The organism is Diaphorobacter aerolatus (assembly GCF_014489535.1).
GTDB classification, from domain to species: domain Bacteria; phylum Pseudomonadota; class Gammaproteobacteria; order Burkholderiales; family Burkholderiaceae_C; genus Diaphorobacter_A; species Diaphorobacter_A aerolatus.
Window position 1 is genome coordinate 3,594,155 of record NZ_CP060783.1, and the last position, 57,671, is coordinate 3,651,825.

The 57,671-nt window shown below is 63.3% G+C and carries 38 protein-coding genes, 1 tRNA gene and 16 pseudogenes (2 of these 55 running past the window's edge); 39 read left to right on the forward strand and 16 right to left on the reverse strand.

From position 1 onward, the window contains the following. The 13 genes and pseudogenes from H9K75_RS16730 to H9K75_RS16790 form a co-directional block, all read left to right on the forward strand. Positions 1-1,496 carry the 3' portion of a methyl-accepting chemotaxis protein gene (locus H9K75_RS16730; protein ID WP_187723477.1) on the forward strand. Its footprint begins 775 nt before the window's first position, so only the last 1,496 of its 2,271 coding nucleotides appear in the window; the start codon falls outside the window, past its left edge; its stop codon occupies positions 1,494-1,496. Positions 1,497-1,552: 56 nt separating this feature from the next. Next, a pseudogene (locus H9K75_RS16735) lies at positions 1,553-8,005 on the forward strand (Hpt domain-containing protein). Between the two features lie 848 nt (positions 8,006-8,853). Next, positions 8,854-9,454: pseudogene (locus H9K75_RS16740) on the forward strand (YqgE/AlgH family protein). A 5-nt stretch (positions 9,455-9,459) separates the two neighbouring features. Further along, a complete protein-coding gene (ruvX, locus tag H9K75_RS16745) occupies positions 9,460-9,888 on the forward strand; it encodes a Holliday junction resolvase RuvX (RefSeq protein WP_187723478.1) in 429 nt (142 codons plus the stop codon). Further along, on the forward strand, positions 9,885-10,472 hold the full coding sequence (gene pyrR / locus H9K75_RS16750) for a bifunctional pyr operon transcriptional regulator/uracil phosphoribosyltransferase PyrR (protein ID WP_187723479.1): 588 nt from the start codon (positions 9,885-9,887) through the stop codon (positions 10,470-10,472). Before ruvX ends, pyrR begins: the two co-directional genes overlap by 4 nt. Before the next feature lie 2 nt (positions 10,473-10,474). Next, positions 10,475-11,435: pseudogene (locus tag H9K75_RS16755) on the forward strand (aspartate carbamoyltransferase catalytic subunit). Positions 11,436-11,482: 47 nt separating this feature from the next. Further along, positions 11,483-12,775: pseudogene (locus tag H9K75_RS16760) on the forward strand (dihydroorotase). Between the two features lie 62 nt (positions 12,776-12,837). After that, positions 12,838-13,578: a lysophospholipid acyltransferase family protein gene (locus H9K75_RS16765; RefSeq protein ID WP_187723480.1), complete on the forward strand. Its 741-nt coding sequence runs from the start codon at positions 12,838-12,840 to the stop codon at positions 13,576-13,578. A gap of 42 nt (positions 13,579-13,620) precedes the next feature. Next, positions 13,621-14,006 (forward strand): annotated as a pseudogene (gene arsC / locus H9K75_RS16770) (arsenate reductase (glutaredoxin)). A gap of 109 nt (positions 14,007-14,115) precedes the next feature. Further along, positions 14,116-15,657 carry a DegQ family serine endoprotease gene (locus tag H9K75_RS16775; protein ID WP_187723481.1) on the forward strand — a complete coding sequence of 514 codons (1,542 nt, stop codon included), beginning with the start codon at positions 14,116-14,118 and terminating at the stop codon, positions 15,655-15,657. Between the two features lie 96 nt (positions 15,658-15,753). Beyond that, the gene (locus H9K75_RS16780; protein WP_187723482.1) at positions 15,754-16,410 is read left to right on the forward strand and encodes a response regulator; all 657 of its coding nucleotides are present in this window, start codon (positions 15,754-15,756) and stop codon (positions 16,408-16,410) included. 46 nt (positions 16,411-16,456) lie between these two features. Continuing rightward, positions 16,457-17,872, forward strand: coding sequence for an ATP-binding protein (locus tag H9K75_RS16785; protein ID WP_187723483.1), 1,416 nt, complete (start codon positions 16,457-16,459; stop codon positions 17,870-17,872). Continuing rightward, a complete protein-coding gene (locus H9K75_RS16790) occupies positions 17,869-19,254 on the forward strand; it encodes a phospholipase D-like domain-containing protein (RefSeq protein ID WP_187723484.1) in 1,386 nt (461 codons plus the stop codon). Before H9K75_RS16785 ends, H9K75_RS16790 begins: the two co-directional genes overlap by 4 nt. A 49-nt stretch (positions 19,255-19,303) precedes the next feature. Here H9K75_RS16790 and H9K75_RS16795 read toward each other — a convergent pair. Next, positions 19,304-20,247 (reverse strand): annotated as a pseudogene (locus H9K75_RS16795) (pirin family protein). 233 nt (positions 20,248-20,480) lie between these two features. On the opposite strand from H9K75_RS16795, the gene H9K75_RS16800 reads away from it, so the two are divergent. Further along, entirely contained in the window at positions 20,481-20,771 is a 291-nt protein-coding gene (locus tag H9K75_RS16800) for a hypothetical protein (protein WP_187723485.1), read from the forward strand. 124 nt (positions 20,772-20,895) lie between these two features. Here H9K75_RS16800 and H9K75_RS16805 read toward each other — a convergent pair whose 3' ends face one another. From H9K75_RS16805 to H9K75_RS16815, 3 genes are all read right to left on the reverse strand, one after another. Further along, a complete protein-coding gene (locus H9K75_RS16805) occupies positions 20,896-21,444 on the reverse strand; it encodes a DUF4124 domain-containing protein (protein ID WP_226858275.1) in 549 nt (182 codons plus the stop codon). A 141-nt stretch (positions 21,445-21,585) separates the two neighbouring features. Beyond that, positions 21,586-21,807 carry a hypothetical protein gene (locus tag H9K75_RS16810; protein ID WP_187723486.1) on the reverse strand — a complete coding sequence of 74 codons (222 nt, stop codon included), beginning with the start codon at positions 21,805-21,807 and terminating at the stop codon, positions 21,586-21,588. Between the two features lie 60 nt (positions 21,808-21,867). Further along, the gene (locus tag H9K75_RS16815; protein WP_187723487.1) at positions 21,868-22,047 is read right to left on the reverse strand and encodes a hypothetical protein; all 180 of its coding nucleotides are present in this window, start codon (positions 22,045-22,047) and stop codon (positions 21,868-21,870) included. Between the two features lie 273 nt (positions 22,048-22,320). On the opposite strand from H9K75_RS16815, the gene H9K75_RS16820 reads away from it, so the two are divergent. The 3 genes from H9K75_RS16820 (at position 22,321) to H9K75_RS16830 (ending at position 23,683) form a co-directional block, all read left to right on the forward strand. Further along, positions 22,321-22,677, forward strand: coding sequence for a PRC-barrel domain-containing protein (locus H9K75_RS16820; RefSeq protein WP_187723488.1), 357 nt, complete (start codon positions 22,321-22,323; stop codon positions 22,675-22,677). Positions 22,678-22,749: 72 nt separating this feature from the next. Beyond that, entirely contained in the window at positions 22,750-23,004 is a 255-nt protein-coding gene (locus tag H9K75_RS16825) for a DUF883 family protein (protein WP_264293828.1), read from the forward strand. A gap of 478 nt (positions 23,005-23,482) precedes the next feature. After that, positions 23,483-23,683 carry a VOC family protein gene (locus H9K75_RS16830; RefSeq protein ID WP_264293829.1) on the forward strand — a complete coding sequence of 67 codons (201 nt, stop codon included), beginning with the start codon at positions 23,483-23,485 and terminating at the stop codon, positions 23,681-23,683. A gap of 256 nt (positions 23,684-23,939) precedes the next feature. Here the strand turns inward: H9K75_RS16830 and H9K75_RS16835 are convergent. Then, positions 23,940-24,014 (reverse strand) — tRNA-Arg (locus tag H9K75_RS16835). A 39-nt stretch (positions 24,015-24,053) separates the two neighbouring features. On the opposite strand from H9K75_RS16835, the pseudogene H9K75_RS24095 reads away from it, so the two are divergent. Continuing rightward, positions 24,054-24,149: pseudogene (locus H9K75_RS24095) on the forward strand (ABC transporter permease); the annotation flags it as partial. Between the two features lie 23 nt (positions 24,150-24,172). Here the strand turns inward: H9K75_RS24095 and H9K75_RS25250 are convergent. The 6 genes and pseudogenes from H9K75_RS25250 to H9K75_RS16865 all read right to left on the reverse strand — a co-directional run bounded on the left by H9K75_RS25250 (position 24,173) and on the right by H9K75_RS16865 (position 33,258). After that, a pseudogene (locus H9K75_RS25250) lies at positions 24,173-28,382 on the reverse strand (translocation/assembly module TamB domain-containing protein). A 2-nt stretch (positions 28,383-28,384) separates the two neighbouring features. Further along, positions 28,385-30,309, reverse strand: a pseudogene (locus H9K75_RS16845) (BamA/TamA family outer membrane protein). Positions 30,310-30,316: 7 nt separating this feature from the next. Then, positions 30,317-31,502 (reverse strand): annotated as a pseudogene (locus tag H9K75_RS16850) (vWA domain-containing protein). 31 nt (positions 31,503-31,533) lie between these two features. Then, entirely contained in the window at positions 31,534-32,127 is a 594-nt protein-coding gene (locus H9K75_RS16855; protein WP_187723490.1) for a GNAT family N-acetyltransferase, read from the reverse strand. 22 nt (positions 32,128-32,149) lie between these two features. Next, entirely contained in the window at positions 32,150-32,368 is a 219-nt protein-coding gene (locus H9K75_RS16860; RefSeq protein WP_187723491.1) for a hypothetical protein, read from the reverse strand. Positions 32,369-32,404: 36 nt separating this feature from the next. After that, positions 32,405-33,258, reverse strand: a pseudogene (locus H9K75_RS16865) (AAA family ATPase). A 126-nt stretch (positions 33,259-33,384) separates the two neighbouring features. On the opposite strand from H9K75_RS16865, the gene H9K75_RS16870 reads away from it, so the two are divergent. Both H9K75_RS16870 and H9K75_RS16875 read left to right on the forward strand, forming a co-directional pair. Continuing rightward, the gene (locus H9K75_RS16870) at positions 33,385-34,044 is read left to right on the forward strand and encodes a c-type cytochrome (RefSeq protein WP_187723492.1); all 660 of its coding nucleotides are present in this window, start codon (positions 33,385-33,387) and stop codon (positions 34,042-34,044) included. Positions 34,045-34,617: 573 nt separating this feature from the next. Next, a complete protein-coding gene (locus H9K75_RS16875) occupies positions 34,618-35,547 on the forward strand; it encodes a universal stress protein (RefSeq protein WP_187723493.1) in 930 nt (309 codons plus the stop codon). A 29-nt stretch (positions 35,548-35,576) separates the two neighbouring features. Here H9K75_RS16875 and H9K75_RS16880 read toward each other — a convergent pair whose 3' ends face one another. Further along, on the reverse strand, positions 35,577-36,011 hold the full coding sequence (locus H9K75_RS16880) for a DUF1841 family protein (protein ID WP_187723494.1): 435 nt from the start codon (positions 36,009-36,011) through the stop codon (positions 35,577-35,579). A 495-nt stretch (positions 36,012-36,506) separates the two neighbouring features. Next, entirely contained in the window at positions 36,507-37,289 is a 783-nt protein-coding gene (locus H9K75_RS16885; protein ID WP_187723495.1) for an IclR family transcriptional regulator domain-containing protein, read from the reverse strand. Between the two features lie 199 nt (positions 37,290-37,488). On the opposite strand from H9K75_RS16885, the gene H9K75_RS16890 reads away from it, so the two are divergent. From H9K75_RS16890 to pcaD, 4 genes are all read left to right on the forward strand, one after another. Further along, a complete protein-coding gene (locus H9K75_RS16890) occupies positions 37,489-38,184 on the forward strand; it encodes a 3-oxoacid CoA-transferase subunit A (RefSeq protein WP_187723496.1) in 696 nt (231 codons plus the stop codon). Positions 38,185-38,193: 9 nt separating this feature from the next. Further along, positions 38,194-38,841, forward strand: coding sequence for a 3-oxoacid CoA-transferase subunit B (locus tag H9K75_RS16895; protein ID WP_187723497.1), 648 nt, complete (start codon positions 38,194-38,196; stop codon positions 38,839-38,841). Between the two features lie 56 nt (positions 38,842-38,897). Next, positions 38,898-40,103, forward strand: a complete 1,206-nt coding sequence (gene pcaF, locus H9K75_RS16900) for a 3-oxoadipyl-CoA thiolase (protein ID WP_187723498.1) — start codon at positions 38,898-38,900, stop codon at positions 40,101-40,103. 823 nt (positions 40,104-40,926) lie between these two features. After that, positions 40,927-41,739: a 3-oxoadipate enol-lactonase gene (gene pcaD / locus H9K75_RS16905; RefSeq protein WP_226858279.1), complete on the forward strand. Its 813-nt coding sequence runs from the start codon at positions 40,927-40,929 to the stop codon at positions 41,737-41,739. A 4-nt stretch (positions 41,740-41,743) separates the two neighbouring features. Here the strand turns inward: pcaD and kefC are convergent, their stop codons facing one another. Then, positions 41,744-43,681, reverse strand: a complete 1,938-nt coding sequence (gene kefC, locus H9K75_RS16910; protein WP_187723500.1) for a glutathione-regulated potassium-efflux system protein KefC — start codon at positions 43,679-43,681, stop codon at positions 41,744-41,746. 210 nt (positions 43,682-43,891) lie between these two features. Between kefC and H9K75_RS16915 the strand changes: the two are divergent. From H9K75_RS16915 to H9K75_RS16945, 7 genes and pseudogenes are all read left to right on the forward strand, one after another. Continuing rightward, a pseudogene (locus H9K75_RS16915) lies at positions 43,892-44,530 on the forward strand (LysE family transporter). Between the two features lie 87 nt (positions 44,531-44,617). After that, a complete protein-coding gene (locus H9K75_RS16920) occupies positions 44,618-45,235 on the forward strand; it encodes a ParA family protein (RefSeq protein WP_187723501.1) in 618 nt (205 codons plus the stop codon). 79 nt (positions 45,236-45,314) lie between these two features. After that, a complete protein-coding gene (locus tag H9K75_RS16925; protein ID WP_187723502.1) occupies positions 45,315-46,253 on the forward strand; it encodes a LysR family transcriptional regulator in 939 nt (312 codons plus the stop codon). A gap of 454 nt (positions 46,254-46,707) precedes the next feature. Beyond that, positions 46,708-47,403, forward strand: coding sequence for a gluconate 2-dehydrogenase subunit 3 family protein (locus H9K75_RS16930; RefSeq protein WP_404826356.1), 696 nt, complete (start codon positions 46,708-46,710; stop codon positions 47,401-47,403). After that, positions 47,367-49,152 (forward strand): annotated as a pseudogene (locus tag H9K75_RS16935) (GMC family oxidoreductase). The gene H9K75_RS16930 and the pseudogene H9K75_RS16935 overlap by 37 nt, the downstream one beginning before the upstream one ends. Positions 49,153-49,163: 11 nt before the next feature. Further along, positions 49,164-50,660: a cytochrome c gene (locus H9K75_RS16940; RefSeq protein WP_226858280.1), complete on the forward strand. Its 1,497-nt coding sequence runs from the start codon at positions 49,164-49,166 to the stop codon at positions 50,658-50,660. 37 nt (positions 50,661-50,697) lie between these two features. Further along, a pseudogene (locus H9K75_RS16945) lies at positions 50,698-50,817 on the forward strand (IS481 family transposase); the annotation flags it as partial. On the opposite strand, the gene trmL reads toward H9K75_RS16945, so the two are convergent. Both trmL and H9K75_RS16955 read right to left on the reverse strand, forming a co-directional pair. Then, positions 50,815-51,300 carry a tRNA (uridine(34)/cytosine(34)/5-carboxymethylaminomethyluridine(34)-2'-O)-methyltransferase TrmL gene (gene trmL / locus H9K75_RS16950; RefSeq protein WP_187723503.1) on the reverse strand — a complete coding sequence of 162 codons (486 nt, stop codon included), beginning with the start codon at positions 51,298-51,300 and terminating at the stop codon, positions 50,815-50,817. The pseudogene H9K75_RS16945 and the gene trmL sit on opposite strands and share 3 nt — an antisense overlap. Positions 51,301-51,346: 46 nt before the next feature. Then, positions 51,347-52,104: pseudogene (locus H9K75_RS16955) on the reverse strand (phosphoribosyltransferase family protein). 26 nt (positions 52,105-52,130) lie between these two features. Here H9K75_RS16955 and H9K75_RS16960 point away from each other — a divergent pair. The 8 genes and pseudogenes from H9K75_RS16960 to H9K75_RS16985 form a co-directional block, all read left to right on the forward strand. Then, positions 52,131-53,033: a class I SAM-dependent methyltransferase gene (locus H9K75_RS16960; protein WP_187723504.1), complete on the forward strand. Its 903-nt coding sequence runs from the start codon at positions 52,131-52,133 to the stop codon at positions 53,031-53,033. A 286-nt stretch (positions 53,034-53,319) separates the two neighbouring features. After that, the gene (locus tag H9K75_RS16965; protein WP_187723505.1) at positions 53,320-53,502 is read left to right on the forward strand and encodes a hypothetical protein; all 183 of its coding nucleotides are present in this window, start codon (positions 53,320-53,322) and stop codon (positions 53,500-53,502) included. 5 nt (positions 53,503-53,507) lie between these two features. Further along, a pseudogene (gene coxB, locus H9K75_RS16970) lies at positions 53,508-54,666 on the forward strand (cytochrome c oxidase subunit II); the annotation flags it as partial. Between the two features lie 108 nt (positions 54,667-54,774). After that, positions 54,775-55,107 carry an OmpA family protein gene (locus H9K75_RS24105; protein WP_226858750.1) on the forward strand — a complete coding sequence of 111 codons (333 nt, stop codon included), beginning with the start codon at positions 54,775-54,777 and terminating at the stop codon, positions 55,105-55,107. A 34-nt stretch (positions 55,108-55,141) separates the two neighbouring features. Beyond that, a complete protein-coding gene (ctaD, locus tag H9K75_RS16975) occupies positions 55,142-56,770 on the forward strand; it encodes a cytochrome c oxidase subunit I (protein ID WP_187723506.1) in 1,629 nt (542 codons plus the stop codon). A 40-nt stretch (positions 56,771-56,810) separates the two neighbouring features. Next, positions 56,811-56,921: a cytochrome oxidase small assembly protein gene (locus H9K75_RS24110; protein WP_226858281.1), complete on the forward strand. Its 111-nt coding sequence runs from the start codon at positions 56,811-56,813 to the stop codon at positions 56,919-56,921. A gap of 19 nt (positions 56,922-56,940) precedes the next feature. Further along, positions 56,941-57,558, forward strand: coding sequence for a cytochrome c oxidase assembly protein (locus H9K75_RS16980; protein ID WP_187723507.1), 618 nt, complete (start codon positions 56,941-56,943; stop codon positions 57,556-57,558). A 23-nt stretch (positions 57,559-57,581) separates the two neighbouring features. Then, positions 57,582-57,671, forward strand: partial view of a DUF2970 domain-containing protein gene (locus tag H9K75_RS16985; protein WP_187726082.1) — the 5' portion only. 141 nt of this gene lie beyond the right edge of the window; the window shows 90 of its 231 coding nt (coding positions 1-90); it begins with the start codon at positions 57,582-57,584; its stop codon lies beyond the right edge, outside the window.

Below are 57,671 nucleotides of genomic sequence, written 5' to 3' on the forward strand. Positions count from 1 at the left end.
AGTCGGCCAACGAATTCCAGACGACCGAAGGCGTGAGCCCCGAGGCCGTGTTCCTGCTCGGCAAGGACTTGAATTCGTTCAAGGAAATCGCTCAGGGCCTGCTTGACGGCAGTTCCGAACTGCGTCTGCCGGCAACGCGCGACGCGCAGACACGCGAGCAACTCGGCAACCTGATCAAGCTGTACGACCAGACCCGCACGCAAGCCGGCGCGATTCTCGGCAACCTGCAGGGCCTTGTGTCCGCACGCGAGGCGCAGTCCGCCATCGTGGCCGACTCCGAGCCTCTGCGTCGTGGCATGGAAACCCTGCAGACCAAACTCAAGGACGACAGCGGCATTGGCATCGGCCAGTTGATTGCGCTGGTGCTGACCGGTCTGTTCGTTCTGCTTTGCGGTATCGGTATCTCCCGCGCCCAACTGGGCGACTCGCGCAACCGTCAGGCCGCAGCCGAATCGCTGCAGCGCGACGCCAAGCGTCAGGAGCAGGAAGCCAAGCGCGTGAATGATGCGAACCAGGCCGCGATTCTGCGTTTGATGAACGAACTGCAGTCGGTTGCTGAGGGTGACCTGACGCAGGAAGCCACCGTGACCGAAGACATCACGGGCGCCATCGCCGACTCGGTGAACTACACGGTGGAAGAGCTGCGCCAGCTCGTGGGCTCGGTGCAGAACACCGCTACCCGCGTGGCGCAGACCACGGCGCAGGTGGACGCCACGTCCACCGAACTGCTGGCCGCTTCGACCGAGCAGCTGCGCGAAATTCGCGAAACCGGCCGCTCGGTTCTGGAAATGGCGAATCGTATTAACGACGTGTCGGTGCAGGCGCAGGAGTCGGCCGCGGTGGCGCGCCAGTCGCTGCAGGCTGCCGATCAGGGCCTGACCGCGGTGCAGAACGCCATCGGCGGTATGAATTCGATCCGCGACCAGATTCAGGACACCTCCAAGCGCATCAAGCGCCTTGGCGAATCGTCGCAGGAGATTGGTGAAATCACCGAACTGATCTCGGACATTACCGAACAGACCAACGTGCTGGCGCTGAATGCCGCCATTCAGGCTGCGTCCGCCGGTGAAGCCGGTCGCGGCTTCTCGGTCGTGGCCGAAGAAGTGCAGCGTCTGGCCGAACGTTCCGCAGACGCCACGCGCCAGATCTCGGCGCTCGTGAAGGCGATTCAGACCGATACCCAGGACGCCGTGGCCGCCATGGAGCGCTCCACGCAGGGTGTGGTCGAAGGAGCGCGTCTGTCCGACTCGGCCGGTACCGCGCTGTCCGAGATCGACCGCGTGTCGCGCCGTCTGTCCGAGCTGATCGAGCAGTTCTCCAGTTCCACTTCGCGCGAGGCCGAACTCGCCAACGAAGTGGCCGAGAATATCCAGCACATTTTCGCAGTGACAGAGCAAACCGGTGAGGGTACGCGTACGACGGCCCAGCAGGTTCGCGAACTGTCGCAAGTGGCAGAGGAGCTTCGTCAATCTGTTTCGCGTTTCAAGATTGCCTGAGACAGCTGTTGCCTCCTCTTTAACGAACTGGCTCCTTGGGGGCCGGGGACGAATCCATGTCATCTCTTGAGGCTGCCAACGCTTCGGTCACTGATTGGACTCATGGCGAGCAGGACCTGGGTCCGCTCGCCTGGGTGCTTGATGAACTTCGCAAATCGCTGGACGGCACCGTCAAGTCCATGCGCCGTTTTGTTCGCGATGCAGAAATAGCACGCGATTCGGATCTTGCTTCGCTGGACGTTTCGCCGCTGCGCGTTGCACGTCAGCAGCTCCACCAGGCCAGCGGTGCGCTGGAGATGGTGGGCATGGTGCCCCCGGCGCTGATACTTCGCGCGCTGGAATCTGCGGTGCAAAAATACGTGCAGCGTCCCGAGCTGTGCACGGACGAAGCGGCCAACACCATCGAGCGCTCGAGCTTTGCGCTGGTCGCCTATCTCGAGAGCGTTCTTGCGGGCAAGCCGGTCTCCGCCGTCGCCCTGTTCCCCAATATCGCGAAGCGCAGGCGCTCAATGGCGTGGAGCGCGTGCATCCCGCCGATCTGTGGCCCGTGGAGCGCCGTTTCCGCGAGCCCGAATTTGCGATCAGCGTGCCGCCGCTGGCCTACGGTGCCGAGACGCGCGCCAAGCTCGACAGCGCCGTGCTGCGCATCATCAAGAGTGGTGACCAGGCGGCCGATGCCGAGCTGCTCGCGCTCTGCCAGGGCTTTGCCGCCGGCGAGCCGGATCGCCAGATTCGCGCGTTCTGGAAAATCTGCAGCGGTTTCTTCGAAGCGCTGCACGCCGGACTGCTCAAGCCCGATGTCTACGTGAAGCGCGTGGCCTCGCGCGTGCTGCTGCAGTACGCGACGCTCGCCAAGGGTGATCGCACGATTGCCGACCGTCTGGTGCACGAACTGCTGTTCTTCTGCGCGCAGGCCAAGTCGCCCGAGGCGGCCGCTGGCCAGCCTGCGACCCCGGCGCTCGACGCCGTGCGTGAGGCCTTCGGTCTGCAGAACCATCCGCCGGTCGACTACAACGTCGCGCGCTTTGGCCTGTACGACCCGACGGTGCTGGTGCAGGCGCGCAAGCGCATCGGCACGGCGACCGAGACCTGGTCGGCACTCGCCGGTGGCGACCGCAACAAGCTCAAGCCCGCCGTGGACCAGTTCAGCCTGGTCTGTGACTCGCTGCGCAAGCTGCATCCTGGCAGCGAACCGCTGGCCGTTGCGCTGATGAGCACGGTCGAGCGGACCGCACAATCGGGCGAGCCTCCGGCACCGGCGCTCGCCATGGAAGTGGCCACGGCGGTGCTGTATCTGCAGGCTTCGTTCGAGGAACTCGACGTGGCGCAGGAGCACATGGGCGAGCGCGCCAGGCGCCTTGCCCAGCGTCTTGATGGCGTGGCTGCCGGTGGCGATTCCGAGCCGCTCGAGCCGTGGATGGAGGAGTTGTACCGCCGCGTCAGCGATCACCAGACCATGGGCAGCGTGGTCGATGAACTGCGCGCCACGCTGGCCGACGCGGAAAAGTCCATGGATCAGTTCTTCCGCACGCCGGAAGATGTGACCGTGCTGAACAACGTACCGGGTCGTCTCGGCCAGATGCGCGGCGTGCTGTCCGTGCTCGGGCTCGATCAGGCATCGCATGCGGTCGTGCACATGCGCGATACCGTGGAGCGTTTGATCGTTGGCAACGTGACCGAGCAAGAGCGCCCGACGGTGTTCGAGAAGCTCGGCAACAGCCTCGGCGCGCTGGGTTTTCTGATCGACATGCTGAGCTACCAGCGCGCAATGGCGCGCAAGCTGTTCGTGTACGACGAAACCCAAGGCGAACTCAAGCTGGTGATGGGCCGCGCCAAGCGCGCTCGTGCGGAGGATCTGCCCCAGGCTGCCGAACCGGTGGTGCAGGCGCGTGGAGCTGCGCCCGCCGCACCCGTGGTCATCGCGGAACCTGTCGTCGAACCCGCACCACAGGCTGCGGTGGTGGATGTCGCTGCCTCGGTCGCTCCTGCCACATCGCAGGAACTGCACACGCTCGGCTTCGATACCGAACTCGACAGCAGCGCGCTTGCGCCCGTGGATTCGCCCGTCACGATCAGTGTCGAGCCCCTCACGCCGCCCGTGTCCGCACCCATGCCCGCCCCGGGCGACGAAGACGACGAGCTGCTTCAGATCTTCCTCGAAGAAGCCCGCGAAGTCATCGACAACGGCAAGGCCGCCATCGCAACACTGCATGGCGCTCCCGCCGATCTGAGCGAACAGACCACGCTGCGCCGCGCGTTCCACACGCTCAAGGGCAGCTCGCGCATGGTCGGCCTGAACGCGTTTGGCGAGGCCGCCTGGTCGATGGAGCAGGTGCTCAATGCCTGGCTCGCCGAACAAAAGCCCGCGCAACCTGATCTGCTCACGCTCGCCGAAGACACGCTCAACGCGTTCGGTCGCTGGGTCGAAGACATCGCCGCAGGTCATGCCGAGGCATGGAGCCCGAAGGCATTCGTCACCTCCGCCGAGGCGATGCGTACCGAAGGTCGCCTCGTGCCGTTGGCGCTGGGTGCCGTGGCTACGACAGCCGTGGCTACGACAGCCGTGGCTGCGGCGCCGGTTGCGGTCGAACCGACTGCCCCGGTGCTGGTCGAGCCCGCGACCTTCGATCTGCCGCAACTGAGCGACGCGCCCGCGTCCGTTGCCGTGCAGGAGCCTGCGCAGCCCGACTTCAGCGAAACGATCCCGTTTGCGCTCGACGCCGCCGATCTTGCGGCGCTGGAGCCAACCCGTGAGGCGACGCCACTGCTTGACGGCGATGCCGCCGCGGAAATCGATTTCTCGGAATTCGAGCAAGCCATCGCGGCCGACAGGGCGCGTCAGGAGGAACCTGCCGCACCTGCGCAACGCGTGCCTGAAGAAGAAGCTCCGGTCTACGTGGCCAATCTGGAGCCGCACGAACTGCCCGTGCTCGTGTCGCCCGACGGTGTGGATGAGCCCAACGTTCTCGATCTCAAGATCGAGGAGCGCGCTCACGAATCGCAACCCGAGACAGCCTCGGAGCCTGCGGTCACGGAACTGCCGCCCGAGCTCGAACTGATCGAGCCGCAAGCCGATGTGCCACCGGTCGCCGAGGTGCCGCAGGCCGAGGAAATTTCCGCCGCCGAGTTCGAGGCGTTCGCTTTCGAGGACGAAGCACCGAAGACGCCCGCGCCGGTTGCGGAAACCCCTGCGGTCGCCACGGACCTGACCGGCAAGCACGCCGAATTCTTCCCGCTGGGCGAGGTCGAGGCCGAGTTCGTGAACGAGGCCGACGAGCCGGGTATCCCGCACGCCGAAACCGAGACCTTGGCCGAGGTGGAATCCGCGCCGCAATCGTTCTCGGATTTCGAGTTCGAGGCCACGCCGCCTTCCGCGCCGGTTGCCGCGGATGTGGAAGAGCCTGCACCGGACGATTCGACCAAGGTCATCGGATCGCTGCGCATCTCGCTGCCGCTGTACAACGTCTATCTCGGCGAGGCCGAGGAATGGTCGCAGCGCTTGATCAATGATCTGCAGTTCTGGCAACTTGAGCAGGCCGATCATCCGGTGCCGGAGTCGGCCATTGCACGCGCGCACTCGCTCGCCGGAAGTTCCGCGACCGTGGGCTTTCGCGCACTGAGCGAGATGGCGCGCCTGCTGGAACATGCGCTGCAACACATACAGCCGCAGCAATTCGGCGTGCCCGCGCAGATGAATGTCTTCCTGGCCGTGGCCGAGGATATTCGCCGTCTGTTGCACCAGTTTGCGGCCGGTTTCCTGAAGGAGCCGAACGCGCAGTTGCTCGCTCAATTGCATGAGATTCTCGACTCCGATCTGGTCAGTGGCTTGGCGCCGCTGAACGATGGCGACGAGCAGCAGCAGCAACACGTCGAGGCCCCGTCACTCGCGCAAAGCAATAACGTGGAACCGGAAACCGTCGCGCCCGACGAGCCGGTGGTCGCGACGCCCGAACCGGTGCGCGGCTATGTGGCTCCTGCGCTGTCGATTCCCGTGCCGCAAGTGGCGACCCACGATGCGTCGGCGATGGCTGCGGGCAAGGCATCCGGTGCACAGCACCACGCAGACGACATCGACGCCATCGACGTCATCGATCCCGATCTGTTCCCGATCTTCGAGGAAGAGGCAATCGAACTGCTGCCAGTGCTTGGTGGCTCGCTGCGCCAGTGGTCCATGCAGCCCGACAATCTCTCGGCGCGCAGCGAGTTGCTGCGTGCGCTGCACACGCTCAAGGGCAGTGCGCGTCTGGCCGGAGCGATGCGTCTGGGTGAAATGGCCCACCGCATGGAGACCGATGTCGAGCACATCGACAAGGACACCGCGCACGCTGGCGACATCGAGCCCTTGCTTGGCAAGTTCGACGGGCTTCAGGAGTCGTTCGATGCGCTGCGCAACGTAGGCGCTCAGCCGCTCTCCGAGGCCGTGGCCGTCACGACTGCGGACGAGGGGGCGTGGCGGTGACGCCCGTGGCGGAAGCCGCGCAGGAAGAACAGGCTGCCGAGCCGACGCAGCCCGCAGCGACGGTGCCAGTGGTAACTCCTTCCGGTCCCGTGGCGCGTGCACTCACGCTGCAACTCGCCGCCAATGCGCGCACGCAGACCGGTCAGTCCGTGCGCGTGCGTTCGCAACTGCTGGATCGTCTGGTCAATCAGGCCGGTGAGGTGATGATTGCGCGTTCGCGTCTGGACGTTCGCCTGACGCAGATGCGCAGCTCGCTCAACGATCTGACGGGCAACCTGGAACGCTTGCGCCAGCAACTGCGCGACATCGAGGTGCAGGCCGAGTCGCAGATGCAGTCGCGCATGGCGCTGTCCAAGGACACGGCGGCGGGCTTTGATCCGCTCGAGTTCGACCGCTTCACGCGTGTGCAGGAACTCACGCGCATGATGGCCGAGTCGGTCAACGACGTGGCGACCGTGCAGCGCAATCTGCAGCGCGCGATGGAAGGCGCGGAAGACGACCTGATCAACCAGGGCCGTCAGGCCCGCGAGCTGCAACGCGATCTGCTGCGCACCCGCATGGTCGAGTTCGACAGCATCTCCGAGCGTCTGTACGCGCTGGTGCGCCAGTCGTCCAAAGAAACCGGCAAACAGATCAAGCTGGACATTCTGGGCGGCGCGATTGAAATGGACCGTGGCGTGCTGGACCGCATGACACCGGCGTTCGAGCACCTGCTGCGCAACTGCGTTGGCCACGGCATCGAGAGCCCGGAAATTCGCATCGCATCGGGCAAGCCCGCAAGCGGCACGATTCTGATCGCGGTGCGTCAGGAAGGCAACGACGTTGCCGTGGAGTTCCGTGATGACGGCGCAGGCCTGAATGTCGGACGCATCCGCGAGAAGGCCATCGAGCGCGGCCTGATCACCTCCGACATGCCGGTGAGCGACGTAGAGGCCGCGAACCTGATCTTCATGCCGGGCTTCTCCACTGCCACCGAAGTGACCGGCCTGTCCGGTCGCGGCATCGGCATGGACGTGGTGCGTACCGAGGTGAACGCGCTCGGCGGTCGCATCGAGACCTCCACGATCGTGGCACAGGGCTCGTCGTTCCGCCTGGTGCTGCCATTGACGACCGCCGTCACCCAGGTGGTGATGTTGCGCGCAGGCAATTTGTCGATCGGCGTGCCGGCGAATCTGGTGGAGGTCGTGCGCCGCACGACGGCGCAGGAATTGGCCACGGCCTATGAGACTCAGCAGTTCGAGGAAGGGCAGGAAAAGCTGCCGTTCTTCTGGTCTGGCGCGCTGCTGCAATCATCGATCCGCAGCACCGAAGCCAACGCCAAGATTCGCCCCGTGGTGATTCTGCGAAGCGCCGCGCAGCGCATCGCGATGCATGTGGACGAAGTGCTGGGCAATCAGGAAGTCGTGGTCAAAAACCTCGGCCCGCAGCTCTCGCGTCTGCCCGGCATGGCCGGCATGTCGGTGCTGGCTTCGGGTGCCGTGGTGCTGATCTACAACCCCGTGGCGCTCGCCAACGTGTTCGGTGATCGCGTGCAGGAGGCGACCAGAGCTGCTTCTGCCGTTGCCGCTGCGGCGAATAATGCAGCTTCTTCCGATACTGCTGCTTCTGCCGCCGTATCCGGCATTCCGCAGGCACCGGCGACGCTGATTCCCAGCGCACCGCAAGTGCCGTTGGTCCTGGTGGTCGATGACTCGATCACCGTGCGCCGCGTGACTCAGCGCCTGCTGCAGCGCGAAGGCTACCGTGTGAGCATGGCGGCCGACGGTCTGCAGGCTCTGGAGCGGCTACAGGACGAGCGCCCAACGGTCGTGCTCTCCGACATCGAAATGCCGCGCATGGACGGCTTTGACCTGGCGCGCAACATTCGCGCAGACCAACGGTTGAAGGATCTGCCGATCATCATGATCACCTCGCGCATTGCCGAGAAGCATCGGGAGCATGCGATGGAGTTGGGGGTGAATCATTACCTCGGCAAGCCGTATTCCGATGAGGAATTGCTGGGTTGGTGCAGCATTATTCGATGCTGGAGGCGCAGGCTTTGGCTGGGTGATTCTTTGTGGGGTTTGCGGACGCCGCGGGTTCTCTTTTGGGGCTCGCGGCGTTTTGTTTTTTTGGTTTTCTTTTTTGTGCTGCTGGCCGGGATTGCGCCCGGCGGCGCAGTACCTTTTTGTCTTGCCAAAAAGGCACCAAAAAACGCTTTGAATACCTGCGGCAGAACTCGCTTCGTTCCTTCGTCACTTCGCTCGGACAACCGCCGCAAGTCAGCTGGAAAGAGGTGTGCTCGGCACGTCGCTGCGCTCGTGCCTGGTTTTGAGTTGCGTTGGGGCGTTGGTGCCCGCTACTGCACGAGCGCAGCGACGTGCCGACTCCCGGCCCTCTGACCACGCCTGGGGCGAGGCGGTCGTGCGGTGGCTGTTGCGTCAAGTGACGCAACAGCTTCAATGTCTAGCTCACGGCAATTGTTTGAGCGGAGAGCCGCAGGCTCGCAGCGAGTTTTGCCGTGCACCGCACGACCGTCTCGCCCCAGGTCGCCCCTCGCAACGCGAGGGGTCGTGGGCAGCGGGCTCAACTTTCTTTGATTACTTTCTTTTTTGACAAAAGAAAGTGATTCGCCCGCCGGGGCGAGTCCCGGTCAGCGGCCTCAGGCAGGCAAGTCAGAGGGAATACCGAGAAATACGCTCGGTTCGCCCCAAGTCGCCCTCGCAACGCGAGGGCCGTAGGCAGCGGGCTCAACTTTCTTTGATTACTTTCTTTTTTGACAAAAGAAAGTAATTCGCCCGCCGGGGCGAGACCCGGTCAGCAGCCTGGCAGGCAAGTCAGAGCGGAAAAGACTTACGGAATACCTCCCCACATTCCCGGTTGCGAAGCAACCCACCCCATCGCCGGTAAAATACAAAAATGCCTGCTGATCCCGTGCCCATGAACCTGACGAACCACTTCCTGATCGCCATGCCGGGCATGGAGGACTCCTCCTTCGTCAAAAGCGTTGTCTACCTCTGTGAGCACACGGAGAAAGGCGCGCTTGGGCTGGTGATCAACAAGCCTTCTTCCGATATCAACCTGCAAGGCCTGCTGGCCAAGGTGGATCTGTCGTTGGGGCGCGATGACCTGACGGATGAGCCAGTTTTTCAAGGCGGTCCGGTGCAGACCGAGCGCGGCTTTGTATTGCATGACCCGATGCTTGCGACCAACGAAGAAAAAAGCGAGTCGGCGTACGCCTCGACCATGCAGATCGACGGGGGCTCGAGATGACGACCTCCAAGGATGTGCTGGAGGCGCTTGCCACCGGGGCCGGTCCGCGCCGGGTGCTGGTCACGCTCGGCTACTCGGCGTGGGGCGAGGGCAGTTGGAATCCGAGCTGGCCGAGAATGCCTGGATCACCGTGAGTGCCGATGAACGCATCATTTTTGATACTCCCGTGGGCGAGCGTTATGACCGCGCGCTGTCGCTGCTCGGCTTGCAGTCATGGATGCTCACCCATCAGGCGGGGCACGCTTGACCGGCATGTCAGCTACAGACACAACCACAGCACCCAACGTTCCGGCGCAGTTTCATTCCTTTCTTGCTTTCGATTTCGGGCTCAAGCGCACCGGGGTTGCCGTTGGCACGCGCATGCTGCGCAGTGCTTCGCCGCAGGGCACGATCAAGGCCGAGGGTGATGCGGCCCGTTTCGCTCAGGTGGCCGAGCGCATCCGCGAATGGCAGCCCGATGCGCTGGTGATCGGCGTGCCATATCACCCGGACGGCGCTCCGCACGAAAACACGGCGCGTGCGCTCAAGTTCGGGCGGCAGTTGCGCGGGCGCTTTGGTCTTGAGGTCTATGAAGTGGATGAGCGCTACAGCACGACCGAGGCGATTGCTTCTGGAACTGCCGATGCCGACGCGGCGTCCGCGTGCATCATCCTTGAACAGTTTCTGAGGAATCTTCCATGAGCAACAACGCAGCTTCTTCATCATCTTCACCCACGAGCCCTCCATCCTCCCCACAGACCGCCGCTGGCGGTCATCTCACGTTGGACGCCGAGGCGCTGTACCGCGAGCTGCTGCGTGGCGTGCGCAGCATGCGGGGCGAGAACCATAACGACAACACCAACACCTATCTCGCAGGCGTGGCCTCGGGCGGGATGTGGCTCGCGCAACGGCTGCAGAAGGATCTGGGGCTCGCGGGCGAGGCCGGGGTGCTGTCGTCGTCGCTGCATCGTGACGATTTCGCAAGCCGGGGGCTTGCGTCGAGCACCAGCTCGCTGCTGCCGTTTGATGTGAACGGTGCCGACATCCTCCTGCTCGATGACGTGCTCTACACCGGCCGCACGGTGCGCGCGGTGATCAACGAGCTGTACGACTACGGACGCCCGGCCCGCGTGCGTCTCGCGGTACTGGTCGATCGCGGCGGCCGCGAGTTGCCGATCGAGGCCGCGTATGCGGCGGCGCGCATCGCGCTGCCCGCCAATCAGTCGCTGTCACTCGCGCGTGCGGAGGGCAGCGGTGCATTTTCGTTTGAAGTCAAAGAGGCCTGACGGTGCTTTACAAGCGCAACCCCCAACTCAACAAGAACGGAGAGCTGGTCCATCTGCTCTCCACCGAAGGTCTGCCCCGGGACATCATCACGCATATCCTGGACACGGCCTCGAACTTCGTGAGCGTCAACGACCGCGAGGTCAAGAAGGTGCCGCTGTTGCGTGGCAAGAGCGTGTTCAACCTGTTCTTCGAGAACTCGACCCGCACGCGCACCACATTCGAGATCGCGGCCAAGCGGCTGTCGGCCGACGTGTTCAATCTGGACATCGCACGCAGTTCGGCCAGCAAGGGCGAATCGCTGCTGGACACCATCGCCAATCTCTCGGCGATGGCGGCCGATATCTTCGTCGTGCGCCACAGCGAATCGGGCGCGCCGTATCTGATCGCGCAGCATGTCGCGCCGCATGTGCATGTGGTGAATGCCGGTGACGGGCGTCACGCGCATCCCACGCAAGGGCTGCTCGACATGTACACGATCCGCCACTACAAAAAGGATTTCTCGAACCTGACCGTGGCCATCGTCGGCGACGTGCTGCACTCGCGCGTGGCGCGTTCCGACATCCACGCACTCACCACGCTCGGCGCGGCCGAGGTGCGCGTGGTGGGGCCGCGCACGCTGGTGCCTTCCGATCTGTCGCTCATGGGGTGAAGGTGTTTCACAGCCTTGAGGAAGGCATACGGGATTGCGACGTGGTGATCATGCTGCGCCTGCAGAACGAGCGCATGAGCGGCGCGTTGCTGCCATCGAGCCAGGAATATTTCAAGAGCTTTGGACTGACCCCGAGAAGCTGCGCCTTGCCAAGCCCGATGCCATCGTGATGCATCCGGGGCCAATCAATCGCGGCGTGGAAATCGACTCCGCCGTGGTCGATGGACCGCAGTCGGTGATCCTGCCGCAGGTGACCTTCGGCATCGCGGTGCGCATGGCGGTGATGTCCATCGTTGCGGGCAACGAGGCCTGAGCGGGCAGGCATGGCGATACAGCTACTGAAAATTTAGGCACTGAATCATGAAGCTACTCATTCAGAACGGCCGCGTCATCGACCCGGCCAGCGGCCTCGACAAGGTCTGCAATCTCGCCATCGCGGCGGGCCGCATCATTGCAGTCGACCGCGAGCCCAAGGACTTCACTCCCAACCGCGTGATCGACGCCAGTGACTGCTACGTGCTGCCCGGGCTGGTCGATCTCGCGGCGCGGCTGCGCGAGCCGGGATATGAACACGAAGGCATGCTCGAATCCGAAATGGCGGCGGCGGTCGCGGGCGGCGTGACCAGCCTCGTGTGCCCGCCGGACACCGATCCGGTGCTCGACGAACCGGGTCTCGTCGAGATGCTCAAGTTTCGCGCCGAAAAGCTGCATCAGGCGCGATTGTTTCCGCTCGGTGCGCTGACCCGGGGCTCAGGGCGAGGAACTCACCGAGATGGCCGAGCTGACCGAGTCCGGCTGCGTGGGGTTCACGCAGGCCGACGTGGCGCTCAAGAGCACGCAGGTGCTGCAGCGCGCGCTGCAATATGCAGCCACCTACGGGCACACCGTGTGGCTGCGCCCGCAGGAGCTGTACCTCGGTGGCGGCGTGGCGGCCAGCGGCCCGCTCGCGACGCGGCTAGGCCTGTCCGGCGTTCCCGTGGCGGCAGAGACGATTGCGCTGCATACCATCTTCGAGCTGCTCAAGGCGACGGGCGCACGCGTGCACCTGTGCCGCATCTCGAGCGCCGCAGGCATCGAGCTGGTGCGCGAGGCCAAGGCCGAAGGCCTGAACGTGACCTGTGATGTGAGCATCAATTCGCTGACCTTCACCGACACCGACATCGGCTACTTCGACAGCAGCGCGCGTCTGCTGCCGCCGCTGCGCCAGCAACGCGACCGCGACGCGCTGCGTGCCGCGCTGGCCGATGGCACCGTCGATGCGCTGGTGTCCGATCACACGCCGGTCGATGAGGACGCCAAGGTGCTGCCGTTTGCGGAAGCCGAGCCGGGTGCCACCGGGCTGGAGCTGCTGCTGTCGGCCGCGATCAAGTGGTCACAGGACGCCGAGGTGCCGCTGGCGCGCGCAGTCGGCGTGGTCACGGCGGAGCCTGCGCGCGTGCTGGGCGCAGCGCTGGGCACGCTGCAGGCGAGCGTGGGCCGTATCGTCGAAGGCGGCGTGGCCGATCTCTGTCTCGTCGATCCCGATGCCTCCTGGGTGGTTGCGCCCGATGCATTGCGCAGCCAGGGCAAGCACACGCCATTCTCCGGTTACGAACTGCCCGCGCGCGTGAAGTGCACGCTCGTGGCGGACAGCTTGCGTTCGAGCGTTCCTGATGGGCTGGATGGACAGACCAACGGACATACGCAAGTAAGCAAGCAAGCAAGGCAATACATCGATGAAGCGAGGGGCGCTGGCCATCTGGCGATGTCTGCGGCTGCTGGCCCATGCGCTGCATGGGCTGCTGGTCGTGCTGCTGGTCTTTCCGCGCCTCACGCAACAGCAGCAGCAGGCGCGCGTGCAGGCGTGGGCGCTGAAACTGGTCACGCATGCGGGCGTCACGCTCGAAGTGCGGGGCGAGCCGGTGCTGGCTGGCCCAGTGCTGATGGTCGCCAATCATCTTTCCTGGCTCGATATTCCGGTGCTGCATGCGGCGCGTTATTGCCGCTTCATCTCCAAGTCGGATGTGCGCGACTGGCCCATCGTCGGCGCGCTCGCCACGGCGGCCGGCACCCTGTACATCGAACGCACCTCGCGGCGAGATGCGCTGCGCATGGTGCAAAGCATGCACGAGGCACTTGAGCAGCGCGAAGTGCTGGCCGTGTTTCCCGAAGGTACCACGGGCAATGGCCGGGAACTGCTGCCGTTTCACGCCAATCTGCTACAGGCCGCCATCACCGCGCAGGCACCTGTGCAACCCATCGGTATCCGCTTCGCAGACAGGCACACTGGCGAGGTCAGCTACGCGCCAAGCTATGTTGACGACGAAACGCTGCTCGGCTCCATCTGGCGCACCCTCGTGGCACCGCCGCTGGTGGCTGTCGTTCACTACGGGGCGCTGGAGATGCCCGACGATCAGGATCGCCGCACCTGGAGCCAGCATCTGCATGCGCGCGTGGACGCGCTGCGCAAGGACTGAGCGAAGCAGGCAAGGCGGTTTTTACCTGCGTACACTGATCGCATGACCACGCCGCATACTCCCCATTCCTCCGATTCCATCACCATCTATCACAACGCACGTTGCAGCAACTCGCGCGGAGCGCTCGCCATCCTGCGTGAGCACGGCATCGAGCCGCGAATCGTGGACTACATTGCCGAGCCGCTGAAGGCGGCCGAGCTGACTGCGTTGATCAAGAAGCTCGGAATGCCGGTGCAGGACATCATGCGCACCAAGGAGGCGGTCTACACGGAACTGGGACTGGGCCTCGAAGGCATCACGGATGCGCAACGAATCGCCGCCATCGCCGCCCACCCGGTGCTGCTGAACCGGCCCATCGTCGAGCGCGGGATAGCGCCGTGCTCTGCCGCCCCCCGGAACGCGTGCTCGCGCTCTTGGGAAAAGAGTAGAAATCCCGAGGATCTCTGGGCGGCCCTAAGTCTGCCTTAAGTCAGCATCGCCAAACTTGCCTTCCATGGAACTCCGGTAGAGGTCCGCTTAAGCAAAGGCAGTTTGAACATGAATACGATTTTGAAAACTCCACGCGGTCTGGTCGCTGCGTTGGTAATGGCCGGTGTCATCGGTGGCGCGGGTGCCGGACTGGTGACCACGCACCTGGCCAGTGCCCAGCAATCGCCAGCGCCAGCCGTGGCGACGGCGGTGAGTGCGCCCTCGGGCGCGCCTGGCGCGGCCACCTTGCCCAGTTTCGCGCAAATCACGTCGCAGTATGGGCCTGCGGTGGTGAACATCAGCGTGAGCGGCACGCGCCATGCGAGCGCCAGCACTGATGATGACGCCGACGACGACACGCCTGCAGCCGCGCAGCGGCAACAACCGGGCATGGATCCCAACGATCCGTTCTATCAGTTCTTCCGCCAATTCGGCATCCCGGGTGGTGGCGGCATGCAGCAGCGGCAGATGCCGCGCGACGTTCCGGTCCGTGGCGAAGGCTCGGGTTTCATCGTGAGTGCCGATGGCCTCGTGTTGACCAACGCCCATGTGGTGAAGGATGCGGAGACGGTCACGGTGAAGCTCACCGATCGTCGCGAGTTCAAGGCCAAGGTGCTCGGCGCCGATCCCAAGACCGACGTGGCGGTGCTCAAGATCGATGCCAAGGATCTACCCACCGTGAAGCTCGGCGACACGCAGTCCATCAACGTTGGCGACTGGGTGCTTGCGATTGGATCGCCGTTCGGTTTTGAGAACAGCGTGACGGCGGGCGTCGTCAGTGCCAAGGGGCGCTCGTTGCCCGACGATAGTTCGGTGCCGTTCATCCAGACCGACGTGGCGGTGAATCCGGGCAACTCGGGTGGTCCGCTGTTCAATGCGCGTGGCGAAGTCGTGGGCATCAACTCGCAGATCTACAGCCGCTCGGGTGGCTATCAAGGCCTGTCGTTCGCGATACCGATCGAGGTGGCTTCCAAGGTGCAATCGCAGATCGTGAAGACCGGCAAGGTGGAACATGCCAAGCTGGGCGTGACGGTGCAGGAAGTGAACCAGACCCTGGCCGATTCGTTCGGGCTGGATCGTCCGGAGGGCGCGCTGGTTTCGAGCGTGGAAAAGGGCGGCCCTGCCGACAAGGCGGGCTTGAAATCGGGCGACGTGATTCGCAGCGTCAACGGCCAGAAAATCATCGGTTCGGGTGACCTGCCTGCGATGGTGAGTCTGGCGACACCGGGCTCGAAGGTGGACATGCAGGTGTGGCGCCAGGGCAAGCCCGAAGACATCGTCGCGACACTCGGCAATGCCAGTGACAAGGCGGTCAAGGTCGCGGGTGCCGATGACAAGGTCGCGCCCGGCAAGCTGGGCGTGGCGCTGCGTGCGCTGCAGCCCGAAGAACGCAAGCAGCTCGGTGCCGATGGCGGCATGCTGATCGAGCGCGCACAGGGGCCGGCTGCCAAGGCCGGCATCCAGGCCGGCGACGTGCTGTTGTCCATCAACGGCACGCCCGCCAGGGACGTGGATCAGGTGCGCGAGGCCATCGCCAAGGCGGGCAAGTCGGTCGCGCTGCTGGTGCAACGCGACGGCTCTCGCATCTTCGTGCCGGTGCAGTTAGGATAGACGCACGGCTGCGCTGTGATTCAGGGCTTCGCCGTCACCGACGGCGAAGCCCTTTCTACAATCCGACTTTGGATTCATTCAGCCCATTCACAAGACATGCGCCTGCTGCTCGTAGAAGACGACACCATGATCGGCGAAGCCGTGCAGGAACTGCTGCGCGCCGAGCATTACGCGGTCGATTGGGCGCGGGACGGCGGGGCCGCCGATACGGCCTTGCGCACGCAGTCCTACGATCTGGTGCTGCTCGATCTGGGACTGCCGGGACGCGATGGTTTGTCCGTGCTGCGCGACATGCGTACCCGCCGCGACCGTACGCCGGTGCTGATCGCCACCGCGCGCGATGCGGTTCAGCAGCGCGTGCAGGGACTCGATGCGGGTGCCGATGACTATCTGCTCAAGCCCTATGACATGGACGAGTTGCTGGCCCGCATTCGCGCCCTCACACGCCGCGCGGCGGGACGTGCGGAGCCGAGCTACGAACACGAGGGCGTGAAGATCATTCCCGCCACGCGCGAGGCGACGGTCAACGGGCACGCGGTGATCCTGTCGGCGCGTGAATGGGCCGTGCTCGAACCATTGCTGGCGCGTCCGGGTGCGGTGCTGTCTCGCGCGCAACTCGAGGACAAGCTCTACGGATGGGGGGACGAGGTCAGCAGCAACGCAGTCGAGGTCTATATCCACGGTCTGCGCAGAAAGCTCGGTGCGGGCATCATCATCAACGTGCGTGGCGTTGGCTACATGGTGCCCACATGACGAGTCGCGCATCGCGATGTGTCGCACATTCCTTCATGGGGCGCGCATGAACCGCAGGCCAGGCCACAGCCTGGTTCCCAGGTCGCTTGGCAAGCGACTGCTGCTCTTCATCTGCGCGGCGATTGCGCTCACGGCCATGTTGCAGGCGGCATTCGCCTATCGCAACGCGCTGGAGCAGACCGATACGCTGTTTGACTACCAGATGCAGCAGACCGCCTTCGCCTTGCGCGCGGGCCTGCCGGTCGATGCGCGGGGCCGGGCGCAGGGCGCGCCGTCGGAAAACGAGAATCACGAGTTCATCGTGCAGGTCTGGACCAACGAGGGGCTGCGCATTTTCGAATCCGCATTCGGCGCGGCACTGCCGCAAAATGCCGTGCTGGGCTTTGCCGATATTCCTGCGCGCGGAACGCTGTACCGCGTCTTTTCGCTACAAACCCGCTCTCAGGTGATCCAGGTGGCGCAGGACATGCGCGTGCGGCGCAAGCTGGCGCGCGATGCGGCCTGGCGCAGCCTGGTGCCGATTGCGTTGCTCGCGCCGCTGCTCGCGCTGGCCGTGTGGTGGGTGGTGCGCTCGTCGCTCGCGCCGATGCAGCGCGTGCGCGGCGAGATCGCATCGCGCCGCCCGCAGGACCTTTCGCCCGTGCGCACCGACGGCCTGCCCGAGGAGGTGCAGCCGCTGGTTGGCGAGCTCAATGCGCTGCTCTTGCGCATGCAGCACGCGTTCGAGGCGCAACAGCATTTCGTCGCCGATGCGGCGCACGAGTTGCGCTCGCCGCTGGCGGCCCTGCGGCTTCAGGTGCAGGGCCTGCAACGCGCGGGCGATGACGCAACGCGCGCCCAGGCCGCCGCGCGGCTGGTGGCGGGCATCGATCGTGCGACCAAGCTGGTGGAGCAACTGATGGTGCTCGCGCGCCAGGAAGAACGGGCGGCCAGTGGCGCAGCGCACGAGCCGGTACGCCTTGACTTGCTGGCTGCACAGGCGGTTGCAGATGCCGCGCCTTTTGCCCTGCAACGCCGCATCGATCTGGGCCTCGCGCAGGCCGATACCGTCACCGTGACGGGGCAATCAGACGCGTTGCGCATCCTGCTGCGCAACCTGATCGACAACGCCATCAAATACACGCCCGAAGGCGGCACGGTCGATGTGCGCGTGCAGGCGCTCGAAGGCCAGGCGCGGCTGATCGTGGACGACAGCGGCCCCGGTATTCCTCCCGACGAGCGCGCCGATGCCATGCGGCGCTTTCATCGCACGCGGCAGGACGGCGCGCCGCAGGTGCAGGGCAGCGGTCTGGGCCTCGCGATTGTCGACACCATCGCGCGCGCGCATGCTGCCAGCATTGCACTCGATACCGCGCCCGAGTGGGGCGGCCTGCGTGTGATGCTGAGCATGCCCTGCGCAGACACCGCGCCTCTCGCCGCGACCGAATCTACGGCAGGGCCGACGCTCGGCGAGCGCCCATGATTCGCGTCGCGCTTTTCTCTGCACTCAGCCATACGATCTTCGTGGTCGTGGGTCTGCTTGTCTATGTGCTGACGACGCGCATCGGCCACCAGCGCAGGCCGCCGTCTTCGGCGATTGGCTGGGTGATCGGCATCGTGGCGTTTCCCTATATCGCCGTGCCACTGTTTCTGGTGCTCGGTTCACGCAAGTTCAAGCGGCCCGAGCGGCATCTCCGCAGTGCCATCGAGCCGCCCCCGGGAGGCGGTCCGGTGTGGGTCACGCAATTGCTCGCGAGCATGGAGTTGCCCGGGCCTGCGCACAATGAAATGCTGGTCTGGCATGACGACGGACCTGAAGCTTTGCAACGTCTGCTCGCACTGGTGGATGGGGCGCAACAGCGGCTCGATCTGAGCACTTTCATTTTCGGCAATGACGAGGTCGGCGACGCCGTGGTCGAGGCGCTGATTCGCTGCACCCAGCGCGGTGTGCGCGTGCGATTGCTGATCGATGCCATCGGAAGCGTGAAGACGCGTGCAGGCACCTTGCGGCGATTGCGCGCGCACGGTGTGCGGGTGCGGCGCTTCATGCCCTTGCTGCACAACCCGCGCCAAGGGCGATTGAATCTGCGCAATCACCGCAAGGTGGTGGTGGCCGATGGCTGGCATGTGTGGAGCGGCGGGCGCAACCTCGCGGTGGAATACTTCTGCGACCGCCCCGACGCTCCCGCGTGGCTCGATCTGACGCACGAGGCGCGCGGTGATCTCGCGGTGGAGGCCGCCGCGCAATTCGATCTGGACTGGCGCACCGCGAGCGGAAGGCGGCGCGGCGTGAGCGGGCCGCCTCCGTACACGCCGGTGATTTCCGAGGGACCTTGCGCGCAATGGGTGGCCAGCGGCCCTGACCATGCGGACGACACGGTGCACGCGCTGCTGCTGGCCGCCGCCTACCACGCGCAGCAACGCATTCTCGCGGTCACCCCGTATTTCGTGCCCGACGATGCCTTGCTCTACGCGTGGTGCATGGCAAGTCGGCGCGGCGTGGACGTGAACGTGCTGGTGCCCGCGCGATCCAATCACCTGCTCGCCGACTGGGCGCGAGGCCGCGCGCTGCGCGAGTTGTGCGCATCCGGCGGCAAGGTGTGGCTGCTGCCGCAGATGGCACACGCCAAGGCCGTGGTGGTCGATGATGACCTTGCGTTGTCGGGCTCGTTGAATCTCGACGGACGCAGCCTGTTTCTGAACTACGAAGTCATGACCGCCTTCTATTCAACCGAGCAGGTGCAGTGGCTCGTCGGCTGGTTCGAGCGGCAGATCGCGACCGCCACGCCGTTCAACGCGCGGCAGCCGGGACTGCTGCGCGACATGGGCGAAGGGCTGGTGCGCTCAGTGGGCTTTCAACTGTAGGCACCGGGTCGTCGTTCGTCCCTGTCCATGCGCTCCGTCTGTCTTGCAGTCACTTCGAGGCCCGTAGCGACACGCCATCCAGCGAGGGGGCATGCGTCGAGGGAAGGGGCGAGGTCACCGGTTGGCCAAAACGCGAGGTCGCACCACCCGCGCCCGCCGCCTCACCGCGCAAATGCGCTTCCCATTGCTCGCGTGCTTCGTGAACTTCTTCGGTGGTGCGGGCCACGAAATTCCACCAGATGATGATGGCCTCATCCATCGGCTCGCCACCGATCACGATGAGCCGACTGCCCGGCGCGCACTCCAGCGTGACCGATGTCGCCCCTTGGGGATGTAGAGCAATTGCTCATCGGAAAGCGGTTCGCCGTTGACGCTCACGCGGCCCGACAACGCCATCACTGCATGCTCGAAATCCTCGCGCAGAGGCATCGTCGCCCTGGCATCGGCGCTGTCTGCCGGTGCGTGCAGATCGACCGCCATGAGGGGCGAATGCACTTCGGCAGGGGCTGTGAACCCCAGCGCCTCTCCGGCCAGCACGGTTGCGTCAAAGTCGCCCACGCGGGTCTTGGGCAGATCAGGGTAGTGCTGAAAACGTGGCGCGCACTGGCGGTGCGAATCGGGCAGCGCAATCCACAGTTGCGTCGCATGGATGCCCCAAGGCTCCTGGCTTTCTTCCGAGTGCGCGATGCCATGTCCGGCTGTCATCAAATTGACCTGATTGGGACGGATGATCTGCTCGCTGCCCAGACTGTCACGATGCAGCAATTCGCCCCGGATCATCCATGTGAACGTCTGCAGCCCGATATGCGGATGCGGACCCACCTGCATGCCCGGTGGCGCAGGATCGGCTGGCCCTGCATGATCGAGAAAGCACCACGCCCCGACCTTGCGCAAACTGCGCTGGGGAATCGCGCGATGAATGGGAATGCCACCGACATCGGCGATACGGGTGGGCAAATGCTGAGGCAGGGATGTCGAGTTGGAGTCGCTCATTGTGGGGTCATCGAGGTGGATTGGAATTTTTGAAGTATCGTGCGGCGTGGCATATCTATCAAAGCATTCCGCCGAATGGGCGGTGGTCTTTGCAGTCAGTTACACGCCGTGAAAAAGTCTGCGTGTTCTCTGACATGTGATGACTTCATGCACATTTATGCTGCAACCCATCTCACACCCGCTGGCCGTCGTGGTTCGGTGTGGTGCAAGCGAGCACAACCCTAGGAAGATTCATGAACGATCAGAACAAACAGCCGGTGAGCGAACAAGTAGAAACCGCCGTGGAAGTGCAGCGCTTTCCCGAACATTTCAATGCCGTGGTGCGAGGCAAGGTTCAACACCGTGTCGGTGATGGACCGCTTGAGGATATGCCCGTCGGCACCGAGGTGAAGGTGGATACGGCCATCGCCAGCTACGTGTTGTCGTGGACCGATCCGAACGACAAGCAGCCCGAAATCGTCACGCTGGCGAAGCGCGAATTCGAGCTTTATGTGGACAATGGCGATCTTGAAGTGAAGTCCTGATTTCTGCGTGGATTCCTGCATCCACGATGGCATGGAAAATATCCAGACATACCTGCATGCCAGAAGAATTTTTTAGCCACCGCAAGGTGGCATTTTTTTCGCCGGTGCTTCTACCCTGAAAGCATCAGGAGCCGGGTTTGGAATGCCCGGGGTGAACGATCACCTTGGGCGGCTCCTGCATCAACGGCGTATTGCTGCCGCAAGCCGCGTTGACCCTTGCGATTTCGGCGTTCAGGCGCATGCGTCGCTCATCTTCGCCCAGCGTGCGAATGCTGGACACGAACTCCAGCTCCTTTTGCGCTGATCGGCAACGCGGGCTGTCTGCAAGATTCACGGGGGCCTGCGTGGCAGCGCGCGACTGCTCCTGCTGCTGAAGATCCAGCCGCTGCTGCTCACGACTGTCCTGGCGATCCCGGTATTTTCGATCGAGCGCTTCATTCGAACGGTTGCGCTCCTGCTCGATCTGCTCCGGTGATTTTTGCCCTTGCAGCAACCGGCCTTGTTGTTGTTGTTGTAAGTGCTGCGGATCGCAAGGCGTATCGGTGTAGCTCGTCTTGCCGCTTGCATCCTTGCATTGATAGACCTGCGCCCACCCCGGGGCAGCAATACACAGGCCGAGAAGTACCGCCAACGTCGCGTTCTTCCCCGCCACGAACATCGTTTCACGCCGCATGATTTAGGTTCCTTGAATTCTGGATCAGCCGAATCCATTCAATCAACGCGCGACGGGCCGATTCGGTTGTCGCGCGCGCAGCAGAGCTCGCGCGGCCTTGATCCGTAAAAAAGCCCGCACATCTGGCGGGCCTGGTTTGCACTATGTCTCCGGATCCTTGGGAATGTCGGGTTCCCTGTCGGGCGAGAACGGTGGATCGGCTCCGGGCGGATCGTCGCCGTCGGGTTGAGGATCCTTCGGCTGTGGCGCCTGCTTGGGATACGGCTCGCCTACGGGATCCATCTCCTCATTTTCGGGAAACGACTCACGCTTGGGATCGTCGGGCTGCGCGGGCGTCCTCGGCGCGCTGGGTGGTTGGTTCATGGCGGTCTCCTCGTTGATCGGATGGCCAGTGAGAGATAAAACAACAGACAGTGCGAAGAATCAACGGGGTTGCTTGATGATCGGATTCTGCTGTTCGGTGGGCTCGTTGGGATGAGGGCTCTTGGGATTGCGCTGATCGTTCAGATCGTCTGGTCGATTCGGATTTTTCGGCATCTTCGGATCATCCTGAACGACCGGCTTTTGGGTCGGATCCTGCTCGGGTGATTGCGGTGTGGTCATGCTGACTGACTCCTTTCATGGCATCACTATGAAAGCAAAGAATGCACTCGCGGCCTCTGCGACGGTGTAGGACCGAGTCCCCTGGCCATGAGGCTCGATGGGCCCGATCCCGGTCGGTGCAGCGGCTTGAGGACGAGTCCTACGAACCGGAAGTGGACATGACTACATGCCGGGCGGAGATGCGGTCCTAAGATTTGATCCTCACCCTTTCGAACACGGCAGACGCCGAATCGCCCTGCAAGGCGGAGCGTTTACCTTCAACAGGAGCACATCATGGACACAGAAAATACATCGGGCACCATCATCTCTTCGGAGAAGGTACGTGGCACCAACGTCTACAGCCCGGCGGGCGAAAAGCTGGGTTCCGTCGAGGCACTGATGATCGACAAGATTTCCGGTCGTGTCCGTTATGCAGTCATGGAATTCGGCGGCTTCCTGGGCATGGGCACGGATGTCTATCCCCTGCCATGGGACGCGCTGAAATACAGCACGGAAGAAGGCGGCTACATGGTGTCGCTCACCAAGGAACAGTTGGATGGCGCTCCGCGCTACAACCGCGACGATTCGCCCGAATATTCCGACGAGTACGGCCGCAAGGTCTACGATTACTACAACGTACCATGGCTTTGAGCGAAAGGACCATAACAAATGCTGTTCTCATCCAGGAAGCCACGATCCGCTTTGAGTGATCTCGAAAATTTTGTGAACGACCTCAGTGGCCTGCTCTCCAGCAAGGACCTCGACAACGTTCCAAAAATCGCCGACCTGCGCGCGCGACTCGACAGCCGGTTGACCGACGCGCGTGATGCATTGGTGGACATCTCCGACCAAGCGGCACAACGCACACGCGAGGTCGCCAAAGCCGCCGATACCTACGCGCATGAGGAACCTTGGCGCGTCGTTACCGGAGCCGTCGCCGCTGGCGTTTTGATCGGCTATTGCCTGAGCAGGCGCTAAGTTTCGCGTTAACGCTCCAAAAGACCCGCACTTGCGGGTCTTTTTGTTTGGACGCGGGCCATGAAGGGGCAACGGAATCGTTCCCTCGCTGCGGCGTTGTAGCCGCTCGAAAAGTATCAGCCTTGCTTCGAGCCTGTGCCTTGCGTATCCTCCCCAGACTGCACAACGCCATGTTCCCGAGCATCGCGTGGACGGGTCGTGGTTTGAGCGGTGGTTTGGCAACTCTAAGGGTGGCAGATGACTGGGCTATTCAGACAAATCAGTATTGAATCGCCCCGGATTTTGCGGAGGCTGTTCGGTTTAAGTCAGCTCAACCAAAAGGAGGAAAAATATGCTCAGGATTGGGTCAATCGTTTGGGGCGTGCGAGATGTTCGTCGGGCCGTCGAATTTTGGACCGCCGCCTTGGACTATTAGCCGTTGCGGACGCCATCGTCGGACTGGGCCATACTCGTTCCTGTTGATGGAGAAGGTCAGCAAATGGCTCTAACAGCGGTTTCGTCGGAAGCAGAAAATCATCAACGCCACCATCTCGATCTCTATGCGTCCAATCAAGAAGCAGAGATTGAAAGGCTACTGTCAATCGGCGCGACACGGGTGGAGTGGCGTTACCCGGACGACGCAGATTTTGTCGTTCTTTCTGATCCGGACGGCAACACATTCTGTGTCATAGAGAAGTAGCTATTAGACGTGCAGCTACCGCCGCAGCGCTTGTCCCCAGCAGTCGTGCCCGCGTGCTTGTGTTGCTTCACAAGGTGTTTGAAAGCGGAATTGTTGGTATCTCATTTCTGTTGGTATGCGAACTACCTACAAAAGTACCAAGAAAATATTGGTACGTCTAAAGACGGCGTTGGATGATGTTGGACGACAAAAAAACCCGCCATGCTACTAAACATGCGGGTTTTAAGACTTTCTTGGACTTTGTGAGACTGTCACATGGTCCCCTCGACAGGAATCGAACCTGTATCTAGCGCTTAGGAGGCGCTCGTTCTATCCATTGAACTACGAGGAGCTGTCGGGCAGAACCTTCAATTGTAAAGCCTTTCGGGGAAGCCTCGAAGTCGCCAGCGTCCTGATCTACGGCGGTGTGGAAGCCGCGCAGTACCCGCTCGCCGTCTATGCGCCTTGGTTTCGCCATCTGCTCACGTGTGGGCGCTGCCTGCCTCGCCCTCAGTCTTTCTTGATGGTGTAGATCAGATCGACGGCGCTGGTGCTGCCGGTCTGGCCTCGCACGGTGAGGTTGCGCGAGAGGTCGTAGAAGATGAAGATCGTACCCATCGCGCCCGAGAGGCTTTGTTCATAGGTGACGTAGAGCTTGTCGGACAGGCGTTTTCCGAGCGTGAGCGCGGCACCGGACGCGTCCGTGCCTTCGGTCGGCCCCGGATGCCGACTTCGTCGAGACCCATGCGGCCCGCGATCTTGCCGCTGCCGCTGTTGCCGCCCGAGAGCAGTGCCAGCGCGGCCTGTTGCAGCAGTGCGCTTTCCGCTCCTCCGAGTGAGGGATCGCGGCCCATCACGACCCACGAGAGCTTTTCGGCATCGGGCAGGTCGGGGTCGGAATACAGGCTCACGCGCGGCGCCATTGCCGAGCCCAGCACCTGCACGCCCGCGCGCTGGGCGATGTTGGGACGGATCGCCAGGATGTCGAGCGAGGGATTGTTGTAGGGCCCGTTGAAGCGGATCAGGCCCGTCTCGACGTTGAGCGACTGGCCCCAGGCCCGGTAACGGCCTTCGACCGTGTTGACTTCACCGGTGATGCGTGGCGGGCCACCGGCCACGGTGGCGCCCTTGATCTCAAGCTCGCCTTCGAGGCGCGTGGTGATGCCGAAACCTTGCAATGCAAAGTCGCGGCCGAGATTGAGCTTGACGAGGATGTCGGGCAGCTTGCGGGTTTCCGCCCTGGTGTTGGCCTTCTCGGTGGCGAGCTTCTGCTTGCGGGCCTCTTCTTCCGCGGCCTTGCGTGATGCGGCGGTGTGCACGACCACGTCCTTGTCGAGCGATGGCGCGGATTCCTCGGGCAGGATGATGGTCGCGCGATCGGTGGTCAGGTCGCCGCGCAGCGTGAACTGCCCGTTGTCGAGCTTGGCGCCGAGCGTGCCCGAGATGCTGACCTGACGGTCGGCGCGCACCAGCACCTGCAGTCGCGTCGCCTTGGCCTGAAGGTCCATCACGAGGTTGCCCGGCTGGCCTTCGGCCTGTGACGGAATCCAGTTCGCGAAACCGCTGCCGACGAGTTCGCCGCCATCCTGTGGCGCATTGGTGAGGTTGCCGCTGTAGCCGAGGATGCGCGCGCTGCTGCCCCTGCCGCCCTTGATGCGCAGCTCGGTGATGTCAAGGCGTGTGCCTTGCAACCTGGCTCGCAGCACGCCCTGCTGCAGATCGATGCCATCGAGCACCGAGAGCACGCTCAGCTCATCGGCGTTGATGTTGCCCTGCCATTGCGGTTGGGAGATATCGCCGCTGATCGTGGCGTCGGCCTGCAGCGTGCCGCGCACGCGCCAGCCCGGCGGCGCAAACAGCGCCCAGATGCCGATGTCGGGCATGCGTGCGCTGAGTTTACCGGAGAGCGGTGCCTTGCTTCCAAGCGACCATCGGCCATCCTGATAGGTGAGCTGGGTGTTGAGGTCGCCGGTCACCTGCCCGGCGCGTTCGCTGTCCCACAACAGCTTGGCGTTGACGTTGCTGCCGTCGGCGCGAATGTCGATACGTGCCTGCTTGATGCGCGCGCGCATGCCGGCACCCGTCACGGTGCGTGTCGTGGTCTTGCTGCCGGTGCTCGGGCCGGTCGTGCGGATCACCGTCGTGCCGCTGCCGCCATCGTCGACCGCCAGCCGGAGGTCGCCGGCTGCGCGCTCGATGGTGACCAGTGCCTTGAGTTCGGGGCCTGCGGTGTCGATGTCCCATTGGCCGTTGAAGCTCAGATCGCCGCTCAGCCCGGCGGCTTCCAGCGGGGGCTCGCCTTCGCCCATGCTGAACGCATCGACCCATGCGAGCGGAATGCCCTGCACGCGGCCCGCGCTGCGCAGCGCCCAGTTGCCGTCACCGCCCTTGGTGGCGCTCGTGTTGTCCCAGGTGAGCGTCACGGGCGCGAGCGGTTCGGCATTGGCGCGGCGCTGTTTCGTCGGTGCCGGTGGCGTGATCAACAGTCCGCCCGCGCTCGCCGTGTATTGCGTGGAGAGCACGACCTTGTTGCCGCCCGTGCCGCTGGTTCGCTGCGCGATGCGCACGGGTGCGGGCGATTGCAGCTTCAGGTTCCATGGCCCCGGCTTGTCCTTGCCAGGATCGAGCACGGCCTGAAGGCGATTGATGGTGGCGTTCCAATCGAGTGCCGCCGCGCCGCTCGCCGTGGCGAGACCCGCCTGCAAGGCCGTATCAAGCTGCACACCCTGCGCGGCGCGCTGCGCGCTGGTCTGGAGCGTGATGTCGGCTTTCTCGGGGCTGCCGTGAAGGTTGAGCGCGAGCCGGGGCACGACGATGGCCTGATCGGCAGGCGTGTTAGCGGGCAGATAGCGCAGTTGCTCGGCGCGCAGATCAGCCTTGAGTTGCAGGCCGCTGTCGGGCAGGGGACTGCCGGTGGCGGTTTGCAGGCGCTTGAGCAGATTGCCCCAGCCGCCGTTCCAGTCGAGTTGCAGTTGTCCTCGGCCATCGATTTTGGCTCCGGCCAGCAGGTCTTCCTTCACACCCGGCAGCGTGTTCGTCCAGGCGGCGAGTGTCGCGGCCGATTGAAGCTGCAAGTTGGCGTTGCCCTTGCCGGTTTTGGGGCTGATCTGGCCATCGGCCTGCAACACCGCGCCGGGCACTTCGGCCTTGAGCATGGCTTGCGCGTCCTGCTGATCGACGTTGTATTTCACGGCGCTTGCGTTGACCGTGGCCTGCAGCGCCTCGATCTTCAGATTGGAGAGCGTCAGCACGGGTTGCAACCACTCGCCCTTGGCTGCGAGCGTCTGGATGCGCGGCGACTTGCTGGCCGCGCGTGGCGCGCCGCCGGACGCCTTGAGATCGGCCTCGAACGCGACCTTTTGCGCCGCATCGGCCTGCGCGCTCAGCGTGCCTTGCAGCGGCGCGGCGTCCAGCGTGCTGTAGAGATCGGCGGGGTTGAGCTGCTGCACCGTTGCATGGCCTTCAAATACCTTGGTCGCGGGTTCGACATAGCCGTTGGCGGTGATCCGGCCCTTGCCCACGTCGATGAGCGCCTGCCTGATCTGCCACTGCGCACCGGTATAGAGCACGTCGGCCGTGATGGCATCGAGCGGCAGGCGCTGCTTGTCCCACGGGCCACGCAGGCTGTTCTTGAACTCGGCCTGCAATTGCCATTGTTCGCCCGTTGCGGGAGCGTTGTCGGCGGCGACGGGACCGGCCCTGAGATCGCCGCTCAGCATGGTGCGCGGACCTTCGGCCCAGAACGCGGCAACGTCCACGTTCTTGAGCGAGGCGAGCGCGGTGTGCAGCGGCATCGACTGCCAGGGCCGGATCGTGGCCTGCACGTCGGCGTGCATGGGTTCGACGGCTGGAGCTTTCTTGTTGGCAGCGCTCTTGTCGCCGCGTTCGGGCGTCGCAGTGGCCAGCGCCTTGACCTCGATCTGCGCGGCTTCGGTGGCGAGCGTTCCTTCGGCCTGCACGCTGGCATTCACGGCGATGCTGGCGTCATCCCTGGCCATCGGGTTGGGCACCTTCAGATCGCCCGAGAGTTGCGCGGTCAACGCCATCGGGCTTGCACCCTGCAGCCGCAAGCGGCCCTGGTAGTTGCCGTCGGCATAGTGCACCTCGTTCACCGCGAGTTGATGCGCCTCGCCGTCGTATTCGTAGTGGCCTTTGAGACCATCGACGACGGTCTCGGGCGGGCCTTCCCAGATGATGCGATCCACCTCGAACGGCACGTCGATCTTGATCGGCAGCGTGAGCTGCTCGAGCGGCTTCGTGGGCTCCTTGGGCTCGTCGAGCCTGGGCGTGCTCTTGATGCGCAGTTCACCGATGTGCAGGGTGCCGAGCTTGAGCGTGCGCGAAAGCAGGGGTTGCAGGCTCCAACCGATCGTCGCGTCCTGCACCTGCACCGTCATCGACGGGCTTTGCCATTTCAACGCGCCGATCTTGCCGCCGCCGCGCACCGATCCGGTGACGTCGCGTGCCTCGAGACTTTGGCCCTCCGGTAGAAAGCGCGCCACACGTTGCAGGGCGTTGGCGAGCGAATCGTCGCGGCCGGTCCACCACCAGGTGGTGCCGAGCGCTGCGACGATCACCAGCACGAGGGTGAGCAGCAGCCAGCCGATGCCGCGCAACAGGCGTCGCCCGGGCCGGGGTGCGCGCGGCTTCTCTTGCTGCGCGGGGATGAGGGGCTGGATTCAGGCGTTTGCGCCGAATCGTTGAGGACAGATTCCACCATGTTCAGAACGTGAAGCCGAGGCGCAGATGCAGCCGCAGTTGTCGTTTTTGCAGACCATAGGCCAGATCGGCCTGCAGCGGGCCGACCGGACTGCGCCAGCGGATACCGGTGCCGACACCGACGCGTGCATAGAGGTTGCTGGTGTCGTCACCGACCGCGCCGGCATCGACGAAGACCGCGTGTTCGAAGTCCTGCGTGTTGCCACGGATCGAGATCGGACGCTGCCATTCGACGCTGCCAGCCGCGAGATACCTCCCGCCGATGACCTTGCCGTTGTCGGTCTTGGCGCCGATGGACTGATAGCTGTAGCCGCGAATCGAGTTGTCGCCGCCGGCCAGGAACATCAGCGTCATGGGCAGGCTGGCGTCTTTTTGGGCGGCGATGGCACCGCCCAGGCACGCAGTTGCAGACGGCTGCGGCGCTGGGTTTCTTCGTCGATCTTGCCGATCGGCATGAGCGTGAGCCAGCGCGCGGTGATCCGCGTGAACGGCGTGCGCTGCGGCGTGAACGTGGTGCCGACGCCGGCCTCCCAGCCAAAGCCGTAGCCGGATTTTGGCGACAGCACGTTGTCGAAATAGCGGCCCGTCCAGCCGTAGTTGGCGAGCAGCGACGAGCTGGCCGGTGGAGCGCCCGTGCCCTCGGTCTTGGCCCAGTCGTATTGCAGGTAATAGGTGCGGTCGATGTGCTCCTCGGACTTGGCGCGACCGGCGCGAAGCTGCGCGCTGTTCACGTCGAAGTCGCCCACGGGTTCGCGTTCGAGCTTCGCGCCCACGAAGTTGCGCCAATAGTCCTCGCCGGGCAGGGCGGTGAGCTGCGTGGAGATCAGCGGGTTCTTGCGATCCAGCTGCAACTTGCTGACCGCCCGCCAGCCGAGGCCCGGCACCTTGTTGTGGATGTGGTCGACGGACAGACGCGGTCCGGTATCGGTGCTCAGGCCGACGCCGAACACCCATTTCTGCAGCTTGGCTTCGCGCACCTTGGCGGTCACCGGTGAGGTCACATGCGAGCCCTGTTCGGCGCGCGCCTCGTCCACTTTCTGCTCGGAGGCACCCGGCGCGGTCTGCGGGGTATCGGCCAGCGTCAGAAAGACCGAGTCGAAATAGCCGCTGCTGACGAGGCGTTGCTGGGTATCGAGCATCACGCTCTGGTCATAGACCTGGCCCTCGGGCAAGCGCGCGATGCGGGCCAGCCCGACGGGGTCGTAGCGCTCGGTGCCTTCGATGACGAGCGGGCCGAACGTGTAGGCCGCACCGGGATCGTAGGTGACGCTGACCTTGGCCTCGTTCTTGTCCGCATCCACGTCGGCGAGGCTGGTGTCGATGCGCGCGGTGGGATAGCGCCGCGTCTGTAGTTCCTTGAGGCCGCCGCTCTTGGCACTGCTCCATGCGGATTGGGTGAAGCGCTCGCCTGGATCGAGCGGCCAGCCGCGGCGGATCGACTCGCGCTGCGCGAGCCCATCGGGATCGTCGGCGCTCACGCCGCTGAAGCGCACCTCGCTTTGTTGGATGGTGGTGGGCGTGCCCGGATCGACGTGCACCGTGACTTCGCGCGGCGCTTCCTCGGAATCCGGGGTCTCCTTCACCTCGACCGTGACCGTGGGGCTGAAATAACCGAGCGTTCCGATCAGGTCGCGCACGTTCGCGTCGGTTGCGCCCAGCAGCCGCGTGAGTTCGCGGCGTTGCAGGTCGGCTTGGTATTGAAAGCGCTTGAGTTCGAGGTGCTTCTCAAGCAGCTCGCGCACTTCCTTGGGCGCATCGACCTCGAGCGTGAATGCGGGCTTGCCGGATTTGACGGCGACCGACGGATCACCCTCCACGTCTTCCTTCTTCTTTGAGAACATGCTGCAGCCGCTCAGAGCGAGAGCCATGGAGATCAACAGGGCGGCGCGTGTAGCGCGCGAAACAGGCTGCTTGGCGTGTGGAACCATTGACTAATTATTTGGAGAGCAATCGCATCGCCTCTTCAAGTCCTTTCAAGGACAGTGGGTACATGCGATGGCCCATCAGTTGCTGAATGATGCTGATGCTCTGGCGGTATTCCCAGACACCTTGCGGCTCGGGTTGATCCACGCGAATTTGGGGAAGGCGTGCGTGAGGCGTTGCAGCCATTCGGCTCCGGCTTCCTCGTTGTTGTATTCGACGCTGCCGCCCGGTTGCAGGATCTCGTAAGGGCTCATCGTCGCGTCCCGACGAAGACCAGCTTGTAGTCCTTGTTGTACTTGCGGATGATGTCCCAGGTTGGAAATTTTTCGGCGAACCGGCGGCGGTTGTTCTTCCACATGAAGTCGTAGACGCAGTTGTGGAAGTAATAGAACTCGAGGTGCTTGAACTCGGTCTTCACGGCAGAGAACAACTCCTCCACGCGCTTGATGTGTTCGTCCATGGTTCCGCCCACGTCCATGAGCAGCAGCACCTTCACGTTGTTGTGGCGCTCGGGGATCATCTTGATGTCGAGGAACCCCGCATTGGCTGCCGTGCTGTGGATCGTGTCGGGCAGGTCCAGTTCGAGTTCGTTGCCCTCGCGCGCGAACTTGCGCAAACGGCGCAGCGCGACCTTGATGTTGCGTGTGCCGAGCTCCTGCTGGTCGTCGTAGTCCTTGTAGGCGCGCTGCTCCCAGACCTTGACAGCGCTCTTGTTCTTGCCCGGGCCGCCAATGCGGATGCCCTGCGGGTTGTAGCCGCCATGGCCGAACGGGCTCGTGCCGTTGGTGCCAATCCATTTGCTGCCGCCTTCGTGGCGTTCCTTCTGCTCCTCGAGACGCTTTTTCAAGGTCTCCATGAGTTCATCCCAACCCATCTTCTCGATGGCCGCGATCTGCTCGGGCGACAACTCGCGCTCCAGCGTCTTGCGCAGCCATTCGAGCGGCAATTCCTTGCGCAGATCGGCAATCATCTCCACGCCCTTGAAATAGGCGGAGAACGCACGGTCGAACTTGTCGAAGTGCTTTTCGTCCTTGACGAGAATGGTGCGCGAGAGGTGGTAGAAATCATCGAGCGCCCAGCCGTCTTCCGACTTGGGTCCGACAACGCCCGCGCCCAGCGCCTCAAGCAGTGTGAGGTATTCCTTCACCGACACGGGGAGTTTTCCCGCGCGCAGTGTGTAGAAGAAGTCAATCAGCACTTATTGGCCTCTTTTTGTTTCTGAATCGGGGTTATGCGTGACGCGCGAGCAAGTCCCGTAGTTGCGCACGCGCTTCGGGCCATTCGCCCGCCGCCATGCTGTACATGACGGTATCGCGGATGGTGCCGTCGCGGCGTAGGGCATTGCCGCGAATGACGCCATCCTTTTTCGCCCCCAGCCGCTCGATGGCGCGCTGGCTCGCGAAGTTGAAATTGTCGGTGCGCCAGCCCACGATGCGGCAATCGAGCGCCTCGAACGCATGCGTGAGCAGCAGGAGCTTGCAGGTGGTATTCACATGCGAGCGCTGCACGCGCTGGGCATACCAGGTGTAGCCGATCTCCACACGGCGCGTGGCAGGCAGGATGTCGTGATAGCTGGTGGTGCCGATCAGCTGGTGGCTGACCTCATCGATCACGGCAAACGCGAAACGATGGCCTTCGGAGCGCGCCTGAAGCGCGGCGTCGATATAGGCACGCGTGTTCTCGGGTTCGGGCACGGAAGTCACGCGGAGCTTCCAGAGTTCGCCGTCCGCGGCGGCGGCGCGCAGGCCCGCTTCATGCTCCAGCGCCAGCGGCTCCAGCCGGATTCCGCGGTCACGCAGTACAACGGGTTGGACAAACGACATGCTGGTTCTCCCCGGGAACGGTTCAGTTCTTTCGTCGACGCCAGCGGCGTGCAAGGCTCAGCCCCATGCCGCCGCCAATGCCCACCAGGGCGATCCCCAGCACGCTGCGCGTGTCATAGCCTTGCGAGAAGATGTCAAGGCCCAGCAGGTAGCCGATGCCGTAACCGATCAGCGCTCCGGAGATGAAGCCGATGGCGTCGGAGATGCCTTCGGTGGCGGCGCGTTGCAGATCATTGCGCATGGTGGTCTCGCCTTTTTTCGCGGTGGGCGAAGCAGATCAGCGATTGCGCTGGTTCATGAACACCAGCTTCTCGAACAGGCTCACATCCTGCTCGTTCTTGAGCAGCGCGCCGACGAGGGGCGGCACGCTCACCTTGTTGTCCGCGCTTTGCAGCGCCTCCATGGGAATCTCTTCGGCCACCAGCAGCTTGAGCCAGTCGATCAGTTCGCTGGTCGAGGGTTTCTTCTTCAAACCCGGCAGATTGCGGATGTCGTAGAAGGTCTTCATCGCCACGCTCAGCAGCTCGCTCTTGAGCGTCGGGAAGTGCACGTGCACGATCTGGCGCATGGTGTCCGCTTCGGGAACTTGATGTAGTGGAAGAAGCAGCGGCGCAGGAAGGCGTCGGGCAGTTCCTTTTCGTTGTTCGAGGTGATGAACACCAGCGGGCGGTGCCTGGCCTTGATGAGTTCGCGCGTCTCGTAGCAGTAGAACTCCATGCGGTCGAGTTCGCGCAGCAGGTCGTTGGGGAACTCGATGTCCGCCTTGTCGATTTCGTCGATCAGCAGGGCCACCGGCTCATCGGCCGTGAACGCCTGCCACAGCACGCCCTGAACGATGTAGTTGCGGATATCCTTGACGCGCTCGCTGCTTTCCGCATCGCCCAACTGGCTGTCGCGCAGGCGGCTCACCGCGTCATATTCATACAGGCCTTGCTGCGCCTTGGTCGTGGATTTGATGTGCCATTGCAACAAGGGCAGGCCGAGTTCGCTGGCCACTTCCTCGGCCAGCATGGTCTTGCCGGTGCCGGGTTCGCCCTTCACGAGCAAGGGGCGTTGCAGCGCCATTGCTGCGTTCACAGCGAGTTTCAAATCCTGGGTGGCGACGTAATTCTGTGAACCTTGGAATTTCATGGGCCGTATTCGAGGGAAATCGTTGATGAAGATGCTTGACAGGGGCTGGCTATAATCGACCTGCTCCTTCGTAGAGTGCCTACGCGAGACCGGGACAACTCATTCAATACAGATTGTGCGCGGAAAATGAAAAGAACGTTTACCACGATATTTGGCCTGGCTGTCGCGTGTGCGACGGGCCTGATTCAAGCCCAGGAGATCAAGGGAGATGCCAAGGCGGGCGAGGGCAAGATCGCCATGTGCATTGGTTGCCACGGCATCGTCGGCTATCAGGCCACATTCCCCGAGGTGTACCGCGTGCCGATGATCTCGGGCCAGAGCGCCAAGTACATCGTCACCGCGCTGACCGAATACAAGAAGGGTGAACGCAAGCATCCGACCATGCGCGGGATTGCGGATTCGCTGTCCGAGCAGGACATGGCCGACGTGGCGGCGTTCTATTCCACGCACACCCGGGATGCCAAGCCCGTGCCGGACGTTCCGCCCGAGCCCAATGCCCAGGTCGCGCAGTTGCTGCAAAAGGGCGCCTGCGTTTCCTGCCACGGCGCGAACTTCTCCAAGACCATCGATCCCTCGTATCCGAAGCTCGCCGGTCAGCACAAGGACTATCTGTACGCCGCGCTGCGTTCGTACAAGACGGACACCAATCCCATCGGTGGCCGCTCCAATGCCATCATGGCGGGCATGACCAAGCAGTTCACGAATGCGGAACTCAAGGCACTGGCCGGGTACATCAGCTCGCTGCCCTCCGATCTTCAGACGGTTCCGGAATCGCGCTTCCGCTGATTTCTGGGGCGTTCGTGGCACAAAGCTCGCGAATTTCGCGGGCTTTTTTTTGGGGCGCCGATGGGGAATTCCGGCAGGCTTTGGTGCGGCATCCCGCGTTGTGCAAACCGTTTTGCCTAGAATCCATGGCATGACTCTCATCAATCCGCACCTGACCGCCACGCGCCCGCAGATTTCCGCGGTTTCGCCGCATCCGGCTGCCAATTGCGTGCTGCAAGGGATGGGTGTTCTGAAACCAGAGGCACCGGCCACAGATTCCTGAGCCCGGCGGTTTCTCGATCTCCCGATTTTCTCCCGCCAGCGCGCCATCGTTGCAAGCCGCCGGGCACTCTCCGATTTTCCCATTTCGACCTGTCCAGCCGCATGGCTGCTGCGGGCGAGCGCTGTCTCGGAATAGATACAACGCAGGGAAAACGACGCCTCCCGTCAGGCTCATTTGGAGAAAATAGTTGAATTCAATGACCACGCGAAATACGTTTGTTGATTTCATGGTTGTCACAGACCTGCCGGTTTTCTGCGCTATTTATCTATCACCCATCACCAAGGCAGGCCGAATTTCGTAAGGGGGCTGCAATGCACATCCAGAACATCGCCGCATTGACCGATTTTTCCACCCAGGCCGAACAGGCGCTGGACCGGGCCGCGTTGCTGGCGGCGCAACACGAGGCCATTCTCTGGCTGGTCTATGCCACGGACGAGCAGGACCCGCGCTTTGCCAATCCGCAAGCACGGCTCGAGCAGCGTGCGCGGCAACTCGCGCGGCGACATTCCATCGACGTGGTGGCGCGTGATTTCGACGGCTACAAAGGCGTGGCGGAGCGCGCCATGGCCGCCGCTGCTGGGGCCGATCTGCTGGTGCTGGATCGGCGCGTGGAGCGTTTGTGGAACAAGCCGTGGCGCGGTGCGGCACTCGCGCACTGCCTGCGCTACAGCCCCTGTCCGGTGCTCGTGGTGCAGCAGGCATGCGCGAGCGACGAGGACGACGCCACCGTCGGCGAAAGCTATGCGCGGATGCTTGTGGCCGTGACGGGTTCACCACGCTCGCGCGAGGTGCTGCACTTTGCCGCAGGGCTTCAACAGGACACGGCGGTCGATCTCTTTCAGTCACGCGATCCCGGCATCTCGGCTCCGCAGGAAGAAAGCGAATTCGAGGTGCTCGAACAATTGCGTGACGAGTTGAAGCGCGAGACCGCGGAGGCGCGGCGTCTTCGCATCAAGGATGCCGACGACGCGCGCCGCAACCGCGTCGACAGCCAGAACGGCACGCGCGACGTGACGCGCCAGATCATGGTGCAGCAGCAGCGCTCGGGTGCCGACCTGATCGTGATCGGCGCACCGCGCAAGCACTGGGCGGACCGCTGGGCACTGAGCGCGCGCGGCGCGCGGCTCGCTTCGCTGGTGACATGCGACGTGCTGGTCTGCGGCCAATTGCCGCAGGAGCGGGATCGGCCCCTGCCGATCGGACTGGGCAGTCGCAAAGGCTGGTTGCAGTTTCGGTTCTGAAGCTCGGCCCCCTTCTGGGGATGGCCGCTTCAATCGCGCGTGGCGCGCCTTTGCACTGCGGCCACATAGGCCTCACCATCTGGCGGACGGCCCGAGCGCTGGCTCTCCCACAGCATGGTGCCGAGGCACTCCATTGCGGCATGGTGCGCGTCATGCAATGAATCAAGACGTTTGGACAGCAACTCGACCGCCTGGCGAATGCCGCGCGGCTGGTCGATGCTGCATTGCTCGCTGATCGACAGGTGCATGGAAAGATGCAGAAACGGATTGGTGCGATCCGGCGTCTGGTCGTAGTCGCGCTTCACGGCCGCTTCGGCGTCAAGCAGGTCTTCGCGGTATTCGGGGTGTTCCTCAATCCACAGTGCGGCCAGCGTTTCGATGGCTTCCATGGGCTGATGGGCTTGTTGCTTGGCATGCGCGCCGCAGAAGAATCGGCGCACGTCGGCTTGGGACGGGTTGAACATGATGGCGGCAGATTAGCACGAGAGCCGCGGGCCTCGCGCCGTGCGCGAGCTTATCCCTGTGCGCACTGGACAGGCGTGTGGATAAGTCCGTACAAGGGCTGTATGAAGCGGCCAAGTGCTTGATTTCAAAACAGATTGCATTCGGTGCTCAAATAGTGATCAACGGCGTTCGACTTGTGCCCGCGTTCGCTGGACAGTCCTGTGGATAAGCCTGAACAACACCTGTATGACCTGTCCAAGTCATTGATTTGAAAGGCATCGTGATGCATTGCTCAAAAAGCAGGCAACCCACTCGCGCGGATTGCAGAAAACCGGCGCAGGCCGAAGATGCCGCCTCGGGTTTGCGTGAAATCGCGATTTATCCCGTGTTTCGCTGAACAAGCATGTGGATAAGCCTGAACGGCGGCTGTACGGCTTTGGCAAGTCGTTGATTTCAAAAGGATGCTGATGCGCTGCTGAAATTTTGGGCACGACGGTGCCTGGCCTCGGGCGATTTCAGCGCCTGCGCGCGACCATCAGCCGGGAAATCGCCTGCGAGGTCTGGAGCAACTGCGGCAACAGCGCGTTCTTCAATTGCTCGGCGCTCGTGCGGCTCGAATGACCACTGATGTTGAGCGCCGCGATGGTGTTGCCGGAGCGGTCCCTGATCGGCGCGGCAATGGAGCTCAGTCCTTCCTCCAGCTCCTGATTGAGCAGGCACCAGCCTTGATCGCGCGCCTCGCGCAAGCGCTCGATCAGCGTGGCGTCGTCGGTGGCCGTGTATTGCGTGAACTGCCTGCGCGGCAGACGCGCGAGGCGTTCGCGCAGATCGTCCTCGGGCAGCGCGGCCAGCAGCACCCGGCCCAGCGAGGTCCAGAACGCCGGCAGCCGCGAGCCGACCGAGAGATTGGTGCTCATGATCTTGTGCGTGTGCACGCGCAGCACGTAGACGATTTCCAGATCGTCGAGCACGGCGGTGGAGCACGACTCATGCACCTTCTCTACCAACTGGTCCATGAGCGGCTCGGCCAGATCCCACATGGGCATCGAGCTGAGGTAGGCAAAGCCAAGGTCAAGAATCTTCGGCGTCAGGCGGAAATACCGCTCGTCGCTCGTCACATAGCCCAGCGTCTGCAAGGTCAGCAGAATGCGCCGCGCGCCGGCTCGCGTGAGGCCGGTCTGCGCGGCCACTTCGCTCAGCGTCTGCTCGGGCGCATCGGCATTGAAGGAGCGGATCACCTGCAATCCGCGCGCAAAGGACTGGACGTAGGTGTCACCGGGTTGGGGGGCGGTCGTCATGCGTGGAATTCTCCCGTCGGCTCTCTGTAGGACGCGGCATTGACAAGGGTTATCACCTAGTCATTGCCATTGTGAGTTTTGGCTTGCTGCGCCTAAAATTCATTATACGAACATTTGTTCTTATATCGAACAAATGCAAGACGGCATTCATCCCAGACCGGCGCGTCCGGTGTCTTCCTCATTCCCAACCCCTCACTACATGATCAACAAGATTGCGGATTCAGTGGCTTCGGCCCTTGCGGGCATCGAGGACGGTGCCACGGTATTGATTGGCGGATTCGGCACCGCCGGGATTCCCGGTGAGCTCATTGACGGCTTGATCGAGCAGGGCGCGCGCGACCTCACGGTGGTGAACAACAACGCAGGCAACGGCGACACGGGGCTTGCCGCGTTGCTCAAGGCGGGCCGCGTGCGCAAGATTCTGTGCAGTTTTCCCCGCCAGGCCGACAGCCATGTCTTCGATGCGCTGTACCGCAGCGGCAAGCTCGAACTGGAACTCGTGCCGCAGGGCAATCTCGCCGAGCGGCTGCGCGCCGCCGGGGCCGGTGTGGGCGCGTTCTTCTGCCCTACCGCTTTCGGCACCGAACTCGCCAAGGGCAAGGAAACCCGCGAAATCAATGGTCGCCAGTACGTGCTCGAATATCCGATTCATGGCGACGTGGCGCTCATCAAGGCCGAGACTGGTGACCGCTGGGGCAATCTTGTCTACCGCAAGGCCGCGCGCAACTTCGGTCCGGTGATGGCGACTGCGGCCAGGCGCACGGTCGCGTCGGTGCACGAGATCGTGGAGCTGGGGCAACTGGACCCCGAAAACGTCATCACGCCCGGCATCTTCGTGAGCCAGATCGTGAAGATCGATCGTGTGGCGACACAGGCCGGCGGCTTCAAGAAGTAAGGATTCATCGTGAGCAACTACACCCGACGAACCAAGGATGAACTGGCTCAGCGCGTGGCGCGGGACATCCACGATGGCGCCTATGTGAACCTCGGCATCGGCATGCCGACCGCCGTGGCCAACCACATCCCCGAAGGCCGCGAAATCATTCTGCAAAGCGAGAACGGCATTCTCGGCATGGGCCCGGCGCCTGCCTCCGGTGCCGAAGACTACGACCTGATCAACGCCGGCAAGCAGCCGGTGACCCTGCTTGCCGGTGGCGCATTCTTTCATCACGCGGACAGCTTTTCGATGATGCGCGGCGGCCATCTCGATATCTGCGTGCTGGGCGCGTTCCAGGTGTCCGAGACCGGCGATCTCGCGAACTGGAGCACCGGTGAACCGGGCGCGATTCCCGCCGTTGGCGGCGCGATGGATCTGGCCATCGGTGCCAAGCAGACCTGGGTGATGATGGACCTGCTCACCAAGAAGGGCGAGAGCAAGCTCGTGAAGCAGTGCACCTATCCGCTCACCGGCATCGCGTGCGTGAAACGCATTTACTCGGATCTGGCGACACTGGCCTGCACGCCCGAAGGGTTGCAGCTCATCGACATGGTCGAGGGCCTGCCGCACGCGGAGCTTGAAAAGCTCGTCGGCCTGCCGATCAAGACCGCCTGAGCGCGGCTCATTTGTCGTTCATTCACCATCACCCCATTCAACGGAGACACCGAGACATGACCCCACAAGCTTTCATCTGCGACGCCATCCGCACACCGTTCGGCCGCTACGGCGGCGCGCTTGCGGGCGTGCGTACCGACGACCTTGGCGCGCTGCCGATCAAGGCACTCATGGAACGCAATCCGGGCGTCGACTGGAAGGCGGTCACGGACGTGATCTACGGCTGCGCCAACCAGGCCGGTGAGGACAATCGCAACGTGGCGCGCATGTCGGCCCTGCTCGCGGGTCTGCCGGTCGAGGTGCCCGGCGCTACCCTCAATCGCCTGTGCGGTTCGGGCCTCGACGCCGTGGGCACCGCAGCGCGCGCCATCAAGGCGGGCGAGGCCGCGCTGATGATCGCCGGAGGCGTGGAAAGCATGAGCCGGGCACCGTTCGTCATGCCCAAGGCCGAGAGCGCCTTCAGCCGCAACAACGCGGTGTATGACACGACCATCGGTTGGCGCTTCGTGAACAAGCTCATGAAGCAGCAGTACGGCGTCGATTCGATGCCCGAAACGGCGGAGAACGTGGCTGACGATTTCAGGATCGAGCGCGACGCGCAGGATCGCATGGCACTCGCATCGCAGCAAAAGGCCGCCGCCGCGATGGCCGCTGGCTACCTCGCGAAGGAAATCGTGCCGGTGTCACTGGCACAGAAAAAAGGCGATCCGGTGATGTTCTCGCAGGACGAGCATCCCCGCGGCACGACGCTCGAAGCCCTCGCCAGGCTCAAGGGCGTGGTGCGCCCCGACGGCACGGTCACCGCAGGCAATGCCTCGGGAGTCAACGACGGTGCCTGCGCGCTGCTGCTGGCCGACGAAAAAACAGCCGGTCAATTCGGCTTGACGCCGAAGGCTCGCGTCGTCGGCATGGCCACGGCGGGCGTTGCGCCGCGCATCATGGGCTTTGGCCCGGCGCCTGCCGTGCGCAAGGTGCTGGCGCTGACCGGTCTCACGCTTGAGCAGATGGACGTGATCGAACTGAACGAAGCCTTCGCGGCCCAGGGCCTCGCGGTACTGCGCGACCTCGGCATCGCCGACGACGACAAACGCGTGAACCAGTGGGGCGGCGCCATCGCCCTGGGCCACCCGCTGGGCGCATCCGGTGCCCGTCTGGCGACAACCGCCGTGAACCAACTGCACACGCTCGGCGGACGCTACGCGCTGTGCACGATGTGCATTGGCGTGGGGCAGGGTATTGCGGTGATTCTTGAGAAGGTGTGATAGGGGATTGATGGCGACGGAAGCAAAAAATGCATGCAGCCTTTGGGTATTGCTCCCTCTCCCGCCTGCGGGAGAGGGCAGGGGTGAGGGTGATGGCGGCGGTCGATTGAATTGCCCTGCGATTTTTTGAGGCGGATGCCCCCTCACCCCAACCCTCTCCCCCGAGGGGCGAGGGGCAAGACGGGGAGACAGGTGCGGCCCGTAGCGCGCGTTGGTATTGCTCCCTCTCCCGCCTGCGGGAGAGGGCTGGGGTGAGGGTGGCGGCGGCGGTCGATTGAATTGCTGGGCGATTTTTTGAGGCGGATGCCCCCTCACCCCAGCCCTCTCCCCCGAGGGGCGAGGGGCAAGAGGGGAGACGGGTGCGGCCCGCAGCACGCGTCGGTATTGCTCCCTCTCCCGCTTGCGGGAGAGGGCTGGGGTGAGGGTGATGGCAGCGGTCGATTGAATTGCTGGGCGATTTTTTGAGGCGGATGCCCCCTCACCCCAGCCCTCTCCCCCGAGGGGCGAGGGGCAAGACGGGGAGACAGGTGCGCCCGCAGCGCGCGTCGGTATTGCTCCCTCTCCCGCTTGCGGGAGAGGGCAGGGGTGAGGGTGATGGCGGCGGTCGATTGAATTGCTGGGTGATTTTTTGAGGCGGATGCCCCCTCACCCCAGCCCTCTCCCCGAGGGGCGAGGGGCAAGAGGGGAGACAGGTGCGGCCCGCAGCACGCGTCGGTATTGCTCCCTCTCCCGCTTGCGGGAGAGGGCTGGGGTGAGGGTGACCGCGGCGGTAGATTGAATGACTCAGCGAGCCGATAGAGCAGATACGAAAAGGAAAAAACCAGTGAATCAGACCGACCAATTTATCCCCGTGCGTGATGGCAAACTCCGCGTCCGCGTGGAGGGTCCGCAGCAGGCTCCTGCGCTGGTGTTCTCCAATTCACTCGGCACCACGCTGGAAATGTGGGATGAGCAGGCGGCGAGGTTTGCCAAGGATTTTCGTGTCGTGCGCTATGACACGCGAGGCCATGGCGGCAGCACGGTTTCGCCCGGTCCGTACAGCTTTGACCTGCTGGGCGCGGACGTGGTGGCGGTGCTCGATGCGCTGAAGATCGAGCGCGCGCATTTCTGCGGCATCTCGATGGGCGGCTTCACGGGACTCTGGCTTGCGATCAACGCCGCGTCGCGCATGAACAGCATGGCCGTGTGCAACAGCGCGGCGAAGATCGGCACGCCCGAAGCCTGGAACACGCGCGCCGCGATGGTGCGCGCCAACGGGGTGGCCGCGATGCAGGAGCTGGCGGATTCATCGCCTGAGCGCTGGTTCACCAAGCCCTTCACGCAATCCGACCCGCAGGTCGTGGCCCGCGCGCAAGCGTGGATTGCGGCGGTGAATCCGCAAGGCTACGCATCGTGCTGCGACGCACTCGCGGGTGCCGATGTGCGCGACCAGCTCGCCCGCATTGCGGTGCGCACGCTCGTCATTGCGGGCAGCGCAGATCCCGTGACCACGGTGGCCGATGGCCGTTACCTGCAGCAGCACATTGCCGGTGCGACGTTCGTCGAATTGCCTGCATCGCACCTGTCGAACCTCGAGGCGCCGGAAGCCTTCGATGAAGCGCTGGCGCAGTTCCTTCGCGCCAGCGAAAAACAGTGACTGGCTAACCCGCCCCGGTATCCGCAGAAACGTCACGCGCGGCGCGTTGGGCCCGTTCCTCGGCCAGCGCGGCTTCACGCTCGTTGCGTTCCTTGGCCATCTGCTCGACCAGTTCCGCGCGGCCCTGTCTGGCGACGGCAATCATCTCGGCGCGGTCGTGATGGTGGTCGTACATCAGGTTCGCCAGCGCAATGTTGTGCTCGCGAAAGCGATTGGTGACGTACTCGGCTTCTTCGGGCGGCAGCCCTTCGAGTTCCATCACGGTGCGCCCGCTCAGCAGGCTGGACTCGAAGAGTTCACGCTCGATGTACTGCACGCCGAGGTCGCGCAACTGATTCCAGTGCGCCACATCGCGCGCCCGCGCAACGATGTTCAACTGGGGAAAGTGCTTTTTCACGATCTGCACGATCTTGTTGGACTGATCGGGTTGATCGACCGCGATCACGATGGTGCGCGCATGTTCCGCGCCTGCAATGCGCAGCAGGTTCACGCGGGTCGCGTCGCCGTAGAAAACGCGGTAGCCAAAGGTGTGGGCGATCTCGAGCATCTCGACATCATGGTCGAGCACCGTGGCCGAGATGCCCTGCGCGAGCATCATGCGCGCGACGATCTGGCCGTAGCGTCCGAACCCCGCGATGATCACAGGCGCGGATTGCGGCTCGTCGATTTCCTTCACGTCGGACGGCACGGTCTTGAGCCTGGCGTAGCGCTTGAGCAGCAGTCGATCCACGGCAACCAGCAGCAGCGGACTGAGCAGCATCGACAGCGCCACGGCACCGATCAGCATGGATGCGGTTTCGGAGGGAATGGCCTTGAAGCTCGCGCCGCTCTGGAACACGACGAACGCGAATTCGCCGCCCTGCGCCAGCAGCAGGGTGAACACCGGACGCTCCTGATAAGGCATCTTGGTGATTCTGGCGAGCGCATAGATCGCCGCCGCCTTGATCGACAGGAAGCCGGCCAGCAGCGCCAGCATCGTCCACGGCGAGCGCATGAGTACGCCGAAATCGATGCTCATGCCCACGGCGATGAAGAACAGTCCGAGCAGCAGTCCCTTGAACGGCTCGATATCGGTCTCAAGCTCACGGCGGTATTCGCTGTCGGCCAGCAGCACACCGGCAAGAAAGGCGCCGAGCGCCATCGACAGGCCGACCGTGAGCATCAGCATGGCGATGCCGACGACGAGGAACAATGACGCGGCGGTGAAGATTTCCGGCGTATTGCTCTTGGCGATCCAGCGCAGCAGCGGGCGCAGCAGCAGGCGACCACCGAGCACGATGGCGCCGACCACGCCGACAATCTTCGCGATCTCCAGCGCCACCTGGCTCGAATCATGTGTGACGCCCGCATCGCCCGTGACGGCACCTGCGCCCAGCAATGGCAGCAGTGCCAGGATCGGGATCGCAGCCACGTCCTGGAACAGGAGGATCGAGAATGCCTTCTGCCCACCATCCGTGCGCATTAGATTGCGCTCTTCGAGCGATTGCAGCGCGATGGCCGTGGACGAGAGCGCAAGGCCGAGCGCACCGACCAGCCCCACGCGCCACGGCATTCCAATCGCCCATGCGGCCAGCCAGAGCAGTCCCGCGCACAGCAGCATCTGCGCGGAGCCGAGCCCGAAGATGGGGCGGCGCATGTTCCACAGTCGGCTGGGCTGCAATTCCAGCCCGACGAGAAACAGCATCAGCACCACGCCGAATTCGGCAAAGTGAAGAATGTCCTGCACGTTGCTCACGAGGCCCAGGCCCCAGGGCCCGATGGCAATGCCTGCCGCGAGATAACCGATGATGGCACCGAGTCCGAGTGCGCGCGCGATGGGGACGGCGATCACGGCGGCTGCCAGATAGGTGAAGCCGTAGGTGAGCCAGGAGGGGCGTTGGACATGGGCCGGTACTACTGTTGTTGTCGTTGGATATGGAGCGAGGAACGAGACCGCCGGCATTCGCGCGGTAGCGCGGTCGCGCGAGGTCGTGATGATCCGCTGGATGGATTTTGATCGACGAAGGTCCTCTCGCAGTGTTGCGAGGCCGTCGGGTGCGTGGTCGAGATGTAATGATTGGTTATTCCCGGCGCGCATCCCGGGGCACGCGGCGCTGCATAGAATCTGCGGATTCATTGACAGCCTGACACCAGGCACATCAGGAGTGAGGCGATGGACTGGCACACGTGGGTCGCGTTTTTTGTGGCGTCATGGCTGATTGCCATCTCGCCGGGCTCGGGGCGGTGCTGAGCATGAGCCACGGCCTGTCGTATGGCGTTCGCAAGACCGAAGGCACGATCCTCGGACTCGAGATCGGCCTGCTGATCATCCTGGTGGTCGCGGGTGCGGGCGTCGGATCGCTGCTGATCGCCTCCGAAATGGCGTTCAATGGGTCAAGGTGCTGGGCGCTTGCTATCTGATCTATCTCGGATTCACGCAGTGGCGCTCGGGCGCGGCAGTCCTTTGGAGGCCGGGGCCGAGGTTGCTCCGATGAGCCTGCGCCGCCGCGTGCTCACCGGCATGCTGACCAATGCGACGAACCCCAAGGGCATTGTGTTCATGGTCGCAGTGCTGCCGCAGTTCATGACGGATACCCGGCCGCTGTGGTCGCAATTGCTGGTCATGGCCGTCACCCTGATTGCTGCGGACACGGTCGTGATGACGGGCTACGCCGCCAGCGCCAGCGCGTTGCGCCGCTGGATGCGCAGTGAGCGCGCCCGGCGCAACCAGAACCGCGTCTTTGGTGGCCTGTTGATGCTGGTGGGCACCGGGCTGTTCTTTGTGAAGCGCGGCGGGCAACACGCGGCCTGATTTCTGCGGCGGGACGGATAACCGCAGTTTGCCGTCCGGCCCCGCAAGCGACTACCATGGCAGCCAATTTCTGCAAAGGAGTCGGGCATGGCGGTGGTTGCGGTCACGAATCCAAAGGGCGGCGTAGGCAAGTCCACGCTGTCCACCAATATCGCGGGCTATTTTGCGCGCCAGGGCGGCACGGTCGTTCTGGGCGACGTCGATCGCCAGCAGTCTTCGCGCCTTTGGCTTGCGCAGCGCCCCGAGGCGGCGCGACCGATTGGTCGCTGGAACCTTTCCGCTGACGACATGGAGCGTCCCGCCAAGCACGTGGCGCACGCGGTGCTCGACACGCCCGCCGGCCTGCACGGCAAGCTGCTCAAGGAAGTGCTCAAGCTCGCGGACCGGATCATCGTGCCGCTGCAGCCGAGCGTGTTCGACATCTTCGCGACGCAGCAATTTCTGGCCGAACTGGCCGAGCACCGGCACGCGCAGGGTGTGCCCGTGGGCATCGTCGGCATGCGCGTCGATGGCCGCACGCTGGCATCGGAGCAACTGCACCAGTTCATTGAGGGGCTCGGCCTGCCGGTGCTGGGATATCTGCGCGACACGCAGAACTACGTGCATCTTGCCGCGCACGGGCTGAGCCTGTTCGACGTCACGCCAGGCCGCGTCACGCGGGACCTGGAGCAGTGGCAGGGCATCTGCGATTGGCTCGACGCCTGATCATCCGCTGAATCCGCGAAACCAAACAGGCACGTCCACGCGACTGTCAGGACCCGATACTCCCCGTCATTGATCGCCCATGGACAAGCTTCAAGCCATGCATGTTTTCCAGACCGTCGTGGACGAGGGCGGCTTCGCTGCCGCTGCGCGCGCGCTGGACATGTCACCCGCCGGAGTGACCCGCTATGTCTCCGATCTCGAGGCCAGCGTGGGTGCGCGCCTGCTGCAACGGACCACGCGCAAGGTCTCGCTGACCGAAGCAGGCGAGGCCTACATCGCACGTGTGCGGCACATCCTGAACGACGTCGAGGACGCGCGCGCCGTGGCCCAGGCGCATACGCTGGAGATTGCGGGCGTGCTGCGCATCGCGGCCTCGCCCTTGCTTGCCACGCATCTGCTCGCGCCGGCAATTGCCGGGTTTCGGCGCCTGCATCCGCAGGTGACTTTCGATGTGTCCGTGGAGACCGCCGGGCATGCGCATTCGGTGAACGAGTTCGACATTCGATTGCTGAGCGCGCCACCGGACTTCAACGGCAACCTGATCGCACGGCCCATCATCACGGCAATCGGAGTGCTCTGTGCCTCGCCCGAGTATCTTGCCGAGCGCGGGGTGCCGCTAACGCCCGACGACCTGAAGCAGCATGACTGTTTGCAGACCAGGCACCCCGACCGCCGCGTCGGCGTGCTGGAGCTGACCCATCCTGAAGCCGACGGGCTCACGATCGAGGTACGCGTGCAACCGGTGCTGCTGGTGAATTTTGTGGACACGGTGCTGCGCGCATTGCTGGATGGCGCGGGCATCGGAACGCAGCCCATGGAACTGGTCGCGCCGCATCTCAACAAAGGCAGGCTGGTGCGCGTGCTTGCGCCGTGGACGACCGGGCAGTTCACGCTCTATGCGGCGCTACCGAGCCGCAAGTTCCTGCCCGCCCGCACGCATGCGTTTCTCGACTATCTGACCGAATGCACGCGCGAATCCGTCCATACGGCGATGCAGCGTGCGGTCGAGTCGCCCTAGCCGGGAAGATTCAATAGGTTATATCCGGTGTTCATCTGGGTTGGATTTGAGAGACTGGAAGTCGCCAAACACCCAACCTACTCAGGACACCCAACCGGATGAACACCCATAAGCGTACCCGGCTTATCTTCGCCCGCCGACTTGAGATGGCGCTGTGGCTGGTGGATGCTATCCGTCCCAGCGCCTGGGATGCCGCAGGGTCGCGCTGTGCCTGGTCGGCATGGCGGTGATTATTACGGGCGTGTCACAACTCTCGCGCCTCGTCTTACAAGCCAACAACATCCTCACTGACCGTATCAGCAAAATCGCAAGACGGATGATCACTGTATAGACAACAGCGATTAAATCCCAACATGCAAGAGTCATTGCCCCGGGCAACCCTTCCCGCCGCACATTCTTCAAACGGTCTATCCCCCTCATCCCCGTCGCGGCGGCAGCCGCCGCTGGCGGCGCAGTGACGCTGGCGACGACCGACCATCACCATTTGCCAACCGTGCCGGGCCCGGCGGTGAACACCGCTCTGGCCGATGCTGCGCGCTACACGCCCAGTTACTTCAGCGCCGACGAATACCGCTTTTTGCAAGCGGTAGTGGCGCGCCTCATTCCGCAAGACGACCTGGGCCCCGGCGCGCTGGAGGCGGGCGTGCCCGAGTTCATCGATCGGCAGATGAACACGCCCTACGCCGCAGGGAGCAACTGGTATATGCAGGGGCCTTTTCAGCCCGATGCGCCCGCTGAAATGGGCTACCAGCTCAAGCTCAATGTGCGCGAGATTTACCGACTGGGCATTGCAGCGGCCAACCAGTGGTGCAGCAAAAATCTGGGCAAGCATTTTGCGGAGCTGGCGCCCGACGCCCAAGACCAGGCCCTGGCAGCCATGGAGCACGGAGCCGAGGGCTTTGACAGCCTGCCTTCTGCCACTTTTTTCTCGATGCTGTGGGGCAACACCAAAGAGGGATTTTTCAGTGACCCCCTGCACGGCGGCAACAAAGACCTGGTGGGCTGGAAGCTGATTAACTTTCCAGGCGCTCGCGCTGATTTCATGGACTGGATTGAACGCGACGAGGCTTACCCGCAGCCGCCCGTGTCCATTCACGGACAAAGGGCTGAGCGATGGCAAAAACACTGGCGAAAAAAGATGTGGTGGTGATCGGCTTTGGCTGGACGGGCGCCATTCTGTCCAAAGAACTGACCGAAGCGGGGCTCAATGTGCTGGCGCTGGAGCGCGGGCCCATGCGCGATACGGACCCGGACGGCGTCTATCCACAAACCATGGACGAGCTGACCTTCAATTCGCGCAAAAAACTGTTTGTCGACGTGTCCAAAGAAACCGTCACCATCCGCCATACCGATGCGGATGTGGCACTGCCCAACCGGCAATTGGGTGCCTTTCTGCCGGGCACAGGCGTGGGCGGCGCGGGCCTGCACTGGTCGGGCGTGCATTTTCGCGTCGATCCGATGGAGCTGCGCATGCGCAGCCATTACGAAGAGCGCTATGGCAAGCGGTTCATTCCTGAGGGGATGACGATTCAGGATTTTGGCGTCAGCTACGAAGAGCTGGAACCGCACTTTGACTTCGCCGAGAAAGTGTTTGGCACCTCAGGGACGGCCTTCACCGTGAAAGGCGAAAAAGTTGGCGCGGGCAGGGCGGCAATCCCTTTGCGCCTGATCGTTCTAACCCGTTTCCACTGCCGGCGCAGAAAAATTCCGTCTCGGCCATGCTGTACGGCAAAGCCGCAGAAGCCGTGGGCTACCACCCCTACAACATGCCGTCAGCCAACACCTCGGGCCCCTACACCAACCCGTATGGCGTGCAGATGGGTCCGTGCAATTTCTGCGGTTTTTGCAGCGGCTATGCCTGCTACATGTACTCCAAGGCGTCGCCCAATGTCAACATCTTGCCCGCGCTGCGGATGGACCCGCGCTTTGAATTGCGTACGCAGTGCCAGGTCACCCGCATCAACCTGTCCGCCGACGGAAAAACCGCGACTGGAGTGACCTACATCGACGCCACCGGTGGCGAGGTCGTGCAGCCGGCCGACATCGTCGCAGTCTGCAGCTTTCAGTTCAACAACGTGCGCATGCTGCTGCTGTCAGGTATTGGAAAACCGTACGACCCGGTGACCAACACCGGTGTGGTGGGCAAGAACTTCGCCTTCCAGAACATGGCCACGATCAAGGTGTTTTTTGACAAAAACCAGCACTACACCAACAACTTTATGGGTGCAGGGGCAACGGTATCGCGGTGGACGATTTCAACGCGGACAATTTTGACCATGGGCCGGCGGGCTTTGTCGGGGGCTCGCCCTTTTGGGTCAACCAATCCGGCTCCAAACCGATAGCGGGCACCACCACGCCGCCCGGCACGCCGAATTGGGGCAGTGGCTGGAAAAAAGGCGTGGCTGAAGCCTACACACACAATGTGTCGATGGATGCGCACGGCGCGCACCAAAGCTACCGCGCCAACTACTTAAGCCTGGACCCCACCTACCAAGACGCCTATGGCAATCCGCTGCTACGCATGACGTTTGACTGGCAGCCTAACGACATCAAGATGAACCGCTTTATGCAAGAAAAGATGGGCGCCATTGCCAAGGCCATGGGCGGCAAGGCCATCAGCGTCTCTGGCAAGCAGGACGGCTCGCACTTTGACACCAGAAGCTACCAAACCACGCACTTGAACGGCGGCGCCATCATGGGTGCCGATCCCCAAACCAGCGCCGTGAACCGCTACTTGCAAAGCTGGGATGTCCACAACGTCTTCGTCCTCGGCGCTTCTGCCTTTCCGCAAGGCCTGGGCTACAACCCCACCGGGCTGGTGGCGGCGCTGGCCTACTGGTCGGCGCGGGCGATTCGCGAGCAATATCTGAAGCAACCCGGCGCACTGCTGAAGGCCTGAGGGAGACACGCATGAAAAAGCCGCACTCTCTACCGCAACGCACTGCAATTGTTATTGCAATTATTGTTATAGCTTCCAGCGCTTTATCCATCAGCGCCATTGCGCAAAAAGACCCGAATACCGACTCCACAGCCGCGGTGGCACGCGCGTCGGCGGCGCCAGCCGCACCACCTGCAACCTCCAATGTCACTGCGCCCCAAGGCCAGGTCGGGCCGCAAGCCATGGTCACAATGGCGCCCCATATCGCCGCTGAAAAAATAGCGGGCGCCACATCGTCCGACCCTGTGGTCCGCGGCGAATACCTGGCGCGCATGGGAGATTGCGTGGCCTGCCACACCGTGCCTGGCGGCAAGCCGTTTGCCGGTGGCCTGGCCATGGCCACGCCCATTGGCACCATCTATTCCAGCAACATCACGCCGGACCAGAAAGCGGGTATTGGTAGCTACAGTTTCGAGGATTTTGACTTGGCCGTGCGACATGGCGAAGCCAAAGGCAAAGGCAGCCTGTACCCGGCCATGCCCTACCCGTCGTACGCGCGTGTCAGCGATCAAGACATGCAAGACATGTACGCCTACTTCATGAAAAAGGTAGAGCCCGTTGCCAGCACGCCGCCTGAGAACGGCATCAGCTGGCCACTGTCAATGCGGTGGCCGCTGGGCATCTGGCGCACCCTGTTCGCTCCCAGCCCCAGCAAAGTGCAAGTAAAAGCCGGAACAGTCGCGCCGATGGCAGACCCCAAGGTGCGCGGCGCCTATCTGGTCGAAGGCCTGGGACACTGCGGATCGTGCCACACGCCGCGTTCCTTCACCATGGCAGAAAAAGCCCTGACAGGCGACGATGCGCAGTACCTGAGCGGTGGCGATGCCATCGACGGCTGGATCGCCAAAAACCTGCGCGGCGGCGATGTCGATGGCCTGGCACGCTGGAGCGAAGCCGATATCGTCGCGCTGCTGAAAACCGGCCGCAGCAATCACAGCGCCGTATTTGGCGGAATGAGTGATGTCGTTGCCCACAGCACTCAGTACCTGAGTGATGGCGACTTGAACGCGATTGCCGTGTACCTGAAGGCGCTACCCGCCAGCAGCAGCAACAACACCAAGCAGACCTTTGCCGCCCATCCCAATACCGCCAATGCCTTGAGGAAGGGAGATACCAGCCAGGTGGGCGCGGCGCTGTATCTGGACAATTGCGCCGCCTGCCACCGCAGCGATGGCCAGGGTTACGCCCAGGTCTTTCCTGCACTGGCGGGCAACACCGCCGCTTTAACCGCAGACCCCAATAACTTAATCGCCATCATTTTGCAGGGGCACCAGGTGCCAGCCACGGTAACGCGTCCTTCCACGTTCACCATGCCTGCTTTTGGCTGGCGTTTGAACGACCAGCAGGTTGCAGAAGTGAGCAGCTTTGTGCGTAACGGCTGGGGCAATCAGGCCGCGTCAGTGACGGCGCAACAGGTCAGCAAGGTGCGCAAGGCATTGCCCGCAGACACCAGCAAACCCAAACCCTAGCTGTGAAGATTCAATAGGCTATATCCGGTGTCATCCGGGCAACCGGCGCGACTCGGTCCATGGTGCAGGCTGGGAGACGTTGTTCGTGGCCATTGTCGACCACGCGCGCATTGCCTTTACGGCCATGCATCCCGACGAGAAGAAGCACGAGGCCCTAGCGGGCGCGTCCGCCATCAGGCTGCGCGAAGCCGGTCTGACGCCAGGCCTCGAACACGGTCACGGCCACGGCGTTCGATAGATTGAGGCTGCGCTGATCCGCGAGCATGGGCAGGCGCAGGCGTTGGGCGGCCGGAAACGATTCGCGCAGATCGGTCGCAAGTCCCCTGGATTCGGATCCGAACACGAACCAGTCGCCGGACCGGAACGCCACGTCGAACACCGGCTGGCTGCCCCGCGTGGTCATCGCGAACATGCGGGTCAAATCGGGCTTTTCGTCACTGAGCAGCGCGGCCCAGTTCGCGTGCTTTCGCACGTCGGCGTATTCGTGATAGTCCAGCCCGGCGCGGCGCATGTAGCGGTCCTCCATGGAAAAGCCCAGTGGCTCGACCAGATGCAGCATGCACCCGGTGTTGGCGGCCAAGCGAATCACGTTGCCGGTGTTGGGCGGAATTTCGGGTTCAACGAGAACGATGTGAAACATGGGCGGTATTGTCGCCGGGCTGCAATGGCACAGCGGCGCGCCGGTGCTATGCCGTTTTCGCGAGCACCAGCGCACGCACCTCGCTCGCCCCGGCGCGCTTGAGCAGCAGCGCGGCGGTCTGCAGCGTGGCACCGGTGGTCATCACGTCGTCGATCAACAGAATGCGGCGGCCATGGAGCACGTGCGCGCGAGGGGATCGATGGCGAATGAGGTGCGCAGGTTGCGCAGGCGCTCGCGTCGCGTGAGCCGGCTCTGGGCGGGCGTGTGGCGCAGTCGCAGCAGCACGTCGCTGCTGATCTTTTCGTTCACGCCGAGTGCCCGGGCCAGCAGCAGCGACTGGTTGAAGCCGCGTTCCGACAGGCGCTCGCGCGACAGCGGAATCGGCAGCACGAGTTGCGCATCGGCAAGACAGTCGCGCGCGGCCTCGTCACGCTGCATGAGGCTGGCCAGGGGCCGCGCCCAGCCGGGATCGCATGGCGCGAATTTGAACTGTGCGATCAGGTCGATCCACGGGTAGGCATAGTCGAGCGCGGCCAGGCAGGCATCGAGCGCCGGAGGATGAACAAGACACTCACCGCAGTGCGCGACCCCTGCCGCGACAGGTGCCGCGCAGGTGCGGCAGCGCGGGCGCGGGGCCGAAAACCGGTTCACGCACGCCGTGCAGACGCGCGCGGCGGGCCAGCCGCGGCACACGGCGCACTGGCTGGGCAGCAGTGTGCGCGCCCATGCAGCAATCGGCCCGCCGGCCTGTTGCAGCCAGGCCTTCGAAGCCGCCGAAATCCCTCTCAAGCTCGTGATTTGCATGGACTCCCTACAATCGCGCCTTCCCGATGTCTGAACAGCAACTGCCCCCCACCATTGACCCGATTGCCGCGCAGCGCTGGCATGCGCGCACGGCCCAGGCGTCGCCCTGGCTGCACGAAGAAGTCGCGCGCCGCATGCAGGAGCGGCTTCAGTGGATGGCGAGCCCACCGGCCAATTGGTGCGATTGGGACCCTCTCAACGGCGGTATCGAAGGTCACGCACTCGTGCAGCAGCAGTTTGCGCAGGCGGCATGCCGGATCAACGAGACCTCGTCACCGGCCGGACTGCAACGCGCGCAGCAACTGTTCGCCAAACCCTGGTGGAACCCCGGGCGCTGGTCCGGCCCCGCGCAGCAGTTTGGCAAGCCCGAGGATGCCAGCGTGCAGATGCTCTGGGCGAACATGGCCTTGCACACGGCTGCGAATCCTCAAGCCTTGATCGCGCAATGGCACAAGGCGCTGGCTACGGGCGGATACGTGATGTTTTCCTGCCTCGGCCCGGATACGGTGCGCGAGATTCACCGGCTGTATGCCGATCTTGGCTGGCCCGTCCCAGGCCATTCGATGACCGACATGCACGACTGGGGCGACATGCTGGTGCACGCCGGTTTTGCCGAGCCGGTCATGGACATGGAGCGCATCACGCTGACCTTTGCAACCCCCGAACGCTTGCTCAGGGAGCTGCGCGAGCTGGGCCGCAACCTTCATCCGCAGCGGTTTGGGGCGCTGCGCGGACGCGGTTTCCGGCGCCGTCTGGAAGAGGCGCTGCGCGAGCGCTTGGCCGATCCCGCGCAGGACGGTCCATTGGCGCTCACGTTTGAAATCATCTACGGCCATGCCTTCAAACCCGAACCGCGCGTGAAGCTGGAGGCCAGCAGTGCCGTCTCGCTCGACGACATGCGCACGATGTTGCGTAAAGGCCGTCAGTAATCGCGCAATCTTTCGGTTGCGCAGGGGCGTGTCAATGATTCCCATCAATGCACGCTACAATTCTTGGTGATTGCGGATTCGGAACTTTTGGAGTGCGGGTGACTCTTGGGCTGCCCGTTGCGAATATCTTGATGGTAGTCAAGATTCGAATGGGCGCATGCCGATTCTCCTTGGGACTAACGCGGATTGCGTGAGTTTTCCGGGGTTGGCATGCTCTGAAGGTTCGAAAAGTTTCAAGTGGGATGGGTCAAACGATCCCGCACTGAATTGCGGAGACAACAGGCTGATGGATGACGGCCTGCATTTGATGGAAACCGGGTTCATGGGGATCTGGATCGTTGGGTTGGCCGATGACCTGTGGTTAGGGAGGCTTGCCGGATGGTCTGGTCAGCGGAATTCGCATGGCTTTGTCGATGGTCTGACCCACGAGGACACGGCATGGGTCAAATTGAGGCTTAGAAGTAAGTGAGAACTATGAAGAGCATTTCCAAAAAGCTGGCTTCTATGCTGCTGGTGGCCGGGCCTGGATGGGCACAGCGGCCCACGCGGTTCAGGATCTTCCCGGTGGTCCGGCGGTCAAACAGCTCAATCTTGCGCCCCCTGTCACGCGCATTGCGGAGGAGCAGCATTTCCTTCACTGGATGATGTTGATCATCTGTACGGTGATCTTCATCGGCGTGTTTGCCGTGATGTTCTATTCCATCTGGAAACACCGCAAATCCAGGGGTGCGAAGGCCGCGAATTTTCATGAGTCCGTCACCGTCGAAGTGATCTGGACCATTGTTCCTTTCATCATCGTGATCCTGATGGCTCTGCCCGCCACCAAGGTGCTGGTGGCGCAGAAAGATACGACCAACGCCGACCTCACCGTGAAGGCCACCGGTTATCAGTGGAAGTGGGCTATGACTACCTCTCCGGCGAGGGCGAGGGCCTGTCGTACATCTCCACGCTCGACACCGCGCAGCGCCAGATGTCCAACAGCGGCGACGTGAGCCAGGCTCCCGTTGACTATCTGTTCAAGGTCGACAATCCGCTGGTCGTGCCCGTCAACAAGAAGGTGCGCGTGATCACCACCGCCAACGACGTGATCCACTCGTTCATGGTGCCGGCGTTCGGCGTCAAGCAGGATGCCATTCCCGGCTTCGTGCGCGACACCTGGTTCCGCGCCGAGAAGACCGGCGACTACTACGGCCAGTGCGCCGAACTGTGCGGCAAGGAACACGCCTACATGCCGATCCACGTGAAGGTGCTGTCCGCCGAGGACTACTCCAAGTGGGTCGCCGAGGAAAAGAAGAAATCCGAAGCCAAGAAGGATGATCCGAACAAGGTCTGGGTGCTGACCGATCTGGTCGCTCGCGGCGAGAAGGTCTACGCGGCCAACTGCGCGGCCTGCCATCAGGCCAATGGCAAGGGTGCCGGCCCGATCAAGGCACTCGACGGCAGCCCGGTCGTGCTCGGCCCAACGGCAGACATGATGCACACCGTGCTCGAAGGCCGTGCCAACGGCGCCATGCCTGCCTGGAAGCAACTGAGCGACACCGACCTTGCGGCCGTGGTGACCTACACCAAGAACCATTGGAGCAACAAGACCGGAACCCTGGTGCAGCCGGCGCAGTTTGTGGCCGCGCGCGGCGGCAAGTTCCCCGAAGGCGGCGGCGCACCGGCGCCCGCTGCGGCAGCACCTGCGGCCGATTCGGCCTCGGCGGCGCCTGCTCCGGCAGCCGTGCCCGCCAGCGCGGATGTGACGGCCCAGGCCAATGGCCCGTTCCAGATTTTCTTCGAGACCGGAAAGAGCGAACTCGGCCCGGAAGCGCAGGCCGAGGCCAAGCGCGCGGCGGACTTCTGGAATGCACACAAGGATGGCAAGATCGCCCTGTCAGGATTTGTCGATTCGACCGGTTCCGCCGACGCGAACGCCGAACTCGCCAAGAAGCGCGCCCAGGCCGTGGCCAAGGTGCTCACGGACAATGGCGTGGCCGCAGACCGCATCGAGCTGCGCAAGCCCGAGACCGTGACCGCAGGCGTTGGAGATGATCGTCAGGCGCGCCGCGTCGACGTTCTCGCCGCGCAATGATGAGTCCAGACAGAAGATCGATTGGAGATATCAAATGAGCGCAGTACTGGACAACCACGGTCACGCCGGCGATCACGGACATGACGATCACCATGGCGCGCCGCACGGCTGGCGTCGCTGGGTGTTTGCCACCAACCACAAGGACATCGGTACGCTGTATCTGCTGTTCTCGTTCACCATGCTGATGGTTGGCGGCATTCTGGCGATGCTGATCCGTGCCGAGCTGTTCGAGCCCGGCCTGCAACTGGTCAACCCCGAGCTGTTCAACCAGCTCACCACCATGCATGGCCTGATCATGGTGTTCGGCGCGATCATGCCGGCCTTCGTCGGCTTTGCGAACTGGATGATTCCGCTGCAGATCGGCGCATCCGACATGGCCTTTGCGCGCATGAACAATTTCAGCTTCTGGCTGCTGATTCCTGCCGCCGCGATGCTCGTGGGTTCGTTCTTCATGCCCGGCGGCGCTCCCGCTGCGGGCTGGACGCTTTACGCTCCGCTCACGCTGCAAATGGGTCCGTCAATGGACGCCGGCATCTTTGCGATGCACATCATGGGCGCATCGTCGATCATGGGCGCGATCAACATCATCGTGACGATTTTGAACATGCGCGCTCCCGGCATGACGCTGATGAAGATGCCGATGTTCTGCTGGACCTGGCTGATCACCGCCTACCTGCTGATCGCCGTGATGCCCGTGCTGGCCGGTGCGATCACCATGACGCTGACGGACCGCCATTTCGGCACCAGCTTCTTCAACCCCGCCGGCGGCGGTGACCCGGTGATGTACCAGCACATCTTCTGGTTCTTCGGCCATCCCGAGGTCTACATCATGATCTTGCCGGCCTTCGGCATCGTCAGCCAGATCGTCCCCGCGTTCAGCCGCAAGAAGCTGTTTGGCTACGCCTCGATGGTGTATGCGACGGCATCGATCGCGATCCTGTCGTTCATCGTGTGGGCACACCACATGTTCACCACCGGCATGCCGGTGACCGGCCAGTTGTTCTTCATGTACGCGACCATGCTGATCTCGGTGCCCACCGCCGTGAAGATCTTCAACTGGGTGGCGACGATGTGGCGCGGCTCGATGACGTTCGAGACGCCGATGCTGTTCAGCGTGGGCTTCATCTTCGTGTTCACGATGGGCGGCTTCACCGGCCTGATCCTGTCGATGGCGCCGATCGACATCCAGTTGCAGGACACCTACTACGTGGTGGCGCACTTCCACTACGTGCTGGTGGCCGGTTCGCTGTTCTCGATGTTCGCGGGTTACTACTACTGGGCACCGAAGTGGACCGGCGTGATGTATTCCGAGACACGCGGTCGCATCCACTTCTGGGGCTCGCTGATCACGTTCAACGTGACCTTCTTCCCGATGCACTTCCTGGGCCTTGCCGGCATGCCGCGTCGCTATGCCGACTACCCGATGCAGTTCGCCGACTTCAACATGCTTGCATCGATAGGCGCATTCGGCTTTGGCCTGATGCAGGTGTATTTCTTCGTCTTCGTGGTGATTCCGGCCATGCGTCACAAGGGTCCGAAGGCTCCGGCCAAGCCTTGGGAAGCAGCGGAAGGTCTGGAGTGGGAAGTTCCCTCGCCAGCACCGTTCCACACCTTCGAGAATCCACCCAAGCTCGATCCCACGGCAACCCGCGTGATCGGCTGATCCCGGTTTTTCAAGCAGCCCGCAAGAAAGCATCGACACCATGGCAACGCCCGAACAGAAGAAAGCAAACGCGCGACTCGGCTGGATCCTCCTGTCGGTGGCCCTTGCGTTCTTCATCGGCTTCATGGTGAAGATGTCCTGGCTGCACTGAAAATCAGGAGATTCGAGCCATGAGCATGCGACGCGAGAACATCAGAATGGTCGGCAAGCTGGCCGTGATCACGGCTGGCATGTTCGCATTCGGCTACGTGCTCATTCCGATCTACAAGCACATCTGCGAGATCACGGGCATCAACATTCTTTCGCTCTCGGAGCGCCAGGTGCCCGGCAATGGCGCGGCTGGCAAGGATGTGAAACTGCCCCGCAACTCGCAGGTGGACTACAGCCGCACGATTACCGTCGAGTTCGACGCGAATGCGCGCGGGCCATGGCAGTTCAAGCCTGCGAAGAGTTCGATCAAGGTCCACCCGGGCGAGCTTGCCAGCGTGATGTACGAGTTTCAGAACGTGCAGGACCGACGCATGGCGGCGCAGGCAATTCCGAGTTACGCGCCACGTCAGGCAACGGCGTTCTTCAACAAGGTCGAGTGCTTTTGCTTCAACCAGTACACGCTCGAGCCCGGCGAGAGACGCGACTGGCCGGTCACATTCGTGATCGACCCGCGCCTGTCCAAGGACGTCACCACGATCACGCTGTCCTACACCTTCTTTGAAGTCGGCGGCAAGACTCCGGCGGCGCCGGAGTCGACGGCTGCGGTTGCGATTCCCCCAGCGGGAGGCCGCTCATGAACCAAGGTGCAGGAGCCACGACGATGACGAATCAGCCGCGACCCGACGAAGACAATGTGCCCGCGCACCAACGCAAGGGCTCGCTGCTGCGCACCGTGCGCGCCGTGGCCTGG

What these genes read in the sequence shown, in the direction of transcription:
- ruvX (WP_187723478.1), top strand. Translation starts at nt 9,460, where the DNA reads ATGTCAGCTACAGACACAACCACAGCACCCAACGTTCCGGCGCAGTTT.
- pyrR (WP_187723479.1), top strand. Translation starts at nt 9,885, where the DNA reads ATGAGCAACAACGCAGCTTCTTCATCATCTTCACCCACGAGCCCTCCA.
- H9K75_RS16765 (WP_187723480.1), top strand. Translation starts at nt 12,838, where the DNA reads ATGAAGCGAGGGGCGCTGGCCATCTGGCGATGTCTGCGGCTGCTGGCC.
- H9K75_RS16775 (WP_187723481.1), top strand. Translation starts at nt 14,116, where the DNA reads ATGAATACGATTTTGAAAACTCCACGCGGTCTGGTCGCTGCGTTGGTA.
- H9K75_RS16780 (WP_187723482.1), top strand. Translation starts at nt 15,754, where the DNA reads ATGCGCCTGCTGCTCGTAGAAGACGACACCATGATCGGCGAAGCCGTG.
- H9K75_RS16785 (WP_187723483.1), top strand. Translation starts at nt 16,457, where the DNA reads ATGAACCGCAGGCCAGGCCACAGCCTGGTTCCCAGGTCGCTTGGCAAG.
- H9K75_RS16790 (WP_187723484.1), top strand. Translation starts at nt 17,869, where the DNA reads ATGATTCGCGTCGCGCTTTTCTCTGCACTCAGCCATACGATCTTCGTG.
- H9K75_RS16800 (WP_187723485.1), top strand. Translation starts at nt 20,481, where the DNA reads ATGAACGATCAGAACAAACAGCCGGTGAGCGAACAAGTAGAAACCGCC.
- H9K75_RS16805 (WP_226858275.1), bottom strand. Translation starts at nt 21,444, where the DNA reads ATGCGGCGTGAAACGATGTTCGTGGCGGGGAAGAACGCGACGTTGGCG.
- H9K75_RS16810 (WP_187723486.1), bottom strand. Translation starts at nt 21,807, where the DNA reads ATGAACCAACCACCCAGCGCGCCGAGGACGCCCGCGCAGCCCGACGAT.
- H9K75_RS16815 (WP_187723487.1), bottom strand. Translation starts at nt 22,047, where the DNA reads ATGACCACACCGCAATCACCCGAGCAGGATCCGACCCAAAAGCCGGTC.
- H9K75_RS16820 (WP_187723488.1), top strand. Translation starts at nt 22,321, where the DNA reads ATGGACACAGAAAATACATCGGGCACCATCATCTCTTCGGAGAAGGTA.
- H9K75_RS16830 (WP_264293829.1), top strand. Translation starts at nt 23,483, where the DNA reads ATGGCTCTAACAGCGGTTTCGTCGGAAGCAGAAAATCATCAACGCCAC.
- H9K75_RS16855 (WP_187723490.1), bottom strand. Translation starts at nt 32,127, where the DNA reads ATGTCGTTTGTCCAACCCGTTGTACTGCGTGACCGCGGAATCCGGCTG.
- H9K75_RS16860 (WP_187723491.1), bottom strand. Translation starts at nt 32,368, where the DNA reads ATGCGCAATGATCTGCAACGCGCCGCCACCGAAGGCATCTCCGACGCC.
- H9K75_RS16870 (WP_187723492.1), top strand. Translation starts at nt 33,385, where the DNA reads ATGAAAAGAACGTTTACCACGATATTTGGCCTGGCTGTCGCGTGTGCG.
- H9K75_RS16875 (WP_187723493.1), top strand. Translation starts at nt 34,618, where the DNA reads ATGCACATCCAGAACATCGCCGCATTGACCGATTTTTCCACCCAGGCC.
- H9K75_RS16880 (WP_187723494.1), bottom strand. Translation starts at nt 36,011, where the DNA reads ATGTTCAACCCGTCCCAAGCCGACGTGCGCCGATTCTTCTGCGGCGCG.
- H9K75_RS16885 (WP_187723495.1), bottom strand. Translation starts at nt 37,289, where the DNA reads ATGACGACCGCCCCCCAACCCGGTGACACCTACGTCCAGTCCTTTGCG.
- H9K75_RS16890 (WP_187723496.1), top strand. Translation starts at nt 37,489, where the DNA reads ATGATCAACAAGATTGCGGATTCAGTGGCTTCGGCCCTTGCGGGCATC.
- pcaF (WP_187723498.1), top strand. Translation starts at nt 38,898, where the DNA reads ATGACCCCACAAGCTTTCATCTGCGACGCCATCCGCACACCGTTCGGC.
- kefC (WP_187723500.1), bottom strand. Translation starts at nt 43,681, where the DNA reads ATGCCGGCGGTCTCGTTCCTCGCTCCATATCCAACGACAACAACAGTA.
- H9K75_RS16920 (WP_187723501.1), top strand. Translation starts at nt 44,618, where the DNA reads ATGGCGGTGGTTGCGGTCACGAATCCAAAGGGCGGCGTAGGCAAGTCC.
- H9K75_RS16925 (WP_187723502.1), top strand. Translation starts at nt 45,315, where the DNA reads ATGGACAAGCTTCAAGCCATGCATGTTTTCCAGACCGTCGTGGACGAG.
- H9K75_RS16940 (WP_226858280.1), top strand. Translation starts at nt 49,164, where the DNA reads ATGAAAAAGCCGCACTCTCTACCGCAACGCACTGCAATTGTTATTGCA.
- trmL (WP_187723503.1), bottom strand. Translation starts at nt 51,300, where the DNA reads ATGTTTCACATCGTTCTCGTTGAACCCGAAATTCCGCCCAACACCGGC.
- H9K75_RS16960 (WP_187723504.1), top strand. Translation starts at nt 52,131, where the DNA reads ATGTCTGAACAGCAACTGCCCCCCACCATTGACCCGATTGCCGCGCAG.
- H9K75_RS16965 (WP_187723505.1), top strand. Translation starts at nt 53,320, where the DNA reads ATGGATGACGGCCTGCATTTGATGGAAACCGGGTTCATGGGGATCTGG.
- ctaD (WP_187723506.1), top strand. Translation starts at nt 55,142, where the DNA reads ATGAGCGCAGTACTGGACAACCACGGTCACGCCGGCGATCACGGACAT.
- H9K75_RS24110 (WP_226858281.1), top strand. Translation starts at nt 56,811, where the DNA reads ATGGCAACGCCCGAACAGAAGAAAGCAAACGCGCGACTCGGCTGGATC.
- H9K75_RS16980 (WP_187723507.1), top strand. Translation starts at nt 56,941, where the DNA reads ATGAGCATGCGACGCGAGAACATCAGAATGGTCGGCAAGCTGGCCGTG.